Raw genomic sequence first — 57,375 nt, forward strand, 5'->3', positions numbered from 1 at the left:
TTAATCTGGTAAGACTCCTTATAGACGATAAGGTTGATAGGCTGGAAGTGGAAGCGTGGTGACATGTGAAGCGGACCAGTACTAATAAGTCGAGGGCTTAACTTAAGCACTCTTAAGATGATTCTTGTTTCTGTATAGTTTTGAGAGTACATTATGAAATGTATTTTCTAATTGTATATCCGGTGACGTTAGCTATGTGGTCCCACCTGTTCCCATTCCGAACACAGTAGTTAAGCACATAAACGCCGAAAGTACTTGGCTGGAGACGGCCTGGGAGGATAGGAAGTTGCCGGTTACATTCCTCGATAGTTCAGCCGGTAGAACGACGGACTGTTAATCCGTATGTCGTAGGTTCGAGTCCTACTCGAGGAGCCATTTTACCCCTGGGGTGATTGGGGTATAGCCAAGTTGGTTAAGGCACGGGACTTTGACTCCCGCACTCGTTGGTTCGAGTCCAACTACCCCAGCCAAAACGGTTCACTAGCTCAGTTGGCAGAGCACCTGACTTTTAATCAGGGTGTCCCGGGTTCAAATCCCGGGTGAGCCACCATGAGTTCTGTTTTGGAAATTAATATTATGACTCACTAGCTCAACTGGTAGAGCATCTGACTCTTAATCAGCAGGTTCGGGGTTCGAGTCCCCGGTGGGTCACCATTTATATGGGCGCTTAGCTCAGCTGGGAGAGCGTCTGCCTTACAAGCAGAATGTCAGCGGTTCGATCCCGTTAGCGCCCACCATTATTATGGCCCGGTAGTTTAGTTGGTTAGAATGCCGCCCTGTCACGGCGGAGGTCAGGGGTTCAAGTCCCCTTCGGGTCGCCATTATGCCTCGGTAGCTCAGTTGGTAGAGCAGGGGACTGAAAATCCCCGTGTCAGTGGTTCGATTCCGCTCTGAGGCACCATTTTTTATGCTGGTGTAGCTCAATAGGTAGAGCAGCTGACTTGTAATCAGCAGGTTGGGGGTTCAATTCCTCTCGCCAGCTCCATTGATACTTACGCGGGTGTAGCTCAATGGTAGAGCCCCAGCCTTCCAAGCTGGTCACGTGGGTTCGATTCCCATCACCCGCTCCATATAAAGTCTTTTTGCCGGGGTGGCGGAACTGGCAGACGCACGGGACTTAAAATCCCGCGGTAGGAGACTACCGTACCGGTTCGATTCCGGTCCTCGGCACCACTAAAAAAAGAACTTGCTTCATATAATTGAATATGATATAATACTTGTTGTTATGCGGCCGTGGCGAAACGGCAGACGCGCTAGCTTCAGGCGCTAGTGGGGGTTGACCCCGTGGTGGTTCAAATCCACTCGGCCGCACCATATATACTTTGTATTGTGTAACATGCGGTTGTGGCGGAATAGGCAGACGCGCTACTTTGAGGGGGTAGTGATCACAAGTCGTGTGGGTTCAAGTCCCACCAACCGCACCATTTTATTTTACCGAGTTTTGCTCGGTTTTTTTAGTTTAAATAGAGGATTTTTACTTTTGGTGGAGAAGTATAATCGTACTAAGAGTGAATTTTTTGTTTAACTTTTTTATAATCTTATTGGAGGGATTTTATGGCGCATTTTAAACAAGATTCCAGTGTTAAGACAAAATTAATGCTGGTAAGTGGCGTGACTATCTTCGTAGCCATGCTGGCTATGGGTATTATTCTCAATGGAATAATTACCAACAATCAGAGAGAGTCATTCCATGAAGAGACAAATCTTCAGGCAGTTCAGGTGGATAATACTATGAACATTTTCCTGGAGGAGCTTCGTGCCGGTTTGGTTAACATGTCCAATGATCCTATTTTGCGTCAGGGCGGTAATATTACTGTATACAGTGACGGTGAAGTGGATGCCAAGGGCATGATTGCCATGGACCCTGCTGCCAAGGGCGGCTATGAGTTGGCTGCCTATGACATTTTCCAGCGCTTTGCTGAAGCAAACAAGGGGTCTGTTTCTGTAGTAAGTCTTGGTACTACCGATGGTGGTTTTCTTCAGTATCCTGTTGTAAAGCGTAAGAAGGGGTATGATTCCCGTACCCGTGACTGGTACAAAAATAGTATGGCAGCAAAGGATAAGGTTCTTATCACTGCTCCGTTTATGACTTCCAAGGGTACTCCTACTATTGGTATTTTCCTGGTATTGAAGGATAACTCCAACAATCCATTGGGTGTTCTTGGTATTAACATTGATTTGCCGGTTATTACTGATATGATCAGTGAGATTAAGATTGGTGAAACCGGTTACATGGTAGTGGTTGATGCTGATGGTGTAATTTTCGCAGACCCTGCAAATCCTGACCTGAACTTTAAGAAGCTGGCTGAGGTTGAGGGTGATATGAGCAAGCTGGCCAACGAAAAGGCCGGTATGTTTGATCTGGAAATTGATGGTGTAAACAAGGTTGTTTCTGTTTATACTTCCGAGCAGACTGGTTATAAGTATTTGACCATTGTTGATGAAGCACAGCTTATGGTTCCGGTTAGCCACATGCGTATTACTCTGGCTATCGTGCTTATCGTAGCACTGGTTCTCGTACTTGGCCTGATTTACATGGTTTGCACCAAGCTCTTCAAGCCACTAAGCATTCTTGCCGGTGCATCTGAAGAGATTGCTGATGGTAACATCCGTCAGTTCCATCTTGATTATGAGGCTAATGATGAAATTGGCCGTCTCTGTAGTGCATTTATGCAGATGACTGAGCATCTCAAGAGTCTGCTTGAGCAGATTCAGACCAGTTCCCAGCAGGTATCTGCTGCTTCCCGTGACCTTTCTGATGGTTCCGACCAGTGTGCAGAGACTATCACACATGTGGCCGGCAAGGTTTCCGATATTGCCGGTGCTGCACAGCAGCAGAATGATACCATGATTCATGTTGTTGATCAGATCCGCAACATGACTGATAATGTTACTTCCATTGCTTCCAGTGCTGAGCGTATGAGCAAGGCATCTGCCAACGCAGGTGAGGCTGCCGGCAAGGGTGAGGCTTCCATTAAGCGTGCTGTCAGCCAGATGAATCAGATTTCTACCACTGTAGAACAGTCTGCTGGTGCAGTTGCAAATCTGGGTGTTCGTTCCCAGGAAATTGGCGAGATTATCAATACCATTTCCGGTATTGCTGATCAGACCAACCTGTTGGCTCTTAATGCAGCAATCGAGGCTGCAAGAGCTGGTGAGCATGGCCGCGGCTTCGCCGTTGTTGCTGATGAGGTTAGAAAGCTGGCTGAGCAGTCCTCCGAGGCTGCTGCAGAGGTTGCCTCCATTATTCAGGCTATTCAGAGTGAGACTCAGAAGGCCGTTAACAGCATGAAGGAAGGTACTGCAGCTGTTAAGACTGGTAGCGATGTAGTGGCTGAGGCTGGTACTCAGTTCCAGCAGATTGTTGATAACGTAAATGAGGTAGATGCCTTGATTAAGGAGGCTGCCCATGCGGCTAATGCAACTGCTGATTCCAGTATGGCTGTACTGAATTCTGCTGAGAATGTTGAGAAGGTTACCCAGACCGTGACTGCCAGCATCGATGCTATTTCCTCTGCTACTGAGGAACAGTCTGCTACTATGGAAGAGATTGCTGCTTCTACCCGCAATCTGTCCGATTTGGCTGACGAGCTTCAGAGAGAGCTTAAGAAATTCAGATTCTAATTCGAATGATTGTAACAAAATCCAGTGTCCTTCGGGGCACTGGATTTTTTAATGTTATTTCCATAAATCTGTGGTACAATACCATTACTTTTTTGAAATAATATTTATTGAGGTTTATTTATGTTGTTCTTTTTTTCTATACTTTTTATAATTCTTACAGCAATTATAATTATTACCCAAAAGGCATTGGGGCTTATTTTTTCCGGCAGTACCTTAAAGAAAGCCAGACGGATGCTTCTTTATGGGGATATTTTACTGGTGGCCGGCATGGTCTTAGGTTTTACCAAGCTCCATGGCATGGCTGCGGGGGGAATCATTTTACAGGCAGCGACCATGGTATTTATGGCTCAGATTGTGTATGATTGGCTGGCCCTAGGGTATGTAATTGTGCGCTTTCTGAAGAAAAAGCTGTTTGATGTGCCGGAGAATCCTCAGCGGCGGCAGTTTTTGAAGGGAGCAGCAGTTTTACCGGCGGTAGCAGTGGCAGTTTCCGCTTATGGGGGGCTGATCGAGCGTAATCAGACCGTAATTCGCCGCTATGATGTGCCTGTTGAGCATATTCCCGAGGATATAAGAGGCTTGTCCATTGCCCAGCTTAGTGATATTCATTTGGGCCCATTTATGGGCCTGGAGGAGCTGGATAACCTTTTAAAGCAGACCAGCGAGTTAGGCTGTGATATGCTGGCCATTACCGGTGACTTATTTGATGATAATAAAATCAATTATAAAGCTGCCAAGCTGGTGGACAGCTATGTGGACAGCTTCAAATATGGTATTTATTATTGCTGGGGCAATCATGAGCATATGCGGGGGCTTCCGGCCATTGATATAGCTATTGAGGGAGCCCGGATAAAGAAGCTGGTCAACAGCTTTGATAAGGTTGCAGGCAGTGAATTGCCGCTGTACATGGCTGGAGTGGATTATCCAATAAAACGGGACCAGTTCAGTTTTTTGCAGGACAGATACACTGAGCTGGCCTTGGAGGATATTCCGGAAAAATCAGTTAAAGTCTTGCTGGCCCATCATCCGGACTTTATTGATTCAGCGGCCAAATACAACACCAATCTGGTGCTGACGGGACACACCCATGGTGGCCAACTGGGCTTCTTTGGCATACCATTGGTGCCGCCAATTTTCAAATATTTAAGAGGAATGTATCATGTCGGGCATACCATGGGCTATGTTCATTCCGGCAACGGCAGCTGGTTCCCATTTAGGTTTGGCTGTCCACCGGAAATTGCCGTGTTTACCTTGACAGAAAAATAGCAACAAAAAAACGCCGCTTTATGCGGCGTTTTAAGTTCAAATGGCGGAGTGGGAGGGATTCGAACCCTCGCAGCCTTGCGACTCTAACGATTTAGCAAACCGTCCTCTTCAGCCTCTTGAGTACCACTCCATATATGGCGGAGAGGGTGGGATTCGAACCCACGGTGCCTTGCGACATCACTGGTTTTCAAGACCAGCTCCTTAAACCACTCGGACACCTCTCCATAGCATTGATTATTATAACAAAATGATTTTATCCATGTCAACAAAAAATGGCCCAAGGCCTTTTATTTTAGGCTGGTTTAAGGTAAAATGATATGAAGTATTTTGATTTAGGGAATGGTGAATAGTTGCAGAATATAGCAGAAGAAATTATTGAATTTGCTGACCGCGGCGAAGCCATGGCTTTGCTGGGGGAAAGAGATGAATATGTTCGTGTATTGATGGAGAACTTTGATGCCCGGTTTATCAGCCGCGGTGAGGTGCTGGAAATCAGCGGTGAAGCCTCCCAGGTGGAGCCGGCGGCGAAGATTGTCCGGGAGCTGCAATATTTGTTCCGTCAGGGCAATGCCATCACCATGCACGAGGTAAGATACAGTATTGGATTGGTGAAGGGCGGCAAGGGCGAAGCTCTCCACAGCCTGTTTGGTGATACTATTTTGGTTACTTCCAGGGGACGGCATGTGCGGCCAAAGACCTTGGGACAGCGGGTGTATGTGGATGCCATCAAGAAGAATTCCATTACCTTTGGAGTAGGTCCGGCAGGTACCGGCAAAACCTATCTGGCGGTGGTTTTGGCATGCGCGGCTCTTAGAAACCGTGAGGTGGAGCGGCTTATTCTTACCCGTCCGGCCGTTGAGGCAGGGGAGAAGCTGGGCTTTTTGCCGGGAGATTTGCAGGAAAAGGTTGACCCTTATCTAAGACCTCTTTATGATGCCCTGCAGGATATCTTGGGGCAGGACACCTATCAAAAGCTCATGACCAAAGGGGTTATTGAGATTGCTCCATTGGCATATATGCGTGGCCGTACTCTGGAAAATGCCTATGTTATTTTGGACGAGGCCCAGAATACCACAGCCAAACAGATGAAAATGTTTTTGACCCGTCTTGGCTTTGGCTCCAAGATGGTGGTGACCGGTGACCCGGGACAGATAGACCTGCCTCGCGGGGTTACCTCCGGTTTAATTGAAGCAACCAAGGTCCTTGAGAAGGTCAAGGGCATTGAAATAGTAAGAATGGAAGCCATGGATGTTATCAGACATGATGTAGTATCCAGAATAGTGGAGGCTTACGACCGTTATGAGGCCTCTCAGAGAGAAGACTGATAGGAGATTTTATAATGGATGTTATTATTAGCCTGGAGCCGGAGGATTTACAGCTGGAGCCGGAGGTAGAGGAAATTGTTCGCCATGCAGCCGAGGTTACGGGACCTCTTTATGGTGTGGAGAACGGCGAGGTAAGCATTACCCTGACCAACAATGAATATATTCACCAGCTCAATAACAAATATCGGGGATTGGACCGTCCTACAGATGTGCTGTCCTTTGCCTTTGCCGATAGTCAGGACCAGGAGCCGGAGATTGAGGGCGGCCTGGAAACTGAAATTTTGGGCGATATTATTATTTCCGTGGACAAAGCCAAGGAGCAGGCCAAGGAATATGGCCACAGCCTGAAGCGGGAGCTGTCCTTCCTTACGGTTCATGGTATGCTGCACCTTATGGGCTATGACCACATGGACGAGGAAGAACGGCTGGAAATGGAAGAGGAGCAGCGCTATGTTATGAACCAGCTGGGCATTACCCGTGAGGGGGATGACCAGGATATGCAGCTGCCGTTGGCGCAGGCTCCTGATGTGGTACAGAGCAAGGGCGTAGAAATTGATATAAATTCTATTCCGAAAAATGAGCCTAAGAAGCTGCCGAAGGATTATAAGTCCGGGTTTGTGGCTGTAATTGGCCGTCCTAATGTGGGTAAGTCTACTTTGATTAACAGCCTTATTGGCCAGAAAATTGCTATCATGTCCGATAAGCCCCAGACCACCCGCAACCGAATCATGTGTGTGTTGACCAAGCCGGATGTGCAGATGGTATTTTTGGATACTCCGGGTATTCATAAGCCAATCGACAAGTTGGGCGAGTATATGGTTAAGGCTGCTGAGGGTACCTTGCAGGAGGTTGATGCCATTATATTTGTGGTGGATGCCAACGAAAAGTTTGGCCCTGGTGAGCATTATATTTTGGAGCGTTTGAAAGCTACCAAAAAACCGGTGGTATTGGCCATCAATAAGGTAGATTTACTGGAGGACAAGGAAGCTCTGCTGCCAATCATCACCAACTACAATGGCAAGTATGATTTTGCGGCTACAGTGCCAATTTCTGCATTGGAGGAAAATAATCTGGAGGGCCTGCTGGAAGAGGTCAAGAAGTATCTGCCAAAGGGGCCTCAGTATTACCCTGAGGATATGGTGACTGACCAGCCGGAACGCCTTATTATTGCGGAAATGGTCCGGGAAAAGGTGCTGCACCTGACCCGGGATGAGGTTCCTCATTCCATTGCCGTTGATGTGGATGAAATGAAGGTCCGGGATAACGGTGATAACTACGTTCGTGTAACCATTTATGTGGAAAGGGATTCTCAGAAGGGAATTATCATCGGCAAGAAGGGCGCTATGCTGAAGGAAATCGGAGCCCAGGCCCGTCAGGATGTTCAGATGCTCTTAGGGGGCAAGGTATTCCTGGATCTCTGGGTAAAGGTTAAGAAGGACTGGCGCAACCGGGATAATATCCTTAAGGGATTTGGTTTTGAATAATGGCACAGTATCAGACGGAAGCCCTGGTGCTGGGGGTAAAGAACTGGGGCGAAGCAGATAAAATAATAACCCTGTTGTCCCGGGAGCATGGGAAAATAACGGCTACGGCCTTTGGCTGCCGCCGCCCGAAAAGTCCCCTGGCCGGCCCCTTGCAGATGTTCAATGAAGTGGACATTCAGCTGACCAAGGGGAACCGTTTGGATACGGTACGTCAGGCGTCCCTCAAGCAGGCCAACAAGAATATGAGCACGGATTTTTCGGCCATGGCCTATGGAGCCTTTGTGGCGGAGCTGGCTACCAATCTGTCGGTGGAAGGGTTCCCACAGGCTGATATGTACGATAAGCTGTTGGAAGTGTTTGCTGCCTTTGGCAGCCGCAATCCACGGATTGCAGCTTTGGCAGCGGCCTTTCAGATTTTGGAATTTTCCGGAATGCAGCTTTCCTACGAGCGTTGCATCAGGAGTAATCTGGAAATAGAGGGCGATGCCTATTTTTCCATAAATGATGGTGGGGCCATATCTCCTGCTCTGGTACAGTCGGAGGATAAGGGACTTATGGAATATCCTGAGGCCCTGCGGGTGTTTATTGGCCAGCTGCTGCAGCTTGATTGGCTGGAAAAGCCTGCCTTTAAGGTTAATGGCAGGATAATGGTACAGGCAGAATCCCTGTTATTGGGATATCTGTATCACATTTTTGGCAAGCCAATGAAATCTTTGCAGTTTATTCAGCAGGTGGGATAAAAGTGAAAAATAAAAGTCTGGGATAATGTTAGACATTTCCCAGACTTTTTTGTTGTCAGTATTTACTTGCCGAAATAGCGTTTCAGCAGACCTTCAAAGCCCTTGCAGTGACGTGCCTCGTCCTTGCACATTTCATGCACGGTATCGTGAATGGCGTCCAGATTCAGCTTCTTGGCATGAACTGCCAGCTTTTTCTTGCCCTCGCAGGCACCAAATTCAGCGTCTACACGCATCTTCAGGTTCTTTTCGGTGCTGTCTGTAAGGATTTCTCCCAAGAGCTCAGCAAACTTGGCGGCGTGTTCAGCTTCTTCCCAAGCATAACGCTTGAAGGCTTCAGCTATTTCAGGATAACCTTCCCGGTCTGCTACCCGGCTCATGGCCAGATACATACCTACCTCGGTGCACTCTCCGCTGAAGTTCTTTTGTAAGCCTTCTACGATTTCGGAGTCAACACCCTGGGCAACACCCAGCTTGTGTTCATCTGCCAATTGCTGCTCACCCTCAGCTACCTTGTTGAATTTTTCCGAACCAACATGGCAGATAGGGCACTCATCTGGTGGAGCATCGCCCTCATGGACATAACCGCAAACACTGCAAACATATTTAGCCATACTATTCCTCCTTTAAAAATAATACACACAAAGGATTTCTTACCTATAAGTATATATGAAAAATTCCAAAAATAAAGAATATTTTATTGAAAAAATGGGATATTAATGGTAATATTTGCAACTATTTCCATAGAACAATAGATTAATTGTAGTTACCGCATAAATATGATAAAATTGCTTGTTAGTATAGTTATATAGAAGAAAACATAGTTATGAATTCCAGGAGAATAATATGTTTGAGATAATTTCAAAATCCCCGGAGGAAACGGCGGCCTTAGGTGAAAAAATCGGCAGGATGTTTTCTGCCGGAACTGTGATTTGCTTATATGGTGATTTGGGGGCGGGGAAAACCCTCTTTGTGCAGAATCTGGCCAAAGGTCTGGGCATTGATGAGGATGTGACCAGCCCTACCTTTAATATAATGAATGTTTACGAGGGGCGTATGCCTCTCTATCATTTCGATTTGTATCGTCTGGAGCAGGAGTACGAGCTGGAGGATATTGGCTTTTACGATTATGTGGATGATCCAGATGGTATAGTGGTCATCGAGTGGGCGGATAAGTTTGCAGACTGTCTGCCTGATGATTTTCTGCTGCTGACCATCGAAAGAACAGATGCAGATGAGAATCAGCGTCGCCTTGCCTTTGATTTGCGGGGTGAGGTTTATACCGACATTTTCCAGGAGGTGGAAAAACTGTGCCAATCCTAGCAATGGATACTGCTACCATGGTTTCCAGCGTGGCAGTTGCTGACAATAAAAAATTACTGGCGGAATTAATCGTCGAAAATAAGCTGACCCATTCGGAGACTCTGCTGCCCCATGTGGAGCAGGTGCTGAACATGGCGGGAGTAAAGAAGGATGCTCTGGAGGCTGTGGCCGTAAGTGTGGGACCTGGTTCCTTTACCGGACTGCGTATTGGTCTGGCGGCAGCTAAGGCTATTGCCTATGGGTTAAATATTCCCATTATTGGTATTCCTACCATGGAGGGGCTGGCCTGGCACTATCCGGTGCCTGGTATTACAGTGGCTGGCTTTATTGATGCCCAGAAGGGTAATGTGTATACGGCGCACTATCGCTGGAATGGTGATAATTTCGATGAAGTTAAGGCCATTGAGGTGCTTTCACTGGACGATGCTATCAATATTTGCCGTGAAATTTACGGCCCTGTGATGGCTGTAGGCGATATGGTGGCCAAGAAAATGACAAAAATGGAGTCTTTGCCGGAAAATCTCATTATTCCACCAAAGCATGTGCTGATGCCAAGAGCAGCCAATATTGCCATGGCTGGCTTAAAGAAGCTGGCGGCAGGTCAGGTGGATTCCGTTATGGATATGGAACCTATATACATTAGAAAGTCAGAGGCTGAGGTACTGTGGGAAAAGCGGCAGGCCAAGCTTAAGCAGGAGGCCCAATGATTACCTTTCGTAAGATGGTGCCGGAGGATTCTGATGCCGTGGCGGAGGTGGAAAAGCAGTGCTTTGCTACTCCGTGGTCCCGGGAATCCTTTTGGCGGGACGCTTCCAGCAGTGATACCTACTATTTGCTGGCTCTGGATGAGGAGGCAGATAATCTTGTAATCGGCTATGTGGGTTGCTGGATTTTGGCCTATGAGGGCAGTATTACCAATGTAGCCATTGCACCGGCTTATCGTCGTCAGGGTATTGGGCGGCAGATGCTGTTAAAGCTGATTGAGGAAGTAAAGGAGCGTGGCGTAACGGCCCTAACCCTGGAGGCCAGGGTATCCAATATTCCTGCTATAAAATTGTATGAAGGCCTGGGCTTTAAAAGTGTGGGGCAGAGGCCAAAATATTATACAAATCCGGTGGAAGACGCGGAAATTATGTGGAATACCAAGCTGTAAGGGGTCTGGTATTTGCTGATGGAGAACATTATGGATAAGGTTAATAAGGATAAAGACAAGATTATTACTCTGGCAGTGGAATCAAGCTGTGATGAGACTTCGGTGGCTGTCCTGCGGGGCGGCCGTACTGTGCTGTCCAATATCATCGCCACCCAGATTCCCATTCACAGGAAATTTGGCGGGGTAGTGCCGGAAATCGCTTCCCGCAAGCATATTGTCAATGTGATGCCGGTTATAGATGAGGCCTTGGAAAAGGCTGGAGTTACCCTGCAGGATATTGACCAGGTGGCGGTAACCTACGGCCCGGGGCTGGTGGGAGCTTTATTGGTAGGCGTGTCTGCAGCCAAGGCTCTGGCCTTTACTTTGGGAGTACCTCTTATTGGGGTTAATCATCTGGAGGGGCATATTTTTGCCAATTTCCTCAGTGCTCCTGAGTTAAAGCCTCCATTTATGGCCCTGGTGGTATCCGGCGGTCATACTTCCCTGGTTCACGTGAAGGATTATAATTCCTTTAGCCTTATGGGGCAGACCAGGGATGACGCGGCGGGCGAAGCCTTTGATAAGGTGGCCAGAGTTATGGGGCTGCCATACCCTGGTGGTCCTCAGATAGACAAGCTGGCCCAGGAGGGTGATCCTATGGCCATAGATTTCCCACGGGCATTGCAGGAAAAGGGAAATTATGAGTTCAGCTTCAGCGGCCTGAAATCTGCGGTGCTGAACTATCTCAACAGCATGAAGCTGAAGGGCATTGAGGTGAACAAGGCTGATGTGGCTGCCTCCTTCCAGCACACGGTTATTGAGGTGCTGCTGGCCAAGGCCTTGGATGCAGTTAAGGAAACCGGTTGTGACACCCTGGTATTGGCTGGCGGTGTGGCGGCCAACAGCTCTTTGGAAAAACGCCTGCGGGAGGTTACCGCCAAGAATAATATTAAATTCTACTTCCCGGATAAGATTCTCTGTACCGATAATGCGGCCATGATAGGTTGCAGGGGCTATTATCAGTCACTGGCGGGGAATTATTCTGATTTGTATCTTAATGCAGTGCCGGGACTGGCTTTGCAGGATTTATAAAATATTGATTACGGCACTGTGAGGAGTTTTCTTTTATGAACCATCGGGAAAGCGACACTTTAATATATCGGCAGCATACGGATCTGACGGCGGTACAGATTGAGCAGCTACGGCGCATGAGCAGCTGCTTCGGCTTTATCGCTGACTTTGCCCATGCTCATCTTTTATTGTATGTAAAGACTAAAGAGCCTGACCAATACATGGTTATGAAGCACCATAAGCCTCATACCTTCTATAGCCAGGTGGAGCTGCCAAAGGTGGGGAGTGTTGTGCCGGCCCAGATGGAGCCCTTGGTAGCATACGTTTTTGAGAAGGAAAAGTCCATTCATGGCCGTCGGGAATGGCGGCTGGGCATGACCCTGGATATGTACGCTTATCCTATAAAAGAGGGCAATGAAATAATCGGCGTGGTAACATTGGAGACCAGCAAGGAATATGCCTCCGGCAGCAATTACTATCAGCTGCTGGATACGGCGGAGCTTCTTATGCACCATGCCAAGCGGAACATCGATACCGAAAAGTTTGCCCCGATTTTTGCGGGGACCGGCGTGGTCATTTCTGACAAGAATAACCGCATTACTTATGTAAATCTGTCGGCCAAGCGAATTTACCGTGCCTTGGGCATTAACCATCTGCTGGGTGCCAGGCTGCCGGACCGGGAAATCAGTGCCATGCTTCATCGGGAAACCATTGACAGCAGTCGTCCCTTTGAAAAGGAAATTCAAATAGGGGACATGATACTGCTGCAGCGGGATATCAAGCTGGAGGAAGCAGGGGTCATGCAGCGGCGGATTTTGCTGTTGGCTGATGTGACGGAGGTCCGCAAAAAGGAGCGGGAAATCAAGATTAAAACCGCGGTGATTCAGGAAATCCATCATCGGGTAAAAAATAATTTGCAGACCATTGCCAGCCTGTTACGGCTTCAGGGGCGGCGTTCCAATTCCCCGGAGGTCAAGTCAGCATTGCAGGAAAGTACCAACCGTATATTGAGTATTGCGGTGGTTCATGAATTCCTTAGTCAGCATGACAAGGAAGAGATAAATGTAATAGAAGTCACACGTAATATCTTGGAGCGGGTGGCTCCCAATATGGTGGCCTCAGATTTTCAGCTCACCAGCAAAATTGAGGGGCCGGAGGTGGTACTGCCATCGAAAAATGCCAGCAATTTGGCGGTTATTATCAACGAGCTGATCTTAAACTCCATTGAGCATGGCTTTGAGGGCCGGGACCACGGCATGATTGGACTCAGGACTGCCATTGAGGAGGATGGCTATCGCATAGAGCTGTATGATGATGGTATTGGGGTGCCGGAGGATTTTGATATGGAAAAATCCAAATCCCTGGGACTGCAGATAATAAAAACGCTGGTAAATGATGATATTGGTGGACGCTTTGAAATAACCAATGACAATGGTGCCCACTGTGTACTGCATATACCAAAAGGCTAGTATGGGAGGAGAGCAAGTATGAATCCCTTGAGAATTGTTATTGCTGATGATGAGACTTTAATTCGCATGGACATGCGGGAGCTGCTGGAGGAAGCCGGTCATGAGGTGGTGGGGGAAGCACCGAACGGCCGCAAGGCGGTTGAGCTGGCCAAGAAGCTGAAGCCTGACCTGTGTATCTTTGATGTAAAGATGCCGGAAATGGACGGCATTGAGGCGGCCAAGATAGTGTGGAAGGAAAAAATTGCCCCAGTGGTGCTATTGACGGCATTTAGTCAGCCGGAAATCGTAAAACGGGCCACTGATGCCGGTGTCCAGGCCTATCTGGTAAAGCCGGTGCAGGAAGCTAATCTTTTTCCCGCCATTGAGGTGGCCATGTCCCGCTATCAGGATATGCAGGGGCTTGAGGATGAACTCTTTAAGGTAAAGGATACCCTGGAAATGCGGAAGCTGCTGGACCGTGCCAAGGGCATACTTATGGATGCCCACAACATCAGCGAAAGTCAGGCCTTCTCCCGTATCCAGAAATACAGTATGGCGAAACGAAAGACCATAAAGGAAGTGGCCGAGGCCATTATCCGTGCCGCCACGAAATAAGTAGCAGGACCATTTAAGGTCCTGCTTTTTGTTTTTTTGACTTTTTTCTTGCTTTTTTGTCCAAAAGGATTTATCATAATACTCGGAGTTAGCACTCAGTTATATGGAGTGCTAACAATATAGTTTACAAACTATCTTTTAGGAGGCAGATAAATATGATTAGACCATTAGGTGACAGAGTTGTTATCGAAGTAGCTGAGGCTGAGACCAAGACTGCCAGCGGCATTATCCTGGCAGATACTGCAAAGGAAAAGCCTATGAAGGGCAAGGTTATTGCAGCAGGCCCAGGCAGCATCGATAAGGACGGCAACCGCATTGCTATGGAGGTAAAGCCTGGTGACAGCGTTCTCTACTCCAAGTATGCCGGTACTGAGGTTAAGATTGATGGCAATGATTACCTCATCATGCGTCAGAGCGATATTCTCGGTGTAATTGAGTAATCGCATTTTTTGGTTTATCATTTTCGATTAATATAATTGGAGGCATATAAAATGGCAAAGCAGATTTTATTTGATGAAGAAGCTCGTCGTGCTCTTGAAAAGGGCGTTGATGCATTGGCAAATGCAGTAAAGGTTACCCTTGGTCCAAAGGGCCGCAATGTAGTTCTTGATAAGAAGTTTGGTGCACCTACCATTACCAACGACGGTGTTACCATTGCCCGTGACATTGAGCTGGAGGATCCATTTGAGAATATGGGTGCTCAGCTGGTTCGTCAGGTTGCTACCAAGACCAACGATATTGCCGGTGACGGTACTACCACTGCAACCCTGCTGGCTCAGGCTATGATTCATGAGGGTATGCGTAACGTAGCCGCCGGTGCAAACCCAATGGTTCTGAAGAAGGGTATTGAAAAGGCTGTTAAGACCCTGGTAGCTGAGCTCAAGAAGGTTTCCAAGCCAGTAGAGTCCCAGAAGGCTATTGCCCAGGTTGCTACTGTTTCCTCCGCTGATGAGGAAATCGGCCAGTACATTGCTGACGCTATGGAAAAGGTTGGCAAGGAAGGCGTTATCACTGTTGAGGAATCCAAGGGTATGGAGACCAGCCTTTCTGTTGTAGAGGGTATGCAGTTCGACCGTGGCTACATCTCCCCTTACATGGTTACTGACACTGACAAGATGGAAGCTGTTATGAACGATCCTTTCATCCTGATTACTGATAAGAAGATTTCCACTGTTAACGACATTCTCCCAATTCTTGAGCAGGTTGTTAAGATGGGCAAGGAGCTGGTTATCATCGCTGAGGATCTGGACGGCGAGGCTCTTGCTACCATCGTTGTAAACAAGCTCCGTGGTACCTTCAAGGCTCTGGCTGTAAAGGCTCCTGGCTTTGGCGACCGTCGCAAGGCTATGCTGGAGGATATCGCAATCCTCACCGGTGGTCAGCTGATTTCTGAGGAGCTGGGCCGCAAGCTGGACAGCGTAACTCTTGAGGATCTCGGTCATGCCCGTCAGGTTCATTCCTCCAAGGAGAACACCACCATCGTTGATGGTATGGGAGACAAGGAGGCTATCGCTTCCCGTATCGAGCAGATTAAGAAGCAGATTGCTGACACTACCTCCGACTTCGACAAGGAGAAGCTCCAGGAGCGTTTGGCTAAGCTCTCCGGCGGTGTAGCTGTTATCGAAATCGGTGCTGCTACTGAGGTAGAGATGAAGGACAAGAAGCTCCGCGTTGAGGATGCTCTCCATGCTACCCGTGCTGCTGTTGAGGAAGGTATCGTAGCTGGTGGTGGTACTACCTTTATCGATATTCTCCCAGCTCTGGATGCTCTGGAGGCAGAGGGCGATGTTAAGACTGGTATCAACATTGTACGTCGTGCTGTTGAGGAGCCAGTTCGCCAGATTGCCAACAACGCAGGCCTGGAGGGTTCTGTAGTAGTTGCTGAGGTTAAGAACAGCGCTGTAGGTGTTGGTTTCGATGCTTACAAGGGTGAGTATGTTGACATGATTGCCAACGGTATCGTTGACCCTGCCAAGGTTACCCGTTCTGCGCTGCAGAATGCTGCTTCTATCGCTGCTATGGTTCTCACTACTGAGACCCTGGTTGCTGATAAGCCAGCTCCTGAGGGTGCTGCAAATCCAATGGGTGGTGCCGGCGCAATGGGCGGCATGCCTGGCATGATGTAAAAAGTCGGAGCATATCCATATAGTGAACGCTCGCGCTCTGTATTTTACGTAGTGGACACTAAGCTCATGCAGCGCTTTCAGCCTGCATTCACTAAGTGCCAACGTAAAAAAGGCCACTATATGGATACACTCCTCCTAGGTGTCTGTATACTTTATATAGTACTTGACTTGGATATATTAATAGTCTATAATACGTACCGTGATTTTGGCTTTCGGGTCAAAATCACGGTAATATTATTTTTGAAGTCACTATGTTCATATTATTGAAAGGACTTTACGTTCTAGCGCATGGCCTTGCTGCTTGTGCAGTGAGGTGACGAGGAAGAGGTTGTCGATTTATCAGCGGATGCCTCTCGGCTTGCCGGTCGTTAGAATGCTGTTAAAACTGTCGGGTAACTGGCAGGACAGAGCGGCATTTGGGGCAGGACATGGGACTTCCAGTTATTTTTGGAGGTTTTTATTATGTGTGGTATCGTTGGTTACATTGGTAGCAAGCAGGCTACCCCATTCCTCATTGAGGGCCTGACCAAGCTGGAGTATCGTGGCTATGACTCTGCTGGTATTGCAGTTCTCAATGATGAGAAGATTCGCGTTGAAAAGTCTGTAGGCCGTCTGGCTGCCCTTGAGGAGAAGATTGAGGGCAATGTGCCACAGGGCAGCATTGGTATCGGCCACACCCGTTGGGCAACCCATGGCCGTCCATCTGACAACAACTCCCATCCTCATACTGATTGTCATGGTGATTTTGCGGTAGTACATAACGGTATTATCGAGAACTACATGACTCTCAAGGAAGAGTTGATGGCAAAGGGCCACAAGTTCCTGTCTGATACTGATACCGAGGTTTTGCCTCATCTTTTGGAAGAAGTATACAACGGCGATTTCGAGGCGTCTGTCCGTGAGGTTATCAAGCGTATTGAGGGTTCCTATGCCATCGTATTCATGAGCAAGAATGACCCTGATAAGCTGATTTGCACCAAGCAGGACAACCCTATGGTTATCGGTCTTGGTGATGATGAAAACTTCATTGCTTCCGATATTCCTGCTATTATTTCCCGTACCCGCCGTACTTACATCGTTAATGACGGTGAGGTAGCAGTTGTCAAGAAGGATTCCGTATGGATTACCAACAGCCTGGGCGAGCCTATTACCAAGAAGGTATTTGAGGTTAACTGGAATGCTGAGGCAGCTGAAAAGGGCGGCTATGAGCATTTCATGCTGAAGGAAATTCATGAGCAGCCAAAGGCAGTTCGTGACACCCTGGCTTCCCGTATTGCCAAGGATAATTCCGCTGTAGTTCTGGAGGAGCTCAGCTGGACTGAGGAATATGTAAATTCCTTCTCCAAGATTTTCATTGTTGCCTGTGGTACTGCATATCATGCAGGCCTGGTAGGCAAGTACTATATTGAGCGTTTGGCCCGTATTCCGGTTGAGGTGGATATTGCCTCCGAGTTCCGTTATCGTCAGCCAATCATTGACGACAATACCCTGTGCATCGTGGTAAGCCAGTCCGGTGAGACCAGTGATACCATGGCAGCCATGAAGGAAGCAAAGCGTCTTGGTGCCAAGACCCTGGCTGTAACCAATGTGGTTGGTTCTTCCATTGCCCGTGAGGCAGATCAGGTTATTTACACCATGGCTGGCCCTGAGATTGCTGTAGCCTCCACCAAGGCTTATACCACCCAGCTTATTGTTATGTTCCTGCTGGGTGCTTATATGGCAGGTCTCCGTGGCACTGTGGCTCCTCGCCGCATGAAGGAGCTTTTGGGCAAGCTGCGTGAAATTCCTTCCCAGATTGGCGAGACTCTGGAGGATGTGGAGCCTATTAAGGTATTTGCCAAGAAGTACGGCTTCAACACTGACGTATTCTTCATTGGCCGTGCCCTGGACTATGAGGTGGCTCTGGAGGGTTCCCTGAAGCTGAAGGAGATTTCCTACATTCACGCAGAGGCTTATGCCGCTGGCGAGCTGAAGCATGGTACTCTGGCTCTTATCACTACCGGCGTGCCTGTAGTGGCTCTGGCTACCCAGAAGAGCGTTTATGAGAAGACCCTCAGCAACATCAAGGAAGTTAAGGCCCGTGATGCAGTAGTTATCGGTATTGCGGCTGAAGGCGACACTGAGCTGAAGAAGTATGCGGATCATGTTATTTTCGTTCCAAATACCGATGAGCTGTTGATTCCACTTTTGGCAGTTCTGCCACTGCAGCTCCTCAGCTATTACACCGCCATTACCCGTGGTGCAGATGTTGATAAGCCGAGAAATCTGGCTAAATCTGTAACTGTAGAATAAGTTAAAATAGAGGACTGTCTTTGCTGAAAAGACAGTCCTTTTTTTGTTGACAAGGTGCATGGTTTGTACTAGTATAGTGACAATATCCTTTGAACCGACGGGATTTTCGTGGTTAAAAAAGGACAAATTTTTACAGAAAAGAAGGGATTAAGTTGGCATTCTATTTTGAAGAACCATCACACACTTTTGGCGAATATTTGTTAGTTCCTGGTTACTCTTCTGATAAGTGCATTCCGGCGAATGTTTCTCTGAAGACTCCTCTTGTTAAGTTCAAGAAGGGTGAAGAACCAAAGATTTCTATGAATATTCCAATGACCTCCGCTATCATGCAGTCCGTATCCAACGATACGCTGGCTATTGCTTTGGCTCGTGAGGGTGGCGTGTCATTCATCTATGGTTCTCAGACAATAGAAGAAGAGGCCGCTATGGTAGCAAAGGTAAAGAACTTCAAGTCCGGCTTTGTTCGCAGCGATTCCAATATTATGCCTTCCACTACCTTGGGTGAGATTCTGGCTCTGAAGGAAAAGACTGGCCATTCCACTATGGCAGTTACCGAGAACGGTGAGCCTACCGGCAAGCTGCTGGGTATCGTTACCAGCCGTGACTACCGTATCACCCGCATGACCATGGACACTCCGGCTTCTGAGTTCATGACTCCGTTTGACAAGCTGGTATATGCCGGTGCCAACACCACCCTGTCCGAGGCCAATGACCTTATTTGGGAACACAAGCTGAACATGCTGCCATTGGTAGATGCAAATCAGCGTCTCGTATATATGGTATTCCGCAAGGACTACACTGCCAATAAGGAGCATGAGCTGGAGCTCATCGATTCCAACAAGCGTTATGTCGTAGGTGCCGGTATCAATACCCGCGACTATGCTGAGCGCGTTCCTGCCCTGCTGAAGGCTGGTGCTGATGTACTGTGCATCGACTCCTCCGAGGGCTTCTCTGAGTGGCAGCGCATTACCCTGAAGTACATTCACGAGCATTTTGGTGAGGATGTAAAGGTTGGTGCCGGTAACGTAGTAGACCGTGATGGCTTCATGTTCCTGGCTGAGGCTGGTGCAGACTTCATCAAGGTTGGTATCGGTGGCGGTTCCATCTGTATCACCCGTGAGACCAAGGGTATCGGCCGTGGCCAGGCTACTGCTTTGATTGATGTATGCAAGGCCCGTGATGAGTATTATGAGAAGACCGGCGTGTACATTCCTGTATGCTCCGATGGTGGTATCGTTCATGACCATCACATGACCCTGGCTCTGGCCATGGGTGCTGACTTCATGATGCTGGGCAGATATTTCTCCCGCTTCGATGAGTCCCCAACTGACAGAATTAAGATTAATGGTACTTACTATAAGGAGTATTGGGGCGAGGGTTCCAACCGTGCCCGTAACTGGATGCGCTATGATCTGGGCGGCGCCAAGAAGCTGTCCTTCGAGGAGGGCGTTGACTCCTACGTTCCTTATGCCGGTTCCCTTCATGACAATGTTGGCGTAACCCTCAGCAAGATCCGTTCTACCATGTGCAACTGCGGTGCTTTGACTATTCCTGAGCTTCAGGAGAAGGCCCGCCTGACTCTGGTATCCTCTACTTCCATTGTAGAGGGTGGTTCCCACGACGTAATTCTGCGCGATCAGTTTACCCGTGCAAACGTATAAGAAGCAATATTAAGGGAAGGTACACACGGGGAACGCTCTCGCTCACTAGTTTACGTAGCGGTTACTAAGTTCATTCAGCGCTTTCGGCTTGAATTCACTAAGTACCGACGTAAACTACGTCCCCATGCTGCACCTTCCCTTCTATAACGAGCTTTAAGATGTCCCCCACCTCTTTAGGTGGGGGAAAACAAACTACAACAGCTGGCGAGCATATCTCCCAGCTCGTTGCGACACGAACGAAGTGAGTTAGTCCTTTAGGGAAACGCTAATTGGAAGATTTTTCTTCTAAAGAAGAAAAATTTGAATAATGGCGTTATAATCACGTAACTTATGATATATATTTTGGACTGTAACAGACGAGGTTGCAGTCCATTTTTATTGCCAGAAAAACACCGCGTAATTTCATAAAGTTTTCAAAATGTGATACTATTATAATTACAGTGAAGCAGTGGCTTCAGATACATTTTATGATAATTACAATGAGGTGAAATATATGCGGGTTTTATTGGCAGAAGATGATATGAAGTTGGGTAAGCTCACCCAGTACATGCTGGAGCAGGATGGCATCAGTACAGAGTGGGTTACCACCGGTGATATGATATATGAATGTGCCATGTATGAGGACTATGATGTGCTCATTTTGGACTGGATGATGCCTAAGGAGACGGGCGTGGATGCCTGCCGCCGTCTGCGGGCCGAGGGCTACCAGAAGGCTATACTTTTGCTGACAGCCCGTGACGCAGTGGAGGACCGGGTTACCGGCCTTGATGCCGGGGCAGATGACTATCTGGTGAAGCCATTTGAGTTCTCCGAGCTTATGGCCCGTCTGCGTGCTCTCAGCCGCCGCAGCAGCCAGAAGATTCAGCAGGATGTGGTGGAGCTGGGAGGCTTTACCCTTGACCGTACCTCCAAGCTGCTCTTGAAGGGTGAGCAGGAGATTCAGCTTTCCCCTAGAGAGTTTCAGATTTTCGACCTGCTGGTACAGAATATCGGCATAGTAGTGCCGAGAGAGATTATTCTGGACCGCATCTGGGGCATTGAGTCCGATGTCAGCTCCAATAATATTGATTCCTATGTAAAACTTATCCGCAAAAAGCTGGATACTGCCGACGGAAAGATTATGATTAGCACGATTAGAGGTGTTGGCTATAAACTGGAAACAAAATAGGTTAAAGTTTGGCGGACTCTTTTCCCGGAGCCGGATGCGTCTTACTGTTGCCTATTCATTGCTGATGTTTGGCCTGTTTACCATCATCATCTTTCTGGCCCATCAGACTATGGAATGGGCGGTGACCTCCGAGCAGGCAAGGGAGCTTTCGGAAACTGTGCGGGCGGTGTCGGAAACTGAGTCCACCATGATTCGCAACGGTGTCTATGTGGGTACCGATGACCTGGGCAACAGGGAGCGAATGTTTTTTTATACTTATGATAAAAGTGGCAAGCTGCAGAATTATTCCCGCGCTCCTGAGCGTATAGAGGATGATGTGCTGGAGGTTATCCGTCAGGGGGATGTGCCTGTCAACGATGTGGCGGTATACGTCCAACAGCAGGATGAGGACAAGCCAAAGGTTCTGATGATGACCGCCTGTGATGTGCGTCTTGTTACTGGTGAAAAAATCGGTATGGTGTATCTGGGCAAGGACGTGTCAGCCCTGTACAAAGGTATCAAAAAGGCCACATATTTTTACGGAGGAATATCCTTCATAGCTTTGCTGACAGCCATTATGCTGGGGCATGTGGTTTCCGGCAGGGTGGTGGCCAATATGCAGCAGGCCTACATAAAGCAGCGCCAGTTTGCGGCGGACGCTTCCCATGAGCTGCGGACACCGTTAAGTGTTATTATGGCTTCGGCGGATTTGCTGGCCAATGATAAATCCATTCAGTCCCCGTTCCTGCAACAGGTCATTCAGGATATGAAGGATGAGGTCAAGAAAATGTCAAATCTGGTGGGCTCTCTCCTGCAGATTGCCCGGTCTGATAATAATGCAGAGCCCCTTAATGTTACTGAGTTTAATATTATCAGTGTCATGGAGCAGCTGGGGCGCAAGATGCAGCCATTGGCGGAAAAGAAGAATATTACCCTTAATGTAAATGCTTCCGGCGAGGTAATGTACAAGGGCGATGAGCAGAAAATCCAGCAGCTGATGCTTATTCTGGTGGACAATGCGGTAAAGTATACCCCGGAGGGCGGTACTGTAACCCTGTCCTATGATGGCAAGCGGCTTGGCAGCCTGGGAAGCATTCATTTTTCCGTAAGGGATAATGGTATAGGTATTTCCCATGAGGATCTGGATAAGCTCTTTGAACGCTTCTTCCGGGTGGATAAGGCCCGGTCCCGTTCCATGGGCGGTAATGGCTTGGGCTTGGCTATAGCAAAGACCATTGTTGATGCCCACCATGGACAAATTGATGTAGAAAGTGAGCTGGGGAAGGGAACTGTCTTTAAGGTTACCCTGAAGAATTTAAAAAGCCCCAAAAAGTAATAGGTAAATGTGTGATACAGTGTGGCTGTTCTCTCTCGAAATAAGGGTGAGAACAGCTTTTTTATGTCCAGATAAACAAAAGTCAAAAAGTCTAAAATATTAATTGACTTTTTGACTTATTGGGTTATAATAGCCTTAGAAGGATAAAAACCACTTTCTTTTATAGAGAGGATGGAGGGATAGATTATGGAACAGGAAAAATATACTCAGCGAGTTTTAAATACCCTGCAGTCTGCCCAGCAGAATGCGGCTCTGCGTTATCATCAGGAAATCAGTTCACTGCACGTACTTATGGCTTTGGCCCAGGAGCCTGAGGGGCTTTTGGAAACCATATTCCAGGAGGCCCAGGTGGATACCAGAATGCTGAAGGCCAGCGTGGAGGAAAAGCTTCGAAAGATTCCTAGTGTCAAGGGACAGGACCGCCTGACCATGAGTGTGGAGCTGGGCCGGGTTATGGCCAAGTCCGAGCAGCTGGCAGAAAAGATGGGGGATTCCTACATCAGCACTGAGCATTTGCTTTTGGCTATCTGCGAGGATGGCGGTGACGAGGCCAAGGAAGTCTGCAAGAGCTTTGGGCTGACTACGGGAAAGATTTCCGATTCCATCAAGAAGAATCGGAAGCAGAATGTTAATTCCAGCAATCCGGAGGAAAGCTATCAGGCTTTGGCCAAGTATGGCCGTGATTTGACCCAGGTGGCACGTCAGGGCAAGCTGGATCCGGTGATTGGCCGTGATGAGGAAATTCGCCGTACCATTGAGATTCTTTCCCGCCGTACCAAGAATAATCCGGTGCTGATTGGTGAGCCTGGTGTTGGTAAAACCGCTATTGTGGAAGGGCTGGCCCGTCGTATTGTGGCCGGAGATGTGCCTGAGTCCTTAAAGAGCAAGACCTTGTATTCCCTGGATATGGGTGCCTTGATTGCCGGTGCCAAGTATCGTGGTGAATTTGAGGAGCGGTTGAAGGCAGTTTTAAACGAAGTGGTGAAGTCTGATGGTCAGATTCTCCTCTTTATTGATGAGGTGCATACTGTGGTGGGAGCCGGTGCTTCTGAGGGCTCCATGGATGCCGGCAACCTCTTAAAGCCAATGATGGCCCGGGGTGAGCTGCGCTGCATTGGTGCAACCACCTTAAATGAGTATCGCAAGTACATTGAAAAGGATACAGCTTTGGAACGCCGTTTCCAGCCGGTTATGGTAGGAGAGCCAAGTGTGGAGGATACCATTTCCATTCTCCGTGGCTTGAAGGAACGCTATGAGGTTCATCATGGTGTAAGAATCCGTGATGCGGCATTGGTGTCTGCAGCAGTTCTCTCTGACCGTTATATTTCCGACAGGTTCCTGCCGGATAAAGCTATTGATTTGGTGGATGAGGCGGCAGCCAAGCTCCGTACTGAAATTGAGTCCATGCCGGCACCACTTGATGAAGTGCGCCGTAAGATTTTACAGCTGGAAATTGAGGAACAGGCATTGCAGAAGGAAACGGATGCAGCAGGCAAGGAAAAGCTGGCGGCCATTCAGCAGGAGAAGGCCCAGCTGAAGCAGGAGCAGGAAGCCCTGCAGGAGGAATGGGATGCAGAGCATCAGGCTATCCTCCGTATCCGTGGTATCAAGAAGGAAATCGATACTGTCCGCAGTCAGATGGAAGCAGCGGAGCGGGATTATGATTTGAGCCATCTTTCTGAGCTGAAATATGGCAAGCTGCCGGAATTAGAAAAGAAGCTGCAGGAAGAGGAGGCTGCCATTGCCGCCAAGGCAGGTGAAAACCAGCTCCTCAAGGAAGAAGTTGGGGAAGAAGACATTGCCAAGGTGGTAAGCCGTTGGACCGGCATTCCTGTCACCAAGATGATGACCGGGGAGCGGGAAAAGCTCCTGCATCTGGAGGATAACCTTCATGAGCGGGTAGTGGGCCAGGATGAAGCTGTTACTGTAGTCAGTGAGGCCATTTTGCGGGCCCGGGCCGGCATCAAGGCTCCTGATAGACCAATTGGTTCCTTTATTTTCCTTGGTCCTACTGGTGTAGGTAAGACAGAGCTGGCCAAAACTCTGGCGGAGTCCCTGTTTGATTCCGAGCGCAGCATGATCCGTATTGACATGAGTGAGTACATGGAGAAGCACTCCGTGGCCCGCCTGATTGGTGCGCCTCCGGGCTATGTGGGCTACGAGGAGGGCGGTCAGCTTACAGAGGCCGTTCGCCGTCAGCCATACAGTGTAATTTTGCTGGACGAGATTGAGAAGGCCCACCGAGATGTATTTAATGTCCTGCTGCAGATTTTGGATGATGGCCGCCTGACCGATGGCAAGGGCCGGGTTGTAAACTTCAAGAATACGGTTATTATCATGACCTCCAACCTGGGCTCCCACGAAATCCTCAACAAGGATTACAGTGAGGCTGAGGCTGCGGTGAAGGAAATGCTGAAGGACTATTTCCGTCCGGAATTCCTGAACCGTGTGGATGATATTGTGGTATTCAAGGCTCTGGCCAAGGAGCAGGTGAAGGAGATTGCCGATCTGATGCTGAGAACCCTCAATGAGCGTGTAAGCAATCAGGTGAAGATTACTCTTAGCTGGAACGAGGACGTATTGCGGTACCTGTCCGATGAAGGCTTTGACCCTAACTTCGGTGCCCGTCCGCTCCGTCGTCTCTTGACCCGTGTAGTGGAAACGGAGCTGTCCAAGTCAATTATCCGTGGTGATGTGGCCGAGGGTGATACCGTGGCCATGACAGTTCAGGATGGACATATTGCCTTCAATAAAGAGCATTAAAAGGATTATAGCAGTACAACAATGAACAAATGGGTATTTGCAAAGGACAAAAACTTTACAAATACCCATATTTTTTTTACAAATTCTTGAAAATACTTTTTCTATGTGATATATTTAACGAAATCAGTAAAATAGCTAAATGCGTTGATAAGAAATAGTAGCAGGGAGGCATTCCCAGAGAGCTGCCGGGTGGTGCAAGGCAGTGAATAAGCCCTTGTGAACTGGTCTTTGAGCAGCCAGCTGAATTCGTGGACAGTTGTCCGTGTTAGTAGGTGGAGCCGGTGCTGGCCGTTAAAGCAGGAGGGAGAAATCCCGTTGAGTGCGTGCTTTGGCACGAAATTGAGTGGTACCACGAAAGATAGCCTTTCGTCTCTTTGGAGATGAGAGGCTTTTTTGTTTATAACGCCATTGTTCAAATTTTTCCTTTGGGAAAAATCTTCCACTTAGCGTTTCAACGAGGTGGGAGAAGCTGTTTTACTTCGTTATTATTTACATTTATCATAGAAGGAGAGACACGCGATGAAGAATTTTACCAAATATTCAAAAGGGTATTATATGCCACCAAAGCCGGACATGAGCTGGATGTACAAGGAACATCCGGAAAGGGCACCTAAATGGTGTTCCGTTGACCTCAGAGATGGCAATCAGGCTCTGATTATTCCTATGAGCCTTGATGAGAAGATAGAATTCTTCAAGATGCTGGTCGAGGTGGGCTTTAAGGAAATTGAGGTGGGCTTCCCTGCTGCTTCTGAGACTGAGTACACCTTCCTCCGCAAATTGGTAGAGGATAATCTGATTCCTGATGATGTTACGGTGCAGGTGCTGACCCAGGCCCGTGAGCATATTATCAAGAAAACCTTTGAGGCTCTGGAGGGAGTTAAGAACGCCATTGTTCACGTTTACAATTCCACTTCTGTGGCCCAGCGTCAGCAGGTGTTCCGCATGTCCAAGGAAGAAATCAAGCAGATTGCGGTGGATGGAGCCAAGCTGTTGAAGAAGCTGACGGAGGAAGCAGGAGCAAATTACCGCTTTGAGTATTCTCCTGAAAGCTTTACCGGCACTGAGCCAGAATATGCACTGGAGGTGTGTAACGCCGTTCTTGATGTATGGCAGCCAACTCCTGACCATAAGGCCATTATAAATATTCCGGTAACCGTGGAAATGTCCATGCCTCATGTATACGCTATGCAGGTGGCCTATATTTCCCAGAATCTCAAGTATCGTGATGCAGTGGAGCTGTCACTTCATCCGCACAATGACCGTGGCTGCGGCGTAGCCGATACGGAGCTTGGTCTCCTGGCCGGAGCGGACAGAGTAGAGGGGACTCTCTTTGGTAACGGTGAACGCACCGGTAATGTGGATATTGTCACTCTGGCCATGAATATGTTCGTATTGGGTGTGGACCCTGAGCTGGATTTTACAGATATGCCAAAGCTGGTTGACCTTTATGAGAAGGTGACCCGTATGCAGGTTCCACCGCGTCAGCCTTATGCTGGTGCATTGGTGTTTGCCGCTTTCTCCGGTTCCCATCAGGATGCTATTGCCAAGGGCATGAAGTGGCGTGAGGAGAAGGATCCTGACCACTGGACCACTCCATATCTGCCAATTGACCCTCATGATGTGGGCCGTGAGTATGATGGTGATGTTATCCGCATTAACAGCCAGTCCGGCAAGGGCGGCGTGGCCTTTATTATGGAGCAGAAATACGGTATCACCATGCCAAAGAAAATGCGGGAAGACTTCGGCTATTGCGTAAAGAGTGTATCTGACCACAAGCACAAGGAGCTTATGCCGGATGAAATCTATCAGATTTTCCATGACACCTATGTAAATGTGGAAACTCCATATAAGCTCATTGACTTCACTTTAAGAAAAGACGTGGACGGCACCCGTGCCGGTGTTGTTGATCTGGAAATTGACGGCAAGATGGTAACCTTCACTGCCCGCGGTAATGGTCGTCTGGATGCGGTATCCAATGCTATTCAGGAGAATACCGATATTAAGTACACTGACCTTACCTACAGCGAGCATGCACTGGAAATCGGTGCCAACTCCCGGGCCATGGCCTATATCGGCATTACGGGAACTGATGGGAAGATGACCTGGGGTGCCGGCATGGATACAGATATTATTACGGCGTCCATTATGGCACTGTTCAGTGCAATTAATCGCATGAAGGCGTAATTTATACTATAATATAAAGAGGAGTCTCGTACTCCTCTTTATTATTGCCAATTTTATGTAGGAGGATTTTTAATTTATGCGTGCAGTAGTTACCCGGGTTAATTCAGCTTCGGTGGAGATAGAGGGCAAAATTCATGGAGCCATTGATAAGGGCTTTTTGGTATTGCTGGGGGTTGGTCCCGATGATACTGAGGAGGATGCATCAATTTTGGCGGAGAAAATCTGCAATTGCCGTATCTTTTCAGATGAAGAGGATAAGATGAACCTTACTCTGGAGGCTGTAGGGGGAAGCCTGCTGGTGGTTTCCCAGTTTACCCTGTTTGCTGATGTGAAAAAGCGGCGGCCAAGCTTTTCGGGAGCCGGCAAGCCTGATATTGCCATTCCTCTTTATGAGAAATTTATGTCTATCTGCCGGGACAAGGGCTTCAGGGTGGAGCATGGTGAATTTGGTGCCATGATGAAGGTTACCTCGGAAAATGACGGTCCTGTAACCCTGTTGTTTGATACCGTTGAATGGCGCAAGGAATAGGCTAAAATACCAGAGCTTTTGGGCTCTGGCTTCCTTGACACTACTTGAGTATTTAAGTAAAATATAATAGTATGGCTGGGTAATTCGTTCAGTCAGAAATTAATGATAATTAATGCTTAGAGAGGCTAAAAAACTGATAGGGAGGTGTGTTATTATCATTGAAATAGTTGGAGCAGCTGTTGTTGCCCTGTTAGTGGGCGGCTTTGGCGGATATATGATGCGTAAGCAGGCAGCCGAGCAGCAGATTGGTTCTGCTGAGGAAGAAGCAAAGCGCATTGTTCGTGATGCTGAGGAAAAAGGTGAAGCAGCAAAGAAAATGAAGCTGCTGGAGGCGAAGGAAGATGTTCATCGCCTGCGCCAGGAGCTTGACAAGGATACTCGTGAGCGTCGCTCAGAGATTCAGCGCCATGAGCGCCGTATAGTTCAGAAGGAAGAAAATCTTGACCGCAAGATTGACGCCCTGGAGAAGAAGGAGGAGAACCTTGCTTCCCGGGAGGCCAAGCTGGAAAAGAGCCAGGCTGAGATTACGGAGCTGCATGAAAAGCAGAAGGAAGAGCTGGAGCGTATCTCCGGTCTTTCTCCGGAAGAGGCAAAGACCATGCTGTTGGCTGAGGTTGAAGAAGAGCTGAAGCATGAGAAGGCCATTATGATTAAGGAATATGAGCAGCAGACCAAGGATGAGGCTGAAAAGAAGGCCAGAAACATTATTTCTTTGGCTATTCAGCGTTGCGCTGCTGACCATGTGGCAGAAACTACTGTATCTGTAGTAGCCCTGCCAAACGATGAGATGAAGGGACGTATTATCGGTCGCGAGGGCCGCAACATCCGCGCCCTGGAAACCATGACCGGTATCGACCTGATTATCGACGATACCCCAGAGGCAGTTATTCTTTCCGGTTTTGATCCGGTTCGCCGTGAGGTGGCCCGCATCGCTCTGGAGAAGCTCATTACCGATGGTCGTATCCATCCGGCAAGAATTGAGGAAATGGTTGATAAGGCCCGCCGCGAGGTGGAGCAGCGTATTAAGGAAGCCGGTGAACAGGCTACCTTTGATACCGGTGTTCATGGTCTGCACCCAGAGATGATTAAGCTGCTGGGCCGTCTGAGATATCGTACCAGCTACGGCCAGAATGTACTGAATCATTCCGTAGAGGTTTCCCATTTGGCTGGTATGATGGCCGCAGAGCTGGGCGTAGATGTTATGCTGGCAAAGCGTGCCGGTCTTATCCATGATATTGGTAAGTCCATTGACAATGAAGTTGAGGGTACTCACGTAACTATTGGTGCTGATATTGCCAAGAAGTACAGAGAGTCCAAGAACGTAATCAATGCTATTGCTGCTCATCATGGCGATGAGGAGCCTACCACTGTGGAGGCTGTGTTGGTAGCAGCCGCAGATGCTGTATCTGCCGCCCGTCCAGGTGCCCGCCGTGAGAGCCTTGAAACTTATCTGAAGCGTCTGACCCGTCTCGAGGAAATCGCCGAGTCCTTCAATGGAGTTGAGCGTTGCTTCGCCATCCAGGCAGGCCGCGAAATCCGCGTAATGGTTAAGCCAGACAAGGTTGATGATGTTGAGGCAGTTGCACTTGCTCATGATATCGTTAAGAAGATTGAGGCTGAGCTGGAATATCCAGGTCAGATCAAGGCAACCATCATCCGCGAAACCCGCGTAGTAGATTACGCAAAATAATATTGAAAAATCAGGCTGTCGCTTGTATGCGGCAGCCTATTTTTATGTAAATGCAAAATGCAGAAATAAAATTCGATTTATGCTATAATACTATGTAGTTAAGAACCAAAATATTGAGCCGGCATTAGCCGGCTCTTTGGAATTTTATACTGTTGGCAAAGGAGGCGGGAAATATGGATTATTCCAATGGTACAGAGAGTGAAGTGAGCATGGATAGCGTGCAGCTGGTGGCTGGTCTGCTGATCTGTTTTCCGGAGTTTTCCAAAATTCGCCTGGACTCCAAGGAAAAGGCTGTTATTATGGAGATTTCCGTCAGGGAAGCTCCTGAAAAGGAAAGGTTTGAGGAGGCTGAGCGTCTTATAGAGGACAGTCTCATGCTTTATCATAATATTGAGCATACCAGTGGCGGAAAGTTTGGCTTCACCTACGAAAATTTTGCCCTGCGTATTTATAGGGATATTGCCAGTCTTTCCCGTGGAGAGGTTGGCTTGCTGGTCAGCCTGTTAAAGGAAAAGTTTGGTGATATTATCATATCTGATGAGGTGCGCAACCCTGATGAGGATTTGATCTTTATGCAGTCGGAGATGATAGACCACCGTATCAGATTTCTGAAGGAAAACAAGATTCCGGAGTCCATGGTGGGGGTCCGTGAAGAGGGCCGGGTCATGGTTTATGACAATGAATTGATTTAAAGAGGTACTGTTTGTGAATATTTTACTTGTCGGTGACGTGGTAGGGCGTCCGGGCCGTAAGGCTTTTAAGAAGTATACCAAGGAGCTTCGTGAAAAACATAATATAGATATTGTTATTGTAAATGGTGAAAATTCCGCAGCGGGCAAGGGCATTAGCCGTAAGTCTTTGGATGAGCTGTATGCCGGAGGGGCGGATATTGTCACTTCCGGCAACCACGTATGGGATAAGCGGGAGGTCTATGAGGTCATTGACACAGACCCGTATCTTGTTCGTCCTGCCAATTATCCTGAGGGAGCACCGGGAAAGGGCTGGTGTCTGTATCCGTTTAAGGCCAAGAATGTGGCGGTGGTCAATATGTCCGGCCGGGCCTTCATGCCTGATATGGACTGCCCGTTCCAGAAAATAGAGGATGTGCTGGGAGAAATTGGGGGCCAGGCGGATATTATCATTCTGGATTTCCATGCGGAGACCACCTCGGAAAAGATGGCCATGGGCTTTTATCTGGATGGCCGTGTGCAGGTGGTGGTGGGGACCCATACCCACATTCAGACCGCGGATGAGCGTATTTTGCCTCAGGGGACGGCCTATATTACCGACCTGGGCATGGTTGGCCCATGGAACTCCGTTCTTGGGGTTAAGTCTGACATTATCATCAAGAAGTTTACCAGCTGTATGCCTGCCAGATTTGACCTGGCGGATGGCCCTGGGGTGTATTCGGCCCTGCTGGTGGAGTTTGATGATACCACCAATAAGCCTACCAGGGTAGAGCGAATCCTGATAAAGGAAGATAATTGATAATAATACTATTTTGGCAGGATATTCTTATTTTTTTACGAATATATATTGCTAAAGTATGTTATGGAGAGAAAAAACTCATGTCTAGTGATTTACACATGCATACCACCAGTTCTGACGGGCGGTTGACGCCGGAGGAGCTGGTTGATGCAGCCAAGGCGGCAGGTCTTAATTATATCGCTATTACGGACCATGATACTGTTGATGGCATCTGTCAGCTGTATGAAGCGGGCCTTTATCCGGCCAAGGGAATCAAGATTATTCCCGGCATTGAATTCAGTGCCCATCATGAAATTCATGAGATTCATATTTTGGGTTACAATATTGATATTTATGACAAGGTTTTGGCTGACCGCCTAAATGATGTGGTGGAGGCCAGATGGCTTCGTTTCTCCACCATTGTACAGAAGTTGCAGGAGCTGGAATATGACATTTCCGAGGCCGATGTGCTGGAGATAGCGGGGGACAGCACATCCATCAGCCGTTCTCATATTGCTCAGGCCTTGATGAAAAAGGGATTTTTTGGCTCTGTTAAGGAATCTTTTGATAAGGTTCTGGGGAAGGGACAGCCGGCCTATGTTTCTCATTTTCTGCTGGAGCCGGAAGAAATAATTGATTTAATTAAACAAAGCGGTGGCATACCGGTATTGGCCCATCCAAAGCTGATTCACGATGATGAATTGGTGGAGGAGCTGCTAAAGAAGGGTATTGAGGGTGTGGAGGCCATTTATCCGAAGCATAGCCCGGAGGATACCCAGCGCTATATCGATATGGCCAATAAATATAATTTGATGATAACCGGCGGATCGGATTTTCATGGTATTCCAGGCCGTCTGCCGAAGAATTTAGGGGAATTTGTCATTGATGACAGCTATGCGGCTGAAATTTATCGTGAACCGGGGATATAATCAGGCTGCTTGATAGGGGTGGTTACATGGACGTTATTGCATTTGTAGGTCCCAGCGGGACCGGAAAAAGCCATAGAGCATTGTTGGTAGCCCATAATAATCAGGCTGATGCTATTATTGATGATGGCCTGTTTATTAAGGACGGCAAGATAATTGCCGGAACCTCTGCCAAGAAGGAACAGAATAAGGTGCTGGCTGTTAAACGGGCTATTTTTGTGCTGCCGGGCCATGCCAAGGAGGTAAGCCGGGCCATTGAGGACACCCAGCCAAAGAGGATTTTGATTTTGGGAACCTCGGAAAACATGGTTATTAAGATTGCCAAGGCCCTTAATTTGCCGGAAATTTCCAAGTTTGTCCATATTGAGGATATAGCTACCCAGGGGGAGATGGACAAGGCAAGAAAGCATCGTCTGGAGCAGGGGAAGCACGTTATTCCGGTGCCGACTATTGAGCTTAAGCCTCATTTTTCCGGATATCTGGTGGATTCACTGAAATCAATGGTAAAGCGCAGTGATGAGCAGCAGCGCCGTCAGCGTCATCTTCTGGGAGAGAAATCCATTGTCCGGCCGGTATTCAGCTATTATGGCAAGCTGATTATTGACGATTCCTGCATTGAATCCATCGTCCGGCGTATTCTTACTGACAGCGGCAAGGTCACAAAGGTGGCCGATGCCGAGGTGCGCCATGTGTACCGGGGGGATGGTGCCGTGGGCTATGAATCCCAGGGCATAGAGCTGGATTGTGCGGTTATCATATCCTTTGGCAAGCATATTCCTACTCTGGTGCAGCAGATGCAGGTGGAGATCAAAAAGGAAGTTGAGCGGCTCACCGGCATGGCCGTAAAGAAGGTGAATATCACCATCAAGGCCCTGTTTGTACAGCCAAAGAACTTGTAATAGCTTATTAAAAATAATATTTTATACATCAAAAAAGGGTTCTGCATTTGCAGAACCCTTTAATAGTTAAATGGCAGGGGTAGCAGGACTCGAACCTACGAATGCTGGATTCAGAATCCAGTGCCTTACCAACTTGGCGATACCCCTATATGTTGCTTCACAACGATGACAAGTATACTTTAAACCAATTAGGTTGTCAACACTTTTTTCTAATTTTTCATTTTTATAAGGGCCGGGGCGGTGGAGAGGTTTACTTCAAAGGTGCGTGGCCACGGGAAATATAGCTCCATGGTCAAATCTCTGACAGCGTATTGAGTGCCCTTTACGCTGAAAGGCTGCTTAAAGGCTGGGGAGTATTTATACTGCACCAGCCGTTCCCTCATGGTGCTTTCAGCCATATCTACGGCCCATTTGTAATTATGCTCAAGATCTAAATCGTTGACATTGCCATAGCCCTTTTTCCTCAGGTTGGCATTGACCAGATCAATGACATCCTTAAGATAATAGTAATCCTCACAGAAACGGTTATTAAGGTTGATAATATTACTGCAGACCACGGCATCCTGCTTTGAGGAGTCTTTTAAGGCTGTCAGATAGATTTCTGCCTGGGCTATGGCTGTGCCTATGGCGTTGCTGGCAGTGTTCCAGCCGGCGTAGGCCGCCAGGGAATTAACAGGATAGTTTGCCTGCAGAAGGACAGGAAACAGGGCCTCTGCTGCGGTAAAGTTCTCGCTGAGGTCTACCAGGGCTATTGGCTTGTTGGCCTGCCGGTAGTCCTGCATTTTGCGTAGGCTGGCTTTTCGGGTGTCCATGGTTTCCTCATTGTTGGCACTGACAAAGAGAATGTAGTCTGCTTCCTCTGGGGAGTCCACAACAAGGCTGTGGTGGAAATGCAGCCGCTCCCGGGCAGTTTCGTCATTGCTGATGGCCATATATGGCATAATGCTCTGGGCGGCCTGGGGGCTGCTGTAATCGATATACACCCTGAAGCTTTGCTGCTCTGCCACAATATTGGTCAAGATGGACAGGGCTGCTTCATCGGCCCCGTGGATAATGGCCAGACGGTCCCGAGGAATGTTCTTTTTTTCGATGTAGTGCCTGAACTCCTTCAGCTTAAGGTTAGGCAGGCTGTAGGCCTCACCATCATCCTGCCCAAAGGTGAGCTCTGTCAGGATTCCTTCAGCCAACAGGTCAGCCAGCTGACGGTTAAGCCGCAGATTGCGGTTATAGATTTCCTTATAAGCCCTCAGCAGATCAGATGGAATTTCTCTTTCCAGCTCCTGAATTTGGTCAGCAGTTTCCGACAAAGGCTGGTTATCATACTGATGAACCAGTCTGGACCATTTCATGATTTTTTTGCGGTCCTGATATTTTTCCACAAAATCCGGTGGATTCATGCGGGGCAGGATGGCAAAGGCGTGTATCCTGACCGTAGGATTTTCGGCGTGGAGCTTTTTCAGATAATCTGTCAAAGCACTTATCTGTTCATCAGTGATGGCTTTATTGCGGGAAGCGATTAAGCCGCCATACAGCAGCTGGTCGATGGATATGATGGCTTCCTGACAGTTTTTTATTTCTTTGCTGAGCCACTCCCTGGTTTTGGTTGTTTCCCCCGGCAGGGAATAGAAATCCATGGCTTCACCGGGAGGCATCAGAATATTAATGCCGACTGTGCGGGCATTGTCCGCCACCAGCCTGCCACAAGGGGGGCGGCTGTCCAGAGGTATCAGCAGAATGGTTTTGTTTGGCTCCGGAAGCTGTTCAACCAGCTCACCGGATTGGTGCTTGGACGTAAGAAATACTGAGCCAAGAACCACAGATATGATTATTAAAATGACGGGAAGGTATTTATTCATACAAGCCTCGAATAAGTGTCATAATGGGTGTTACTTATTGGTTATTATACAGTATTCCGGGAAAAATAATCCATGCTTCAAGGCAAAAGAAAAAGGAGCCACGGGCAATGGCTCCTTTTTCGAGGGATGGAATATGAAAAAATGGGTTGTATAGCGATTTGCTATGGTCATATAATACAAAAGAAAAATGGAAAAAGCATGGAAGACCATGGAAATAATCTGAAATTTTAAATATTTTTTTGTGATGGCTTCTGTGTTAGAATTTATGAAGAATAAAAATGTGTAATGAGGTTTATCTATGCGTATAATTACTGGCTCGGCCCGGGGCTGCAACTTAAAGACTCCCAAGGGAATGAATACCCGTCCTACTTCAGATAGGGTGAAGGAGTCCCTGTTCAGCATTTTGGGCCGGGAGGTTGTTGGAAAAAATATAATGGATATATTTGCCGGCACCGGCGGCCTGGGGCTGGAGGCCCTCAGTCGTGGTGCTGAACATGCCTGTCTGGTGGACAAGGCCACGGCAGATATTTTGAAATACAATGCGGAGCATACCCATCTGTCTGATAAAACGGAGATCTTCAAGGGGGATGTCTTTGCTGTTATGCAGCGTTTGGCTGCCCAGGGGCGAAAATTTGATGTGGTATTCTGTGACCCGCCCTATCACCTTGGATTGTGGGAACGGGCCCTGTCCTGGCTGGATACCAGCCAGCTTTTGGCAGAGGATGCCCTGGTTATTGTGGAAATGGGTGGGGATGAAAATGATATTCCGGCCTTGAGCCACATGAGGCTTTTGCGGAATCAGAAATATGGCAAGACTACCCAGATTTATATTTTCGAGTACAAGACTGCCGGCATTGAGCCACCGGTGGCTGATGGCGCAGCAGATATGGAGGACGAATAAGAAATGAGTTCAGCAATATTTCCAGGAAGCTTTGATCCCGTATCCAATGGGCATATGGACATTATAAGGCGTTCTGCCAAAAACTTTGACCGGCTTGTGGTGGGGGTGTTCAATAACATCCGCAAGAAGTCCTTTCTGCCAGTGGAGGTGCGGGTGGAAGCCCTTAAAGAGGCAGTGAAGGATATGGAGAATGTGGAGGTAGTTTCCTTTGATGGGCTGCTGGCCGATTACATGGTAAAGCATGATATTCCGGTTATTATCCGTGGGCTTCGCTCCGTTACGGATTTTGAATATGAGCAGGGGCAGGCCCAGGTTATCAGGCAGATACACCCGGGGCTTGACACCTTCTTTTTGTTGACCAAACCTGAGCTTTCTTGTGTCAGCTCCTCTGTAATAAGGGAGATTTATGGTTTTGGCGGCGACATTAGCACGTTGGTACCAGAATCGGTCTTAATAGCTATTGAACATTTTAATAAGAAATGATATTCTTATAGGGTAGATTAAAAATTAGAAAGTGGGATTGGGCTCATGGAAATGGAAATAGATAAGATTTTGGAAGAAATTGAGAATTTGGTTGCATCTTCCAACCGGGTTCCATTTTTGGATAAAGTAATGATTGACGATGTGGAGCTGTTTCGGTTGATGGATGTTCTGAGGAGTGAACTCCCTCGACAGATTCAGGAAGCCGGGGATATTGTCAGCCGTCGTGATGAGATTATCAATGCAGCACAGATGGAGGCTGACCGCCTTATCGATGGCGCCAAGCGTGAGGCTGACCAGACCATTGAGCGGGCACAGGCATATGCCCAGAAGGCTGTTGATGAGAACGAGATAGTTATCAAGGCCAAGGAGCAGGAAAAGGCTATTATGGATCAGACCATGGCGGCCGCCCAGCAGATGAAGACTGAGACTGAGCAGTATGCAGAGCAGCTGAGAACCAGTGCTGATGATTATGCCAACCAGATTTTCGACCATGTTATTGAAAGTGTGGGCAGCGCACTGCAGGCAGTTCAGGAGGCCAAGGGCCAGCTTAACAATCAGCAGTAATTTTATATTGCATTATCAAGGATGTCGTTTAGGCGGCATCCTTTTTCTTTTGGTGAAGTTGGGGTAGTAATGGAAAAAAAACACATTATGCGTTATAATAAAGTCAAATAGTCAATTGTGTATTAAGAGAAGGTGATACTATGAGCAATATTGCTGACTTAATCGAAGAATACATCCTGCGGCGGCTGGCAGAGCAGCAGAATGGTCAGGTGGAGCTGCGACGGACGGATATAGCTGATGAAATATCCTGTGCTCCTTCCCAGATAAGCTATGTACTGAATACCCGCTTCACTCATGACAAGGGCTTTGCAGTGGAATCCCGCCGGGGCCTGGGGGGATTTATTCGTATTGTCCGGGTGCCTTTGCAGAATATAATTTATGAGGATATGATTGGCAAGATTGATGCCGATACAGAATTTGTGGAGGTTAAGGCCATGATCCGCTATCTTATCCAGCATCAGATGATTAATTCCCGTGAAGGGGCCCTGGTGCTTCAGGCAGCCAATTGCGCATACGAGGGCATGGACACCAAGGACAGGGTGAATATGCTGAAGACCCTGTTTGTCACTTTGGCGGAGTTCTCCCGCTGATTAATTGTGATGAGAAAAAATAAACTGGCTCCGCAGCAGGGCGGGGTGTTAAAAAATATTATTAACTTTTTGCTTAGCTTTGGCATAGCAGTGGTGTGGCTGTGCAAGTCCATTATTAAGCTGGCAGCTAAGCCGTTTGGCGGGAAAGGGAATAGGCAGTAATGGCAAAATCAAAGACCATGTTCGTGTGTCAGGAGTGCGGCTATGATACTCCTAAGTGGCTGGGAAAATGCCCCGGCTGCGGTCAGTGGAATACCCTGGTGGAAGAGGTGATCAAGCCTGATAATACCAAGCAGCGGGGCCTTAATCTGGGCCTGTCCAATCAGAGCAAGCCTTGTCCTATAAGTGATGTGGTGCTGGAGAAAATGCCCCGTATTACCACCGGTTCGGCGGAATTGGACCGGGTGCTGGGTGGAGGGCTGATTCCCGGCTCCATGGTACTGATAGTGGGTGACCCGGGTATTGGTAAGTCCAGCCTTACCCTCAGGGTATGTGCCAATGAGGCCAGAGATGGCCGTCGGGTACTGTATGTAACCGGCGAGGAAAGCGTCCAGCAGGTTCGCATGCGGGCGGATCGGATTGATGCCGTATCGGAAGCCCTGATGGTGGTCAGCGAAACCAATTTGGAAGCCATTGAAAAGCATATTTTGGATTTGAAGCCGGAGGTTCTGGTCATTGATTCCATTCAGACCGTATTTCGGCCGGATATTCAAAGTGCTCCCGGCAGTGTCAGCCAGGTGCGGGAATGTGCGGTGGAAATCCTGCGGGTGGCCAAGACCAATGGTATTGCGGCCTTTATTGTGGGCCATGTAACCAAGGATGGCACGCTGGCCGGCCCGAGAGTGCTGGAGCATATTGTGGATACGGTTCTTTATTTTGAAGGAGGAAATAATGCGGAATACCGCATGCTTCGTGCTATCAAAAACCGTTTCGGCAGTACCAATGAAATTGGTGTATTTGAAATGCGGGATGTGGGGCTGGTGGATGTGTCCGATGCCTCCAAGCTGTTTTTGTCCGAGCGACAGGATGACAATGGCAGTGTGATTGTCCCGACGGTGGAAGGTACCAGACCACTGCTGGTGGAAATTCAGGCTCTGGTAGCCAAGACACCTTACGTGCCCCCAAAGAGAATTTCCGATTCCGTGGATTTAAAGCGGCTGCAGCTTCTTTTGGCAGTGCTTGAGAAGAAGGTTCATCTGGCCATGGGTGGCTGTGATGTGTTCGTGAAGGCAGCCGGAGGAATTCGCATTGATGAACCGGCGGCGGACTTGGGTATCTGTATTGCCATGGCCTCCAGCTTTGCCAGCCGGCCGTTAAGGCCAGCCACGGTAGCCTTTGGGGAAGTGGGACTCTCCGGGGAAATAAGGGCAGTGAGCCAGGCGGAAAACCGGGTGCGGGAAGCACAGCGGCTGGGCTTTAAGAGCATCGTTCTGCCTCAGAAAAATTACGAGCAGCTGCTGGCAGACAGGAAATTTACGGATATGACACTGTACGGAGTATCAAATATAACAGAAGCATTATCAAGTGCGATGCCAAGGTAGTGATTCTTGACATAATTTTTTTTATATGATAAAATTCATTCTTTTTTATTGACGAAATTTTTGGTATAATTTTGTGTGTAGAGATGTCGATAGGGGGTGAATGTTTGCTGCAGATTGGTGACCGGGTAGTGTACCCGATGCATGGTGCTGGAGAAATCACCGGCATGGAAGAGTATGATGTTATGGGGCAAGGACAGATGAAATCGTATTATGTCCTTCAAATGCCTATCGGCGGAATGAGAATAATGCTTCCTGCTGATAATATTGACAAGGTCGGATTGCGGGAGGTAAGCCCGACAGACATGCTTGAGAGGATTGAAGATGTGCTGAAGGGTGACCCTGTCAAGGCTGTAGGAAGCTGGAATAAAAGGTTTCATGCGAACCTTAACCGCTTAAAGACTGGTGATATTTTGGAAGTAGCCGCTGTTCTTCGGAATCTTGCCCTTCAGGACAGGATTAAAAAAATATCCAGCGGTGAACGACGTCTGTTGGATACGGCAAAACAGATTTTTTTGACGGAAATGGTATATGTCCTGGATGGCACCATGGAGACGACTGAGGCATGGCTTCAGGAAATGCTCAGGCGAGAAGAGTAATTTTACGCTTGCAATGGAAAAGTTTTAGGCTGCGCTGCCATAACTCTTAGTCATGGTATGGCAGCCGCTTTTCATTTTATACCAATATTCATGAAAGGGGGTGAGAGAGATGTTAGAGAAGGTTTTAAGAGTATTTGTTGTGGCTTTACTGGCTGTTATTGGCGGTATCGCGATGCACATTGCCAGCCCGTTTTTGACGGAGCTGATAAGCACAGAGGTATTAAAGAGTGAACTGGGTCTTTTCAAGATGACGGCAGCACACCTTATATTCCTGGTGCTGGGTATTGTAGCAGGTGCAGCCATAGGTTATACCACATCACCTTATTTTGCTTCCAAGCTGCAAAGATTTTCAGTCTGGGTTGAAGGTCAGCTTAACAAAATGCCGTTGCATGATGTTATAGCAGGACTCATAGGCCTGGCAATAGGACTTATAATTGCTAATTTGTTAGGTGTAGCATTCTCAAAGATACCGGTGGTAGGAGATTATATTCCTGGTATCTTCAGTATTGTTTTTGGTTATTTAGGGATTCATATTGTAATACGCAAGCAGAAGGAATTGGGTGATTTAATCGGCAAGCTGCCGCGGTTTTTCAAGGAAACCAGCCAGCATGTGGAACAGTCCCGCAACAAGAAAAAGCTGAAGGGGGCTGAGCTGGAGGCGATTAAGGAATTTGCTTCTTCCGAAATTCCCTGCAAGCTGTTGGATACCAGCGTAATAATTGATGGCCGTATTGCGGATATTTGCCGCACGGGGTTTATTGATGGCAAGCTGCTGATTCCGGTTTTTGTACTGGAGGAATTACAGCATATTGCGGATATGTCGGACTCCTTAAAGCGGGTTCGGGGCCGTCGGGGCCTTGATATTTTGCAGCAGCTCCAAAACGAGTTTGGTTCCCAGGTGGAAATTGTGAATCATGATTTTGAGGATATTTCCGAGGTGGATTCCAAGCTGGTGGAGCTGGGGCAGCTCACGGGCGGCAAAATCATTACCAATGATTACAACCTCAACAAGGTGGCAGAGCTTCGGGGCGTATCGGTGCTGAATATCAACGAGCTGTCCAACGCCATTAAGCCTGTGGCTATTCCGGGGGAAAGCATGAATGTGCAGATTGTCCGGGAGGGCAAGGAGCAGGGCCAGGGCGTGGCTTATCTTGAAGACGGTACCATGATTGTTGTGGAGAACGGTCGCCGGTACATCAATGAAAACATTACAGTGGAAGTTACTTCGGCTTTGCAGACTGCGGCAGGGCGGATGATTTTCGCCAAGCCGGTGGTTTAAGCATTATTTGAGTTTTCATTTTATGACTAACAGTTTAGGGCTCCCCCAGGAGCCCTTTTCTGATATTTCTGATTTTTGGATAGTTTTTGGAGGTCCTATGGTTACTGTAATTTTTCCGGCGGCTGGCAAGGGCAGCCGAATGCAGGCTGGCATGAATAAGGTCTTTATGCCTCTTGATGGTGTACCAATACTTATAAGAACCCTGCTGCAATATTCCGGCTGTGGGGAAATAGACCAGATGGTAGTGGTGGTAGCATCTCATGAGGTGGATTTTGTTAAATCTATATTGGGCAAAATAAAGGGCCTTAAGCCATACAAGGTGGTAGCCGGTGGCAGTGAGCGGCAGTATTCCGTGTTAAATGGCATAAAAAGCATTGATGGTAACGATGAGGATATTATTCTGGTTCACGACGCAGCCCGTCCTTTTATCAGCCTGGAAACCATAGCTGCTACCATAAGTAAGGTAAGAACATCGGGGGGAGCTATTGCGGCAGTACCGGCCAAGAATACTATCAAGGTTTGTGATAGCCGGGGCCAGGTGCTGGAGACACCGGACCGTTCAGCTTTGTGGGAAATCCAGACCCCTCAGGGCTTTACCCGTGGTTTGCTGCTGGCAGCCAATGACAAGGCTCAGGCGGATGGCTTTCTGGGAACGGATGATGCCAGTCTGGTGGAACGTACAGGACAGCCGGTTCATATAGTGAACAGTGATTACAGAAACATAAAAATAACTACCCCGGAGGATATTCTTATCGGGGAAGCCTTTATTAAGGCTCAGGGGGCGACCCCACTGATAGAGGAAAACAGGCCGGTGATGGCTGAAATAAATGAGTTGATCAGGAATTATTGGCAAAAGGAGAATGCTTAATGACTAGATTTGGTATGGGCTATGATGTTCATCAGCTTACGGAAAATAGAAAACTGATTATTGGCGGCGTGGATATTCCCTTTGAGAAGGGCCTTTTAGGGCATTCTGATGCAGATGTGCTGCTTCACGCCATTGCCGATGCGTTGCTGGGCGCTGCAGCCTTGGGAGATATTGGCAAGCATTTTCCGGACAGTGATGACCGTTACAAGGGAATTTCCAGCATCATCCTGTTGGAGCATGTTGGGAAGCTGTTGAAGGAGAAGGGTTACACCGTAGGCAATGTGGATGCTACTATTGTGGCCCAGCGGCCAAAGATGCTGCCACATATTCCTCAGATGCGGGAGAATATAGCCAAGGCCCTTAATGTAGAGGTGGACCGTATCAATGTGAAGGCCACCACAGAGGAGCATTTGGGCTTCACCGGCAATGGCCAGGGGATTTCTTCCTATGCAGTTGCAGGAATTGAAGGCTAATGATAAAATCTTACAGATAGTATTTAAATGTTTTTAGTGGGTCATGGTTTTACCCATAAAGGAGTATCTATAATATATGTTGAAAGTCTATAATACCTTAACACGTCAAAAAGAAGAGTTTAAGCCACAGGAGCCGGGCAAGGTGGGCATTTACGTCTGTGGTGTAACTCCTTATAACTATCCGCATATTGGCAATGCCCGTCCTTTCGTTACCTGGGACGTGATTAAGCGCTATCTGAAAAATCGCGGCTACGAAGTAAAGCACATTCAGAACTTTACTGATATGGATGACAAGATTATTAAGGCTGCCAACACAGAGGGCGTTTCCTGGGAAACTATTACGGACCGCTATATTGATGGATATTTCAAGTCTATTGATGCTCTTAACGTGCAGCGGGCAGACCTTTATCCAAAGGTTACGGAGCATATTCAGGACATTATTGACATGGTACAGCGTATCATTGATCGCGGCTTTGGCTATGTTATTGATGGTGATGTGTACTTTAGTGTGGAGAAGTTCCCTGAGTACGGCAAGCTGTCCGGCCGCAAGCTGGAGGATATGCAGGCCGGGGCCCGGGTGGAGGTAGATACCCGCAAGCAGAATCCAATGGATTTTGCACTGTGGAAGTCTGCCAAGCCGGGAGAACCATTCTGGGAAAGTCCATGGGGCAAGGGACGTCCGGGCTGGCACATCGAGTGCTCCACCATGTCCCTTAAATATCTGGGAGAAACCTTTGATTTCCATGGTGGCGGCAGTGATCTGATTTTCCCTCATCATGAAAATGAGATTGCCCAGTCCCAGTGCTGCTGCGGTGACTATCACAGCTTTGCCCAGTATTGGCTCCACAATGGCTTTATCACCATTGATAATGAGAAAATGAGCAAGTCCTTGAACAACTTCATCACTGTGCCGGATATTCTGAAGCAGTATCCGGGTGAGGTGGTGCGCTTCTTTATTCTGCGCACTCACTACAGAAGTCCGCTGGATTTCAGCGAGGAACGGATTAAGGAGGCACAGGCTGGCTTGCTTCGCTTAAAGAATGCCTTTGAATTGGGCAATGAGGTGCTGAAAAAGTCCGGCACTACAGAAGCTGACACTCAGCTGGCTGAAATTGCCGACAAGGCCATGGCTGATTTCTATGAGGCCATGGATGATGACTTCAACACAGCACTGGCTATTGGCTATATGTTTACTCTTTCCAAGGAAATTAACACCTATGCCAATAATGTCATTAACAAGGGCACAGCTTTTGATGCCCTGCATTTTGGCAAGCTGATGCAGGTGTACAGAGATATGGCTACTGTTATCGGTATATTTGAGAGCTCTCTGGATATGCCGGAGTCTGATAATGGCGATGGTATTTCTGCCGAGGAAATTGAGGCCCTCATTGCTGAGCGGGCTGAGGCCAAGAAGAATAAAAACTGGGCCCGGGCCGACGAAATCCGTGACGGCTTAAAGGCACAGGGGATTATTCTGGAGGATTCTGCAGCCGGTACCAAGTGGAAGAAAGCGTAAACTATGACATTTGAACATTTAAAGAAACTGGTTGATATGATGTTCGTGGATGACGGCAACGGCGGGGTGCTGCAGCGGTATGATTCAGTGGATCCCAAAAGCCTGAATCCATTGGTATTGGCCTATATTGGTGATGCATATTTTCATCTGTTTGTGAGAGGCCGTATTCTTTCCTATGAACAGAGCAAGGTTCAGGTGCTCCATCAGTTCGGTGCCCAGATGGTGTCCGCCGTGTGGCAGGACAAGGCCTATCGGGGCATTGAGGAAATGCTGACGGAGGAAGAAAAGGCGGTTTACAAGCGGGGACGCAATGCCAAGAGCCATGCCCCGCGCAGTGCCAGTGTGGCCCAGTACCATTCAAGTACGGGCTTTGAGGCCTTGCTGGGCTATCTGTACCTTACGGAGCGAAATGAGCGCCTGTACGAATTGGCTGAGGAATCCTTTAAGATTATTTCTCGGGCCATGATGGAAGAAATTTCGGATAAAAAAGTGGAGAAATAGATTATGATAAAGGTTAAATTATTGGAGCATACACCGGAGCCGGAACGGGTAGTGGCTATGTCAGCCCGTCTGTGTTATTCTGCCTCCGGGGCAGAGGAACTGTCTGAACGCATGACTGAGGAGCAGGTGCAGAAGCTGCTGGCCAAGATTATTAAGATGGGGCATGCTTCCACCATGGAGCACGTATCCTTTACATTTGGTATTGAGGGCGTGTCCCGTGTGCTTACCCATCAGCTGGTTCGCCATCGTTTGGCTTCGTACAGCCAGCAGTCCCAGCGTTATGTGGCAGAGCATGATTTTGAGTATATTCTGCCACCAAGCATTGCTGAAAAGCCGGAAGCAAAGGAACGGTTTGAGGCACTGATGAATGATATTCAAAAGGCTTATAATGAGCTGGCAGACATGGGGGTTCCAAAGGAGGATGCCCGTTATGTACTGGCCAATGCAACGGAAACAAAAATCGTGGTTACCATGAATGCCCGTTCTTTGATGCATTTCTTCAATTTGCGCTGCTGCAACCGGGCCCAGTGGGAAATTCGGGAGCTGGCCTACAAGATGCTGGAGCAGGCCAAGAAGGTGGCACCGCTTCTCTTTAAGAATGCGGGTGCATCCTGCGTGGCTACCGGCCATTGCCCTGAGGGGGCCATGACCTGTGGTAAGTTTGCGGAAATGATTAAGATGAGAGAAGATTAATATGGACTATAAACGAAAAGCGGAAGGCAAGTCTGACAAAAGAACGGCGGCCCTAAAGGAACACAAGGGCAGTAAGCCGGAATACATGACAAAGAAGAACCGACAGCAGTTTGACCGTCGTACTGGAGACAAGGTCAGAAATGATGCCCCATTGGATGTGGTTGAACTGCCTGAGGATATGGTGGCAGGCCGCAATGCGGTAATGGAGGCCCTAAAGGGCAACCGCAGCGTCAATAAAATAATGGTGGCCAATGGCAGCAGTGAAGGCTCCATCAAGGAAATTATAGCTGTGGCCAAGGAAAAGGGCGTCAATATAATGTATATGGAGCGCAGCAAGCTGGATTCCATGGCCCGCGGCATCCGTCATCAGGGGGTATTGGCCCAGGTGGCTCCAGTGGAGTACGTGGAGCTGGAGGATATTCTCCAGATAGCCAGAGACAGGAATGAGCCGCCATTTATCCTGCTGTTGGATGAGCTGGAGGACCCTCATAATTTGGGGGCATTGCTGCGTACGGCAGATGCAGCAGGGGTTCACGGTGTCTTGATTCCAAAACGCCGCAGTGTGCTACTGTCTGCTACAGTTGCCAAGACCTCTGCCGGGGCGGTGGAGTATGTTCCCGTTGCCCGTATTGGAAATATGGTTCAGACCATTCGCCGCTTGAAGGAAGAAGGCCTGTGGGTGGCTGCCGCAGATATGGACGGCACTGATTATTATGAGGCGGATATGACCGGTCCGCTGTTGCTGATTGTAGGCAGTGAGGGACATGGTGTAGGCCGTCTGGTAAAGGAACAGTGCGATTTTGTAGTGCGTATTCCTATGGTGGGGAAGATTAATTCCCTTAATGCCTCCGTGGCTGGTTCTATCCTGATGTATGAAGCCATGAAGCAGCGCATCCAGCGTGGTTAACGGAGAATAATAATAAGGTTTTGTGGCTAAGGAATTTGATTGCGGGGGAGATATTATAATGAAGAAAAAGCCAAGAGAATATTATATTATTGATGGCTACAACGTAATCAATTCCTGGCCTGAGCTGATAAAGCTCAGAAATAATCTGGATGAGGCCCGGGATACCCTGATTCACATGCTGTCGGAATACGGAGCCTATGAACGCTATGAGATGATAGTGGTTTTCGATGCTCTGTTTACCGAGGATGAAGAGCATGTGGAGAAGGTTCATGACCATTTTATGGTGGTGTATACGGGCAAAGGGGAAACGGCTGACAGCTACATTGAGAGGAATGCCTATGATTATGTCCGCATGGGCAAGGAGGTTCATGTGGTGACCTCTGACGGTGCTGAACAGTCGGTTATCCTTGGGGCCGGTGCCTATCGTCATCCCTCCAAGGAGTTTCATCAGATGCTGAAAAGGGCCAAAAAGGAGGTTCGGAAGGGGTATCTTGATAAGCCTACCTTCCCTATTTCCCGCAATGAAATCAGCAGCCATCTAGATGCGGAAACACTGGCCAAATTGGATGCTCTCCGTAAAATGAAATAATAAATGTAAGTAATGGTTATGTATACATTTTTGAAATAGTTGTAACTCTTGATTATTTTTTAACTGGGCGGTATAATCATTTTGTGGGCTGTATATATAAAATATAGGAAACAGTCTGACAACTTGTGGGAGGCCGGGGCTTAATGGAAAATAGCTTGTTGACCTGGGATGAATCTTTTGATGATTATATTGATCTCACTGACGAGGATGTCATTGTGAAGATTCAGGATAATCAGGATGGCGTGGCCATGGATTATCTTATAAACAAATACAGAAATTTTGTCAGAGCCAAGGCAAGGTCCTACTTTTTAATTGGTGCTGACCGGGAAGATATTATCCAGGAAGGTATGATAGGTCTTTATAAGGCCATCAGGGATTTCCGCACTGATAAGCTATCGTCCTTCAGAGCCTTTGCGGAGTTGTGTGTTACCAGGCAGATTATTACGGCCATTAAGACAGCAACACGTCAAAAGCATATTCCGCTGAATTCCTATATATCTTTAAACAAACCTATTTATGACGAAGATTCCGACCGCACTTTGTTGGATGTGTTGTCCGGGGCCAAGGTAACTGACCCGGAGGAGCTGGTTATCAGCCGGGAGGAGTTCATTGATATTGAAGCCAAGATGGAGGATATTCTATCGGACTTGGAGTGGTGTGTCCTGATGGCATATCTGGATGGAAAGTCATATCAGGAGATAGCGTTGGATTTGGATCGCCATGTCAAGTCCATAGATAATGCCCTGCAGCGGGTTAAGCGCAAGCTGGAGCGTTATATGGAAATGAACGGCAACGAAGTAGATATTGGAACTATATATAAGGGTCTTACGACCATTAAGCGTAAGGGGCGTATTTTCTCTGAAATAAAGAAGGGAGAAGGGGTGCAGTGATGCGCCCCTTTTTTGTATAAATAATTTTTATTATATAATTTAAAGGAGGGTAAAATAGATGTATAAAGGGCTTTATAGGGTGCCTGTTGGTTGACAAGTTTACAATTGGTATATTATACTCTTTATTAATGGCGTTTATTGTAACATAAATGTAATCACCAGCGAATACATTTATGTTGTAGCGCATAAAGGGGATTAAGGAGGGGTTTTTATGGATGGTTACGCAACACTGGGAATTTTTTTCATCATGGCCTTGGGTTTTCCTATTGCTCCAATTATCATTGCGAACATTATTCAGCCTAAGCAGCCAACCAATGAAAAGGACATTCCCTATGAATGTGGTGTTAATACCATTGGAAAGAACAATGTGCAGTTTCACATAGGTTATTTTATGTATGCACTGGTCTTTCTGCTGTTTGATGTTGAGACAGTGTTCCTTTATCCATGGGCTGTGAAATACAGCCAGTTGGGCCTTTTTGCACTGGTGGAGATGCTGGTGTTTGTGGGGATATTAACAATTGGTCTCTGGTATGCATGGAAGAAGGGGGCATTGTCATGGAAATAGTAGATATTGTGCCACCTGAGCTGAAAAACAATGTTATAGTTACCAGCGTAGATGCACTTTTTAAATGGGGTAAATCCAACTCAATATGGCCGTTGTCATCCGGTTTGGCCTGCTGCTCCATAGAAATGATGTGTGCGGCAGCGTCACGGTTTGACTTGGCCCGGTTTGGCTACGAGGTATTTCGTTCCTGTCCGCGCCAGTCTGACCTTTTAATCGTGGCCGGAACTCTCACCTGGAAAATGACACCGCCGCTTATCCGTCTCTATGAGGAGATGCCTGAGCCAAAGTATGTCATTGCCATGGGTAACTGCAATATTGGTGGTGGTCCTTTCGCTGACTCCTATTCAGTGGTTACAGGCCTTGATAAGATAATGCCGGTGGATGTATATCTGCCAGGCTGTCCACCAAGACCGGAGGCTCTTATTGATGCCATGCTGAAGCTGAAAAAGCTTATCCGTCATCCTGAGTTGGGACGTGATGCAGAGGATTCAAAGGCAATCAGCCGGGCAAATCTGGAGCTGATGACCCGTCCTGTATGTAAAGTGGAAGAAAGGGCGGAATAATATGGGGACTTATTTTGAATTAGACAAGCTGGAGCTGATAAAGGCCCAGTTTGATACAGTTGAATTTGATGCAGAGCAGGCAGAGCCGGCTCTGTATGTGGGCAAGGAGCAGCTCCTGGACCTTATGAGGGTTCTGCGGGAGACGCCTACCTTCTCCTTTGACCGTATGGGTACTCTGACGGCAGTGGACTACAAGGAATATATCGAAATGGTATATTGCCTCTATTCCCGTCGTTATGATAAGTGGGTAACAGTAAAGGTGAAGCTGGACCGGGATAATCCGGAGGTGGAATCCATGACTCAGATTTGGGAAGGCACCAATTTTGAGGAACGGGAAACCTATGATTTGATGGGAGTAAAATTCCTGCATCATCCGGACCTGCGACGTATTCTGTTGCCGGATAACTACGAGGCACATCCTCTCAGAAAGGATTTTGTACCTTTGGAGCCTAGAATCGAAGGAGGGGTGCTGACATGGCACAAACAGAGAAGTATGTCTTAAACATGGGACCGCAGCATCCTAGTACCCATGGTGTTCTCCAGGTTCAGGTGGAGCTGGATGGCGAGAATATTGTTGGAGCAAAGCCGGTTATGGGCTATCTCCATCGTGGTATTGAAAAGCTGATGGAATCCCGCACTTATGTCCAGTGCGTTCCGTTTACTGACCGTTTGGACTATGTGTCGGCCATGAATAATAATCTTGGCTTCTGCATGGCTGTAGAAAAGCTGGCAGGAATCGAGGTGCCGGAGCGGGCGGAGTATATCCGTGTTATTTGTGCTGAGCTGAATCGTATTGCCAGCCATCACGTATTTATCGGTTCACTGACCAATGACCTTGGTTCAGCGACCGGTATGATTTACGCCTTCCGTGACCGGGAAAAGATTTTGGATTTGTTTAATATTATCTGCGGTGCCCGTATGACGGCCCATTACATCCGTATTGGCGGTGTCGTGGCCGATGCTCAGGAAGAGTTTTTGCGGGATACCCAGAAGTTTATTGATTATGTGCCGGAAATGCTGGATGAGTACAATAAGCTCTTTAGCGGCAACGAAATTTTCCAGGCCCGTATGAAAAAGACTTCTATTATTACTAAGGAAACAGCCCTGAAGTTTGGCATGTCCGGTCCGAATATCAGAGCCAGCGGCGTGGATTATGATATCCGCAAGATTGACAAATACGGCGCCTATGGCAAGTTTGACTTTGATGTTCCATTGGGCAAGCGTGGCGACAACTGGGACCGCTATATGATCCGTATCAAGGAAATTGCCGAGAGTGCGAAGATTATTCAGCAGGCTCTGGACAATATGCCGGAAGGACCATATATGGCCAAGGTGCCAAAGGTTCTGCGTCCGCCTAAGGGAGATGCATATCATCGCGTGGAGAATACCCGCGGTGAGCTTGGCTTCTATATTGTAAGTGATGGCTCCACCAAGCCTTACCGTGTGCACATCCGTCGTCCATCCTTTGTTAATTTGCAGGCTTTGGACACCATGTGCCAGGGGATGCTATTGGCCGATGCCGTTACAGCATTCGCTACCATTGACCCGCTCATGGGCGAGGTAGATTGTTAGTACAGATAGGCAGGTGGAAATATGCATAGCGGAATTCTTTACTCTATAGGGCAATCCCTTAGAGAAATTCTGACGTCATTAGTAGGCGTTCCTATTTTAGTAGATATTCTTATGACGGTAATATGCGCAACTATCCTACTGTTGATCATGGCTACGTCAGCCCTGATATTCACTTTGGGAGAAAGAAAAATCTGCGCATTTATCCAGGTCCGTATCGGACCAAACCGGGTTGGTCCCGGCGGTTCCCTGCAGTCCGTGGCGGATATGCTGAAGTTGCTGGACAAGGAGGATATTGTGCCACGTGGTATCGATACCTGGCTTTGGGTATTATCCCCAATTCTTTTGCTGGTACCATCAGCATTGATATATGCCTTCTTCCCGTTTGACGATGGAGTAATTTTGGCAGATGTTAATGTGGGGTTGTTCCTGCTCATTGCCATTACCTCCCAGACCGTATTGCCATTCCTCATGGGTGGTTATTCCTCCAACAGCAAGTATGCCCTTATTGGTGGTATGCGTACTGTGGCCCAGATGCTGGGCTATGAGGTACCAATGGTCTTTGCCCTTATGGGTATCGTTATGATTACTGGTTCCTTGAAGATGAGTGCCATTGTGGAGGCTCAGACTGATGTATGGTTCATCGTCCTGCAGCCATTGGCCTTCCTAATTTACATTGTTACTGCTTTGGTAGAAAGCAATCGCCCTCCATTTAACATTGTTGAGGGTGAGTCGGAGATTATAGCCGGTCCGTTTACCGAGTATACTGGTATGCGGTGGGCGTTGTTCTTCCTGGCGGAGTTTTCCAACCTTATGTGCATTGGTATCCTGACCACCACACTGTTCCTGGGTGGCTGGCATGGTCCTGATTTCCTGCCGGGCTTCTGCTGGTTCTGGATTAAGACCTTTTTGTGCGTACTGTTTTATCAGTGGGTTGGTTGGACCTTCCCTCGTGCCAGAGTGGACAGCATGCTTTCCTTCGGCTGGAAGGTGCTGCTGCCAATCGCCCTGATTAACGTGCTGCTGACTGGTGTTGGTATCTACGTTTACAATGTAATGTGATAGGAGGCTTCATTATGTGGGGCAAAGGACTTATTGCAGGAATGAAGGTTACCTGGGGCCATTGGTTTGGCAAAAAGGAAACCGTTTATTATCCTGAAGAAAAGCTGCCAATGACTGAACGCTTCCGCGGTGGTCATCTGGTATTTGATGAACAAAAATGTATCGGCTGCAAGCTGTGTGCCATGGGGTGTCCAAACGCTGCCCTTGATTTGACCGTTTCGGTGGATGAGGAGAAAAAGCGTCATATGGAGGCCTATGTACATCAGATTGGCCGTTGTATGTATTGTGATTTGTGTATTGAGGCATGTCCTACCAAGGCACTGAGCTGGGATAAAAACTACGAGGGTGCTTCCTATTTCAAGGAAGACATGACCTATGATGCACTGGTTGAGGCACGGAACAGGAGGGGTAACGATGACGGAAATGATTAGTACCCTGGTGTTCTATGCACTGGCCATGGTGATTTTGGGCACTGCCCTGGGGGTAGTTATGAGCCGCAATCTGGTACACAGTGCGCTGCTGATGACCGCCTGCTTTATTGGCGTAGGTATCCTGTTCTTTTATCTGGATGCAGACTTCCTGGGCGCCATGGAGTTTATGCTTTACTCCGGTGGTGTAGCAATCCTGGTGGTAATGGGTGTTATGCTTACCAAGCGTCAGGATGGCCCTCCGGGTAATCCTTTCAACAACAATACCATCTTGGCCCTTGGTGGGGCGGGATTGTTTGCGCTTATCATGATTGCGGTGCTGATTTCTACACCGGCTCCGCCGGGAGGCTATGTTTCTCCTGATACAGTCAATGAATTGGCGGATTTGATGCTGAATAAGTACATTCTGCCGTTTGAAATTGCCGCAACCCTGTTGCTGGCCGCTCTTGTGGGCGCAATTATCTTGGCGAAGGGAGATGGCGAAGCATGAGTATTGGATTAGGTCATTGCCTGCTCCTGGCTGCAATGCTGTTTACCATTGGCCTTTACGGGGCGCTGGCAAAGCGCAATATTATTGCAATTCTTATGGGCATCGAGCTTATGCTTAATGCCGTAAATATTAATTTTGTTGCCTTCAACCGCTTTATCCCGGTTTCTGACCTGACGGGCCAGCTGATGACCGTCTTTGCCATTACCGTGGGTGTAGCCGAGGTAGCAGTTGGTGTCGCATTGGCTTATCGCATCTACAATGACCGAAATACCATCAATGTAGATGAGCTGGATAATATGAAGGGATAGGGGGAGTTTAAGATGTTGTTTGATTTTGCACTTGAACATGCCTGGCTGATTCCATTATTACCAGCACTGGCCTTTGTGGTTATTGGCATGATAACCCGGTCTTACGGAAAGCTGTCTGCTGCTATTGCAATCTGCATGAGCATTATCAGCTTCCTTATTTCCTCCGGTGTTACCTATGCGGTAGTAAATTATGGAATTAGTGTTGAACAGCCATTTGTGCAGCAGCTTAACTGGATGCATATTGGCAGTGTCAGCATTTCCATGGGTGTGTTTATTGATCCGTTAACAGCAATGATGCTGATGGTGGTTTCCACAGTATCCTTATTGGTACAGATATACTCAGTGGGATATATGAAGGGTGACAAGGGCTATGGACGGTTCTTCGCCTTCCTGTCCCTCTTTGCGGCTTCCATGCTGGGGCTGGTATTGGCCGTAAACTTCCTCCAGATGTATGTATTCTGGGAGCTGGTTGGTCTGTGCTCCTATCTGTTAATAGGTTTCTATTATCATAAGGTTTCTGCCAGAGAGGCCGCCAAGAAGGCCTTCATGACCACCCGTGTGGGTGACTTCGGTCTGCTCCTTGGTATTCTCCTGCTGCAGATTAACTTCGGTACCCTGGATTTCCTGGAGCTGCGGGAAATCATTCCAGCCTATATTACTGTGGCTGGAACGGGCATGATGACGGTTATTGCCTTGCTGGTATTCATTGGTCCTATTGGTAAATCCGGTCAGTTCCCGCTCCACGTGTGGCTGCCGGATGCCATGGAGGGTCCTACTCCTGTATCAGCCCTTATCCATGCTGCAACCATGGTTGTTGCCGGTGTGTATTTGGTAGGCCGTGCCTTCTTCATGTTCAGTGAATTGCCTTGCGTAATGAATGTTATCGCCTGGGTGGGCGGCTTTACCGCATTCTTTGCGGCCAGCATAGCCTTTACCCAGACTGCAATTAAACGCATACTGGCATATTCCACCATAAGTCAGCTGGGCTACATGATGTTGGCCCTGGGTGTCGGTTCTTTGACCGCCTCCTTCTTCCATTTAATGACCCATGCCTTCTTCAAGGCTCTGCTCTTCCTCTGTGCCGGTGCCGTAATGCATGCCATGGCGGATGAGGCAAATATCTTTAAGATGGGCGGTCTGAGAAAGAAGCTGCCGGTGACCTTTGCCACCATGACAATCGGTGTACTGGCTATTGCGGGTATTCCACCTTTTGCAGGCTTCTTCTCCAAGGATGAAATCCTGTTGGCAGCCTCCCAGGTCAGCACGCCACTTTATGTATTGGCTACCTTGACTGCTTTTATGACGGCCTTCTATATGGCCCGTCTGCTCTTTGTAACCTTCTGTGCTGAGCCGGCTGATGAGGAAGCATATGAGCATGCCCATGAGGCCTCCAAGTTTATGCTGTTCCCGTTGATCGTTCTGGCAGCCCTGGCAGTAGTCAGCGGTCTGTGGGGGCATGTATATGGCTTTGGTGAATGGGTACGCTTTGGCCATCCTCATGAGGCAGGCATCGATATGACGATTGCCGTTTCTTCCACAATTTTGTCCTTCATTGCCTTTGGCATCGCCTGGAACATTTATGTGGCCAAGCGCTGGAGCTCGGATACTATTGCGGAAAAATGCGGTATTCTCTATAAGTTAAGCTATAACAAATTCTATATTGACGAAATCTATGAAGCACTGATTAAGGTCTTTGTAGATGGCGTGGCCAAGGTATTCTACTGGATTGATATCTATATCGTTGATGGTATTATCAACGGTCTGGCACATCTGGTGGGCGGCTTCAGCTGGCTGTTCAGCAAGGCCCAAAACGGACAGGCGCAGCATTATTCCGGCGTCTTCATCTGTGGTGTGGTTATTCTGGTAGCCTATAGCCTCTACTATCTGGCAGTTCTGGGAGGTGCATTATGATGACTAGCTTTCCTTTGTTATCAGCAGTCCTGTTAGCACCTATCTGCGCTGCTGTAATTCTGTGCTTTGTTTCGCCAAAGGCAGCCCAGTCTGTACGGGTTATTGCCGCTTCTGCCATGACTGTGGCACTGGCCCTTACCCTGTACGCCTTCTTTAACTATGATATGAATGCCGGCGGTATGCAGTTTACTGAAAGTATTCCGTGGATTAAGGATTTGGGTGTTCATTATGCCTTGGGCGTAGATGGTATTTCCCTTCCTATGCTGCTGCTGACTGACCTGATAGGTCTGGCGGCGGTATACAGCTCCTGGAATATTACCAACCGGCCAAAGGAGTTCTACATTCTCCTGATGATTCTCATTGCCGGTGTTACAGGAACCTTCATTGCTACTGACCTGTTCATATTCCTGCTTTGCTATGAGGTAGTGGTTATTCCTATCTACATCATGGTAATTATCTGGGGCTCCACCAAGCGGGTTTCCAAGGAATATGCCGGTATGAAGCTGACCATCTACCTTTTGATGGGGTCTGCCTTTATGCTGGTGGGTGTAGTTGCCCTGTATCTCACTGTGGGTGATGTGGTAGGCTTTAGAACCTTTGACATGCAGGCATTGGCTGTGGCCGGGCAGAGCGGACTTCTCACTGAGGAATTCCAGATTTTCGCCTTCCTGCTGCTGCTGTTAGGCTTCGGTTCTCTGCTGTCCATGTTCCCGTTCCACAGCTGGTCACCAGATGGTTATGCCGGTGCACCTACGGCGGTGTCCATGATTCACGCCGGTGTACTGAAGAAAATCGGTGGTTATGGTCTTATTCGGCTTGGTCTGCTGGTTCTCCCATTGGGAGCCCGTTTCTGGGCACCGGTGATTGCCGCATTGGCCATTATCAACGTCATGTATGCCGCTTATATTGCTCTGGCCCAGAAGGACCTGAAATATGTAATCGGTTATTCTTCCGTATCCCACATGGGCTACGTTCTCCTTGGTTTTGCGTGCCTTAATGTGGTATCCGTAAGTGGTGCGGTGGCCAATATGGTGGCTCACGGCGTAATGAGTGCCCTGTTCTTCTCAATGATTGGTTTTGTTTATGAAAAGACCCACATGAGAAGCGTGACAGAACTTCGTGGTCTGGCCCATCAGATGCCTAGGGTAGCAACCGGCTTTATGCTGGCTGGTATGGCCTCCTTGGGTCTTCCAGGCTTGATAGGCTTCATTCCTGAGTTTACTATTTTCGTTGGTTCCTTCAGCGTATATCCTGTTTTTGCCATTCTGGCAATTTCCGGTATTATCTTCACGGCTCTCTACACTTTGCGTGTATTGGCCAAGGTGCTGTTTGGACCACGGGATTCCAAGTTTGACAGATATAAGGACGCCAGAGGCGTGGAGATGATGCCGCTGGTAATCCTGGGTATTGCCCTGGTGGGCTTTGGTATCTTCCCACAGATTCTCATGGGAATGGTTGGTTCTGGTACAGAGCAGCTGATGCCACTGCTTGACCGTATTGCTGAAGTACCTGGGTTCATAGGAGGGATCAGATAATGAATTTTGAAGCTATTAGTACAGAAATTTTCATTTTGGTCCTGGGGCTCTTTGCTATTGTTATGGACCTGGTGTTGCCGAAGCACGAGTCCCGCAAGAGTATTGGCGGGGTTCTGGTATTTGCCCTTACTGGCTGGGTGCTGTACATGTTTTCCATGTATGTTCCTGAGGCAGCCATAGCGGATGGTTCCGCTTCCAACAGATATTTTCTGGATATGATGTATATAGTGGATAACTATTCACTGTTCTTTAAGCAGCTGTTTATGGTTGCCACCGTATTTACCCTGCTGTTTTCCATGGATTATCTGGAGACGGTGCTTCGCTATAAGGGAGAGTTTTATGCACTCCTTATGACAGCACTTCTCGGCATGTGCGTTTTGGCTTCTGCCAATGACTTCCTTACCGCGTTTATCGGTCTGGAGCTTATGACGATTTCCTTCTACATTCTGGTAGGAGCGAGGATTTCCTCGGTCAATTCCTCCGAGGCTGCGGTGAAGTATTTGGTGGTGGGTTCTGTATCCACGGCCATTATGCTTTATGGTATAAGTCTGGTATATGGTTCCACAGGAACCATTCAGTTCTATGAGCTGTTCCGCAACCAGCATCTCTTTACCACCACCGGCCTGGCAGGGGCTACCATGATAATGATTGGTTTCTTCTTCAAGCTGTCGGTTATTCCGTTCCATATGTGGGCTCCTGATGTGTATCAGGGGGCACCAACACCAATAACTGCCATGCTGGCCATGGGTTCCAAGGCAGCTGGTATTGCGGTGTTCATGCGGGTATTGTTTGTGGCCTTCCCACTTATTGGGTTCTACTGGCTGCCTATGCTGGCAGTTCTGTCAGCTGTCTGCATGATCGGCGGTAACGTGATGGCTATCCGCCAGCACGATGTAAAGCGGATGCTGGCCTATTCCTCCATTGCCCAGGCGGGCTACATGATGGTAGGCATGGTGTCAGCGGATTATCCGGGTATGAAGGCCGTTATGTTCTACGGTATGCTGTACGTCTTTGCCAATGTGGGTGCCTTTACGGCCCTGTCAGTGGTGGAGCAGCAGCGGGGCGGCTCTGATTACAAAAACTTGGCTGGCCTGGCCAAGTCGGCACCGGTTCTGGCAGCAGTAATGACCATTTCCCTGCTGTCCATGGCAGGTATTCCGCCTACAGCCGGATTTGCCGGTAAGCTGTATCTCTTTACGGCGGTAGTAAATCAGGGCTATCTGTGGCTGGCCTTTGTGGGCTTCATTATGTCCATGATTTCTGTTTATTACTATCTGCAGGTGGCCAAGGCCATGTACCTTACCGAGGGAGATGGCAGTCCAATGCAGATATCCGGGGCCGTTCGGGCCGCAGCTGTATTGAGTGTTATCGCTACCATTCTCTTTGGTGTATGGCCGGAAAAACTGGCTGAACTCACCAATTTGGCGGCTTATACCTTCTTACAGTAATATTCAGTAACTAAACTAAAAATGCTGTTGTGTATCTGATGGTACACAGCAGCATTTTTTTATAATCTATAATTAATATATAAAGAAAAAGACAAAAAAATATTACAGGTGAATGGAATTAAAACGATAAAAATTTAGAAAATTTTAATTATAGTTTAATCCATTGACAAAGAACTAAAAGTTAACTATCATTTAATAAATGGG

At 48.0% G+C, this 57,375-nt stretch carries 53 protein-coding genes, 15 tRNA genes, 2 rRNA genes, 1 pseudogene and 1 other annotated feature; of the genes and pseudogenes, 66 read left to right on the forward strand and 5 right to left on the reverse strand.

Features of this window, described 5'->3' with window-relative positions; genetic code table 11:
• The 16 genes from D081_RS09360 to D081_RS09435 all read left to right on the forward strand — a co-directional run.
• A 23S ribosomal RNA gene (locus D081_RS09360) occupies positions 1-105 on the forward strand; the annotation flags it as partial.
• Positions 106-178: 73 nt separating this feature from the next.
• A 5S ribosomal RNA gene (rrf, locus tag D081_RS09365) occupies positions 179-295 on the forward strand.
• Positions 296-299: 4 nt separating this feature from the next.
• Positions 300-375, forward strand: a tRNA-Asn gene (locus tag D081_RS09370).
• An 18-nt stretch (positions 376-393) separates the two neighbouring features.
• A tRNA-Gln gene (locus D081_RS09375) sits at positions 394-470 on the forward strand.
• 4 nt (positions 471-474) lie between these two features.
• A tRNA-Lys gene (locus tag D081_RS09380) sits at positions 475-550 on the forward strand.
• Between the two features lie 28 nt (positions 551-578).
• Positions 579-654, forward strand: a tRNA-Lys gene (locus D081_RS09385).
• Between the two features lie 7 nt (positions 655-661).
• Positions 662-737 (forward strand) — tRNA-Val (locus D081_RS09390).
• Positions 738-744: 7 nt separating this feature from the next.
• Positions 745-821, forward strand: a tRNA-Asp gene (locus tag D081_RS09395).
• A gap of 4 nt (positions 822-825) precedes the next feature.
• Positions 826-901, forward strand: a tRNA-Phe gene (locus D081_RS09400).
• A gap of 8 nt (positions 902-909) precedes the next feature.
• A tRNA-Thr gene (locus D081_RS09405) sits at positions 910-985 on the forward strand.
• An 11-nt stretch (positions 986-996) separates the two neighbouring features.
• Positions 997-1,070, forward strand: a tRNA-Gly gene (locus D081_RS09410).
• Between the two features lie 14 nt (positions 1,071-1,084).
• Positions 1,085-1,173 (forward strand) — tRNA-Leu (locus D081_RS09415).
• Between the two features lie 54 nt (positions 1,174-1,227).
• A tRNA-Leu gene (locus D081_RS09420) sits at positions 1,228-1,314 on the forward strand.
• 24 nt (positions 1,315-1,338) lie between these two features.
• Positions 1,339-1,424 (forward strand) — tRNA-Leu (locus D081_RS09425).
• A 130-nt stretch (positions 1,425-1,554) separates the two neighbouring features.
• Positions 1,555-3,624, forward strand: a complete 2,070-nt coding sequence (locus D081_RS09430; RefSeq protein ID WP_085023931.1) for a methyl-accepting chemotaxis protein — start codon at positions 1,555-1,557, stop codon at positions 3,622-3,624.
• 120 nt (positions 3,625-3,744) lie between these two features.
• Positions 3,745-4,890: a metallophosphoesterase gene (locus tag D081_RS09435; protein ID WP_085023932.1), complete on the forward strand. Its 1,146-nt coding sequence runs from the start codon at positions 3,745-3,747 to the stop codon at positions 4,888-4,890.
• Positions 4,891-4,931: 41 nt separating this feature from the next.
• On the opposite strand, the gene D081_RS09440 is transcribed toward D081_RS09435, so the two are convergent.
• Positions 4,932-5,020 (reverse strand) — tRNA-Ser (locus D081_RS09440).
• A 5-nt stretch (positions 5,021-5,025) separates the two neighbouring features.
• Positions 5,026-5,114, reverse strand: a tRNA-Ser gene (locus D081_RS09445).
• A 177-nt stretch (positions 5,115-5,291) separates the two neighbouring features.
• On the opposite strand from D081_RS09445, the gene D081_RS09450 reads away from it, so the two are divergent.
• The 4 genes and pseudogenes from D081_RS09450 (at position 5,292) to recO (ending at position 8,439) form a co-directional block, all read left to right on the forward strand.
• A complete protein-coding gene (locus D081_RS09450; protein WP_143272186.1) occupies positions 5,292-6,215 on the forward strand; it encodes a PhoH family protein in 924 nt (307 codons plus the stop codon).
• 14 nt (positions 6,216-6,229) lie between these two features.
• Positions 6,230-6,694, forward strand: a pseudogene (gene ybeY / locus D081_RS12835) (rRNA maturation RNase YbeY); the annotation flags it as partial.
• A gap of 111 nt (positions 6,695-6,805) precedes the next feature.
• Positions 6,806-7,699 carry a GTPase Era gene (era, locus tag D081_RS09455; RefSeq protein WP_233127471.1) on the forward strand — a complete coding sequence of 298 codons (894 nt, stop codon included), beginning with the start codon at positions 6,806-6,808 and terminating at the stop codon, positions 7,697-7,699.
• Positions 7,699-8,439, forward strand: coding sequence for a DNA repair protein RecO (gene recO / locus D081_RS09460; protein ID WP_085023934.1), 741 nt, complete (start codon positions 7,699-7,701; stop codon positions 8,437-8,439). Before era ends, recO begins: the two co-directional genes overlap by 1 nt.
• Before the next feature lie 62 nt (positions 8,440-8,501).
• Here recO and D081_RS09465 read toward each other — a convergent pair whose 3' ends face one another.
• Complete coding sequence (locus D081_RS09465) at positions 8,502-9,050, reverse strand: NADH peroxidase (protein ID WP_085023935.1); 549 nt, start codon at positions 9,048-9,050, stop codon at positions 8,502-8,504.
• A 232-nt stretch (positions 9,051-9,282) separates the two neighbouring features.
• Between D081_RS09465 and tsaE the strand changes: the two genes are divergently transcribed.
• The 20 genes from tsaE to D081_RS09565 all read left to right on the forward strand — a co-directional run bounded on the left by tsaE (position 9,283) and on the right by D081_RS09565 (position 33,045).
• Positions 9,283-9,759, forward strand: coding sequence for a tRNA (adenosine(37)-N6)-threonylcarbamoyltransferase complex ATPase subunit type 1 TsaE (gene tsaE / locus D081_RS09470; RefSeq protein ID WP_085023936.1), 477 nt, complete (start codon positions 9,283-9,285; stop codon positions 9,757-9,759).
• Complete coding sequence (gene tsaB, locus D081_RS09475) at positions 9,747-10,466, forward strand: tRNA (adenosine(37)-N6)-threonylcarbamoyltransferase complex dimerization subunit type 1 TsaB (RefSeq protein WP_085023937.1); 720 nt, start codon at positions 9,747-9,749, stop codon at positions 10,464-10,466. The genes tsaE and tsaB overlap by 13 nt, the downstream gene beginning before the upstream one ends.
• On the forward strand, positions 10,463-10,912 hold the full coding sequence (gene rimI / locus D081_RS09480; protein WP_085023938.1) for a ribosomal protein S18-alanine N-acetyltransferase: 450 nt from the start codon (positions 10,463-10,465) through the stop codon (positions 10,910-10,912). The genes tsaB and rimI overlap by 4 nt, the downstream gene beginning before the upstream one ends.
• Before the next feature lie 30 nt (positions 10,913-10,942).
• Positions 10,943-11,983: a tRNA (adenosine(37)-N6)-threonylcarbamoyltransferase complex transferase subunit TsaD gene (gene tsaD / locus D081_RS09485; RefSeq protein WP_085024004.1), complete on the forward strand. Its 1,041-nt coding sequence runs from the start codon at positions 10,943-10,945 to the stop codon at positions 11,981-11,983.
• Between the two features lie 35 nt (positions 11,984-12,018).
• Entirely contained in the window at positions 12,019-13,431 is a 1,413-nt protein-coding gene (locus D081_RS09490) for a sensor histidine kinase (RefSeq protein WP_085023939.1), read from the forward strand.
• Positions 13,432-13,449: 18 nt separating this feature from the next.
• Entirely contained in the window at positions 13,450-14,025 is a 576-nt protein-coding gene (locus D081_RS09495; protein WP_085023940.1) for an ANTAR domain-containing response regulator, read from the forward strand.
• Between the two features lie 155 nt (positions 14,026-14,180).
• Positions 14,181-14,465, forward strand: coding sequence for a co-chaperone GroES (gene groES, locus D081_RS09500; protein ID WP_085023941.1), 285 nt, complete (start codon positions 14,181-14,183; stop codon positions 14,463-14,465).
• A gap of 51 nt (positions 14,466-14,516) precedes the next feature.
• Positions 14,517-16,151, forward strand: coding sequence for a chaperonin GroEL (groL, locus tag D081_RS09505; RefSeq protein WP_085023942.1), 1,635 nt, complete (start codon positions 14,517-14,519; stop codon positions 16,149-16,151).
• 462 nt (positions 16,152-16,613) lie between these two features.
• Positions 16,614-18,443 (forward strand): glutamine--fructose-6-phosphate transaminase (isomerizing), encoded by a 1,830-nt coding sequence (glmS, locus tag D081_RS09510; protein ID WP_085023943.1) that lies wholly within the window; start codon positions 16,614-16,616, stop codon positions 18,441-18,443.
• A gap of 152 nt (positions 18,444-18,595) precedes the next feature.
• Positions 18,596-20,104, forward strand: a complete 1,509-nt coding sequence (locus D081_RS09515) for an IMP dehydrogenase (protein WP_085023944.1) — start codon at positions 18,596-18,598, stop codon at positions 20,102-20,104.
• Positions 20,105-20,597: 493 nt separating this feature from the next.
• Entirely contained in the window at positions 20,598-21,272 is a 675-nt protein-coding gene (locus tag D081_RS09520; protein ID WP_085023945.1) for a response regulator transcription factor, read from the forward strand.
• 34 nt (positions 21,273-21,306) lie between these two features.
• The gene (locus D081_RS09525; protein WP_085023946.1) at positions 21,307-22,587 is read left to right on the forward strand and encodes a cell wall metabolism sensor histidine kinase WalK; all 1,281 of its coding nucleotides are present in this window, start codon (positions 21,307-21,309) and stop codon (positions 22,585-22,587) included.
• A 186-nt stretch (positions 22,588-22,773) separates the two neighbouring features.
• Positions 22,774-25,350 (forward strand): ATP-dependent chaperone ClpB, encoded by a 2,577-nt coding sequence (gene clpB, locus D081_RS09530; RefSeq protein WP_085023947.1) that lies wholly within the window; start codon positions 22,774-22,776, stop codon positions 25,348-25,350.
• Between the two features lie 135 nt (positions 25,351-25,485).
• Positions 25,486-25,727 (forward strand) — a binding site (T-box leader).
• 142 nt (positions 25,728-25,869) lie between these two features.
• Positions 25,870-27,534, forward strand: a complete 1,665-nt coding sequence (locus tag D081_RS09535; RefSeq protein WP_085023948.1) for a 2-isopropylmalate synthase — start codon at positions 25,870-25,872, stop codon at positions 27,532-27,534.
• Positions 27,535-27,610: 76 nt separating this feature from the next.
• A complete protein-coding gene (dtd, locus tag D081_RS09540) occupies positions 27,611-28,063 on the forward strand; it encodes a D-aminoacyl-tRNA deacylase (RefSeq protein WP_085023949.1) in 453 nt (150 codons plus the stop codon).
• A gap of 112 nt (positions 28,064-28,175) precedes the next feature.
• Positions 28,176-29,753, forward strand: coding sequence for a ribonuclease Y (gene rny, locus D081_RS09545; RefSeq protein ID WP_085023950.1), 1,578 nt, complete (start codon positions 28,176-28,178; stop codon positions 29,751-29,753).
• A gap of 173 nt (positions 29,754-29,926) precedes the next feature.
• Positions 29,927-30,445, forward strand: coding sequence for a hypothetical protein (locus D081_RS09550; RefSeq protein ID WP_085023951.1), 519 nt, complete (start codon positions 29,927-29,929; stop codon positions 30,443-30,445).
• Between the two features lie 13 nt (positions 30,446-30,458).
• Entirely contained in the window at positions 30,459-31,241 is a 783-nt protein-coding gene (locus D081_RS09555) for a TIGR00282 family metallophosphoesterase (RefSeq protein ID WP_085023952.1), read from the forward strand.
• A gap of 80 nt (positions 31,242-31,321) precedes the next feature.
• On the forward strand, positions 31,322-32,149 hold the full coding sequence (locus tag D081_RS09560; RefSeq protein WP_085023953.1) for a PHP domain-containing protein: 828 nt from the start codon (positions 31,322-31,324) through the stop codon (positions 32,147-32,149).
• A gap of 26 nt (positions 32,150-32,175) precedes the next feature.
• Complete coding sequence (locus D081_RS09565; protein ID WP_085023954.1) at positions 32,176-33,045, forward strand: Asp23/Gls24 family envelope stress response protein; 870 nt, start codon at positions 32,176-32,178, stop codon at positions 33,043-33,045.
• A gap of 71 nt (positions 33,046-33,116) precedes the next feature.
• Here D081_RS09565 and D081_RS09570 read toward each other — a convergent pair.
• Both D081_RS09570 and D081_RS09575 read right to left on the reverse strand, forming a co-directional pair.
• Positions 33,117-33,192 (reverse strand) — tRNA-Gln (locus D081_RS09570).
• A gap of 62 nt (positions 33,193-33,254) precedes the next feature.
• Positions 33,255-34,901, reverse strand: a complete 1,647-nt coding sequence (locus D081_RS09575; protein ID WP_085023955.1) for a DUF4127 family protein — start codon at positions 34,899-34,901, stop codon at positions 33,255-33,257.
• Positions 34,902-35,199: 298 nt separating this feature from the next.
• Here D081_RS09575 and rsmD point away from each other — a divergent pair, with 298 nt between their 5' ends.
• The 26 genes from rsmD to D081_RS09705 all read left to right on the forward strand — a co-directional run bounded on the left by rsmD (position 35,200) and on the right by D081_RS09705 (position 57,171).
• Positions 35,200-35,802 (forward strand): 16S rRNA (guanine(966)-N(2))-methyltransferase RsmD, encoded by a 603-nt coding sequence (gene rsmD / locus D081_RS09580; protein ID WP_085023956.1) that lies wholly within the window; start codon positions 35,200-35,202, stop codon positions 35,800-35,802.
• A 3-nt stretch (positions 35,803-35,805) separates the two neighbouring features.
• Complete coding sequence (coaD, locus tag D081_RS09585; RefSeq protein WP_085023957.1) at positions 35,806-36,285, forward strand: pantetheine-phosphate adenylyltransferase; 480 nt, start codon at positions 35,806-35,808, stop codon at positions 36,283-36,285.
• Between the two features lie 45 nt (positions 36,286-36,330).
• Positions 36,331-36,849 (forward strand): hypothetical protein, encoded by a 519-nt coding sequence (locus D081_RS09590; RefSeq protein ID WP_085023958.1) that lies wholly within the window; start codon positions 36,331-36,333, stop codon positions 36,847-36,849.
• A gap of 140 nt (positions 36,850-36,989) precedes the next feature.
• The gene (locus D081_RS09595) at positions 36,990-37,439 is read left to right on the forward strand and encodes a CtsR family transcriptional regulator (protein ID WP_085023959.1); all 450 of its coding nucleotides are present in this window, start codon (positions 36,990-36,992) and stop codon (positions 37,437-37,439) included.
• A gap of 161 nt (positions 37,440-37,600) precedes the next feature.
• A complete protein-coding gene (gene radA, locus D081_RS09600) occupies positions 37,601-38,980 on the forward strand; it encodes a DNA repair protein RadA (protein WP_085023960.1) in 1,380 nt (459 codons plus the stop codon).
• Positions 38,981-39,084: 104 nt separating this feature from the next.
• Positions 39,085-39,576 carry a CarD family transcriptional regulator gene (locus D081_RS09605; RefSeq protein WP_085023961.1) on the forward strand — a complete coding sequence of 164 codons (492 nt, stop codon included), beginning with the start codon at positions 39,085-39,087 and terminating at the stop codon, positions 39,574-39,576.
• Between the two features lie 109 nt (positions 39,577-39,685).
• The gene (locus tag D081_RS09610; RefSeq protein WP_085023962.1) at positions 39,686-40,855 is read left to right on the forward strand and encodes a PIN/TRAM domain-containing protein; all 1,170 of its coding nucleotides are present in this window, start codon (positions 39,686-39,688) and stop codon (positions 40,853-40,855) included.
• Positions 40,856-40,952: 97 nt separating this feature from the next.
• Positions 40,953-41,723 (forward strand): 2-C-methyl-D-erythritol 4-phosphate cytidylyltransferase, encoded by a 771-nt coding sequence (gene ispD / locus D081_RS09615; protein ID WP_085023963.1) that lies wholly within the window; start codon positions 40,953-40,955, stop codon positions 41,721-41,723.
• Complete coding sequence (ispF, locus tag D081_RS09620; RefSeq protein WP_085023964.1) at positions 41,723-42,196, forward strand: 2-C-methyl-D-erythritol 2,4-cyclodiphosphate synthase; 474 nt, start codon at positions 41,723-41,725, stop codon at positions 42,194-42,196. The genes ispD and ispF overlap by 1 nt, the downstream gene beginning before the upstream one ends.
• A 76-nt stretch (positions 42,197-42,272) precedes the next feature.
• Entirely contained in the window at positions 42,273-43,712 is a 1,440-nt protein-coding gene (gene cysS, locus D081_RS09625) for a cysteine--tRNA ligase (protein WP_085023965.1), read from the forward strand.
• 3 nt (positions 43,713-43,715) lie between these two features.
• On the forward strand, positions 43,716-44,213 hold the full coding sequence (locus tag D081_RS09630; protein WP_085023966.1) for a Mini-ribonuclease 3: 498 nt from the start codon (positions 43,716-43,718) through the stop codon (positions 44,211-44,213).
• Between the two features lie 3 nt (positions 44,214-44,216).
• On the forward strand, positions 44,217-44,906 hold the full coding sequence (gene thyX, locus D081_RS09635) for an FAD-dependent thymidylate synthase (protein ID WP_085023967.1): 690 nt from the start codon (positions 44,217-44,219) through the stop codon (positions 44,904-44,906).
• A gap of 178 nt (positions 44,907-45,084) precedes the next feature.
• Positions 45,085-45,813 (forward strand): 23S rRNA (guanosine(2251)-2'-O)-methyltransferase RlmB, encoded by a 729-nt coding sequence (gene rlmB / locus D081_RS09640; protein WP_233127472.1) that lies wholly within the window; start codon positions 45,085-45,087, stop codon positions 45,811-45,813.
• A gap of 55 nt (positions 45,814-45,868) precedes the next feature.
• Entirely contained in the window at positions 45,869-46,402 is a 534-nt protein-coding gene (locus tag D081_RS09645; RefSeq protein WP_085024006.1) for an NYN domain-containing protein, read from the forward strand.
• Positions 46,403-46,545: 143 nt separating this feature from the next.
• On the forward strand, positions 46,546-47,292 hold the full coding sequence (gene sigH / locus D081_RS09650) for an RNA polymerase sporulation sigma factor SigH (protein WP_085023968.1): 747 nt from the start codon (positions 46,546-46,548) through the stop codon (positions 47,290-47,292).
• Positions 47,293-47,503: 211 nt separating this feature from the next.
• On the forward strand, positions 47,504-47,857 hold the full coding sequence (locus tag D081_RS09655) for an NADH-quinone oxidoreductase subunit A (RefSeq protein WP_027397252.1): 354 nt from the start codon (positions 47,504-47,506) through the stop codon (positions 47,855-47,857).
• On the forward strand, positions 47,848-48,420 hold the full coding sequence (locus tag D081_RS09660; RefSeq protein WP_085023969.1) for an NADH-quinone oxidoreductase subunit B: 573 nt from the start codon (positions 47,848-47,850) through the stop codon (positions 48,418-48,420). Before D081_RS09655 ends, D081_RS09660 begins: the two co-directional genes overlap by 10 nt.
• A 1-nt stretch (position 48,421) precedes the next feature.
• Positions 48,422-48,922, forward strand: coding sequence for an NADH-quinone oxidoreductase subunit C (locus D081_RS09665; RefSeq protein WP_085023970.1), 501 nt, complete (start codon positions 48,422-48,424; stop codon positions 48,920-48,922).
• Positions 48,895-49,992: an NADH-quinone oxidoreductase subunit D gene (locus tag D081_RS09670; protein WP_085023971.1), complete on the forward strand. Its 1,098-nt coding sequence runs from the start codon at positions 48,895-48,897 to the stop codon at positions 49,990-49,992. Before D081_RS09665 ends, D081_RS09670 begins: the two co-directional genes overlap by 28 nt.
• Before the next feature lie 21 nt (positions 49,993-50,013).
• Positions 50,014-51,051: an NADH-quinone oxidoreductase subunit NuoH gene (gene nuoH / locus D081_RS09675; RefSeq protein WP_085023972.1), complete on the forward strand. Its 1,038-nt coding sequence runs from the start codon at positions 50,014-50,016 to the stop codon at positions 51,049-51,051.
• Positions 51,052-51,065: 14 nt separating this feature from the next.
• The gene (locus tag D081_RS09680; RefSeq protein ID WP_085023973.1) at positions 51,066-51,482 is read left to right on the forward strand and encodes an NADH-quinone oxidoreductase subunit I; all 417 of its coding nucleotides are present in this window, start codon (positions 51,066-51,068) and stop codon (positions 51,480-51,482) included.
• Positions 51,466-51,969 (forward strand): NADH-quinone oxidoreductase subunit J, encoded by a 504-nt coding sequence (locus D081_RS09685; RefSeq protein ID WP_085023974.1) that lies wholly within the window; start codon positions 51,466-51,468, stop codon positions 51,967-51,969. The genes D081_RS09680 and D081_RS09685 overlap by 17 nt, the downstream gene beginning before the upstream one ends.
• Positions 51,966-52,277, forward strand: coding sequence for an NADH-quinone oxidoreductase subunit NuoK (gene nuoK, locus D081_RS09690; protein ID WP_085023975.1), 312 nt, complete (start codon positions 51,966-51,968; stop codon positions 52,275-52,277). The genes D081_RS09685 and nuoK overlap by 4 nt, the downstream gene beginning before the upstream one ends.
• A 12-nt stretch (positions 52,278-52,289) precedes the next feature.
• Positions 52,290-54,188 (forward strand): NADH-quinone oxidoreductase subunit L, encoded by a 1,899-nt coding sequence (gene nuoL, locus D081_RS09695; RefSeq protein ID WP_085023976.1) that lies wholly within the window; start codon positions 52,290-52,292, stop codon positions 54,186-54,188.
• A complete protein-coding gene (locus D081_RS09700; protein WP_085024007.1) occupies positions 54,188-55,723 on the forward strand; it encodes a NuoM family protein in 1,536 nt (511 codons plus the stop codon). The genes nuoL and D081_RS09700 overlap by 1 nt, the downstream gene beginning before the upstream one ends.
• Positions 55,723-57,171 (forward strand): NADH-quinone oxidoreductase subunit N, encoded by a 1,449-nt coding sequence (locus tag D081_RS09705; RefSeq protein WP_085023977.1) that lies wholly within the window; start codon positions 55,723-55,725, stop codon positions 57,169-57,171. Before D081_RS09700 ends, D081_RS09705 begins: the two co-directional genes overlap by 1 nt.
• Positions 57,172-57,375 lie beyond the last annotated feature (204 nt).

The sequence above is a fragment of the Anaerovibrio sp. JC8 genome (assembly GCF_002100115.1).
Taxonomy (GTDB): Bacteria; Bacillota; Negativicutes; order Selenomonadales; family Selenomonadaceae; genus Anaerovibrio.

What these genes read in the sequence shown, in the direction of transcription:
- D081_RS09685 (WP_085023974.1), top strand. Translation starts at nt 51,466, where the DNA reads ATGACGGAAATGATTAGTACCCTGGTGTTCTATGCACTGGCCATGGTG.
- D081_RS09465 (WP_085023935.1), bottom strand. Translation starts at nt 9,050, where the DNA reads ATGGCTAAATATGTTTGCAGTGTTTGCGGTTATGTCCATGAGGGCGAT.
- D081_RS09575 (WP_085023955.1), bottom strand. Translation starts at nt 34,901, where the DNA reads ATGAATAAATACCTTCCCGTCATTTTAATAATCATATCTGTGGTTCTT.
- D081_RS09565 (WP_085023954.1), top strand. Translation starts at nt 32,176, where the DNA reads ATGGACGTTATTGCATTTGTAGGTCCCAGCGGGACCGGAAAAAGCCAT.
- rny (WP_085023950.1), top strand. Translation starts at nt 28,176, where the DNA reads ATGCTTAGAGAGGCTAAAAAACTGATAGGGAGGTGTGTTATTATCATT.
- dtd (WP_085023949.1), top strand. Translation starts at nt 27,611, where the DNA reads ATGCGTGCAGTAGTTACCCGGGTTAATTCAGCTTCGGTGGAGATAGAG.
- rimI (WP_085023938.1), top strand. Translation starts at nt 10,463, where the DNA reads ATGATTACCTTTCGTAAGATGGTGCCGGAGGATTCTGATGCCGTGGCG.
- D081_RS09550 (WP_085023951.1), top strand. Translation starts at nt 29,927, where the DNA reads ATGGATTATTCCAATGGTACAGAGAGTGAAGTGAGCATGGATAGCGTG.
- D081_RS09630 (WP_085023966.1), top strand. Translation starts at nt 43,716, where the DNA reads ATGACATTTGAACATTTAAAGAAACTGGTTGATATGATGTTCGTGGAT.
- D081_RS09680 (WP_085023973.1), top strand. Translation starts at nt 51,066, where the DNA reads ATGTGGGGCAAAGGACTTATTGCAGGAATGAAGGTTACCTGGGGCCAT.
- tsaD (WP_085024004.1), top strand. Translation starts at nt 10,943, where the DNA reads ATGGATAAGGTTAATAAGGATAAAGACAAGATTATTACTCTGGCAGTG.
- D081_RS09610 (WP_085023962.1), top strand. Translation starts at nt 39,686, where the DNA reads ATGTTAGAGAAGGTTTTAAGAGTATTTGTTGTGGCTTTACTGGCTGTT.
- D081_RS09495 (WP_085023940.1), top strand. Translation starts at nt 13,450, where the DNA reads ATGAATCCCTTGAGAATTGTTATTGCTGATGATGAGACTTTAATTCGC.
- D081_RS09655 (WP_027397252.1), top strand. Translation starts at nt 47,504, where the DNA reads ATGGATGGTTACGCAACACTGGGAATTTTTTTCATCATGGCCTTGGGT.
- D081_RS09595 (WP_085023959.1), top strand. Translation starts at nt 36,990, where the DNA reads ATGAGCAATATTGCTGACTTAATCGAAGAATACATCCTGCGGCGGCTG.
- cysS (WP_085023965.1), top strand. Translation starts at nt 42,273, where the DNA reads ATGTTGAAAGTCTATAATACCTTAACACGTCAAAAAGAAGAGTTTAAG.
- coaD (WP_085023957.1), top strand. Translation starts at nt 35,806, where the DNA reads ATGAGTTCAGCAATATTTCCAGGAAGCTTTGATCCCGTATCCAATGGG.
- rlmB (WP_233127472.1), top strand. Translation starts at nt 45,085, where the DNA reads ATGGTGGCAGGCCGCAATGCGGTAATGGAGGCCCTAAAGGGCAACCGC.
- D081_RS09535 (WP_085023948.1), top strand. Translation starts at nt 25,870, where the DNA reads ATGAAGAATTTTACCAAATATTCAAAAGGGTATTATATGCCACCAAAG.
- D081_RS09435 (WP_085023932.1), top strand. Translation starts at nt 3,745, where the DNA reads ATGTTGTTCTTTTTTTCTATACTTTTTATAATTCTTACAGCAATTATA.
- nuoK (WP_085023975.1), top strand. Translation starts at nt 51,966, where the DNA reads ATGAGTATTGGATTAGGTCATTGCCTGCTCCTGGCTGCAATGCTGTTT.
- sigH (WP_085023968.1), top strand. Translation starts at nt 46,546, where the DNA reads ATGGAAAATAGCTTGTTGACCTGGGATGAATCTTTTGATGATTATATT.
- tsaE (WP_085023936.1), top strand. Translation starts at nt 9,283, where the DNA reads ATGTTTGAGATAATTTCAAAATCCCCGGAGGAAACGGCGGCCTTAGGT.
- D081_RS09430 (WP_085023931.1), top strand. Translation starts at nt 1,555, where the DNA reads ATGGCGCATTTTAAACAAGATTCCAGTGTTAAGACAAAATTAATGCTG.
- rsmD (WP_085023956.1), top strand. Translation starts at nt 35,200, where the DNA reads ATGCGTATAATTACTGGCTCGGCCCGGGGCTGCAACTTAAAGACTCCC.
- groL (WP_085023942.1), top strand. Translation starts at nt 14,517, where the DNA reads ATGGCAAAGCAGATTTTATTTGATGAAGAAGCTCGTCGTGCTCTTGAA.
- D081_RS09665 (WP_085023970.1), top strand. Translation starts at nt 48,422, where the DNA reads ATGGGGACTTATTTTGAATTAGACAAGCTGGAGCTGATAAAGGCCCAG.
- nuoH (WP_085023972.1), top strand. Translation starts at nt 50,014, where the DNA reads ATGCATAGCGGAATTCTTTACTCTATAGGGCAATCCCTTAGAGAAATT.
- clpB (WP_085023947.1), top strand. Translation starts at nt 22,774, where the DNA reads ATGGAACAGGAAAAATATACTCAGCGAGTTTTAAATACCCTGCAGTCT.
- D081_RS09525 (WP_085023946.1), top strand. Translation starts at nt 21,307, where the DNA reads ATGCGTCTTACTGTTGCCTATTCATTGCTGATGTTTGGCCTGTTTACC.
- D081_RS09590 (WP_085023958.1), top strand. Translation starts at nt 36,331, where the DNA reads ATGGAAATGGAAATAGATAAGATTTTGGAAGAAATTGAGAATTTGGTT.
- D081_RS09560 (WP_085023953.1), top strand. Translation starts at nt 31,322, where the DNA reads ATGTCTAGTGATTTACACATGCATACCACCAGTTCTGACGGGCGGTTG.
- glmS (WP_085023943.1), top strand. Translation starts at nt 16,614, where the DNA reads ATGTGTGGTATCGTTGGTTACATTGGTAGCAAGCAGGCTACCCCATTC.
- D081_RS09520 (WP_085023945.1), top strand. Translation starts at nt 20,598, where the DNA reads ATGCGGGTTTTATTGGCAGAAGATGATATGAAGTTGGGTAAGCTCACC.
- D081_RS09660 (WP_085023969.1), top strand. Translation starts at nt 47,848, where the DNA reads ATGGAAATAGTAGATATTGTGCCACCTGAGCTGAAAAACAATGTTATA.
- D081_RS09705 (WP_085023977.1), top strand. Translation starts at nt 55,723, where the DNA reads ATGAATTTTGAAGCTATTAGTACAGAAATTTTCATTTTGGTCCTGGGG.
- ispD (WP_085023963.1), top strand. Translation starts at nt 40,953, where the DNA reads ATGGTTACTGTAATTTTTCCGGCGGCTGGCAAGGGCAGCCGAATGCAG.
- nuoL (WP_085023976.1), top strand. Translation starts at nt 52,290, where the DNA reads ATGTTGTTTGATTTTGCACTTGAACATGCCTGGCTGATTCCATTATTA.
- groES (WP_085023941.1), top strand. Translation starts at nt 14,181, where the DNA reads ATGATTAGACCATTAGGTGACAGAGTTGTTATCGAAGTAGCTGAGGCT.
- recO (WP_085023934.1), top strand. Translation starts at nt 7,699, where the DNA reads ATGGCACAGTATCAGACGGAAGCCCTGGTGCTGGGGGTAAAGAACTGG.
- thyX (WP_085023967.1), top strand. Translation starts at nt 44,217, where the DNA reads ATGATAAAGGTTAAATTATTGGAGCATACACCGGAGCCGGAACGGGTA.
- D081_RS09450 (WP_143272186.1), top strand. Translation starts at nt 5,292, where the DNA reads ATGGCTTTGCTGGGGGAAAGAGATGAATATGTTCGTGTATTGATGGAG.
- radA (WP_085023960.1), top strand. Translation starts at nt 37,601, where the DNA reads ATGGCAAAATCAAAGACCATGTTCGTGTGTCAGGAGTGCGGCTATGAT.
- D081_RS09670 (WP_085023971.1), top strand. Translation starts at nt 48,895, where the DNA reads ATGGCACAAACAGAGAAGTATGTCTTAAACATGGGACCGCAGCATCCT.
- D081_RS09700 (WP_085024007.1), top strand. Translation starts at nt 54,188, where the DNA reads ATGACTAGCTTTCCTTTGTTATCAGCAGTCCTGTTAGCACCTATCTGC.
- D081_RS09490 (WP_085023939.1), top strand. Translation starts at nt 12,019, where the DNA reads ATGAACCATCGGGAAAGCGACACTTTAATATATCGGCAGCATACGGAT.
- ispF (WP_085023964.1), top strand. Translation starts at nt 41,723, where the DNA reads ATGACTAGATTTGGTATGGGCTATGATGTTCATCAGCTTACGGAAAAT.